Source organism: Cytobacillus sp. FSL R5-0377, from assembly GCF_038004385.1.
Classification (GTDB): Bacteria; Bacillota; Bacilli; order Bacillales; family Cytobacillaceae; genus Cytobacillus.
In genome coordinates this window covers 2,028,148-2,085,283 of the sequence record NZ_JBBORA010000001.1, presented here as the reverse complement: position 1 = coordinate 2,085,283, position 57,136 = coordinate 2,028,148, and the positions used below count along the sequence as shown (strand labels likewise).

The window sequence follows — 57,136 nt, the reverse complement described above, 5'->3', positions numbered from 1 at the left end:
GAGGACTCTCTGCCTGCAATGACGGGAGAAGAGGACTTTACCAATCTGGTTATGGCTCAAATATCAGGAGGAGCTCCTGAAGAAGCTAAGGAACAGGGCGGGCAGTCTCCTAAAGCCTCCTGGTTTGAGCGCTGGTTTCCGTTTTCCTTTGCCTGTTTTATGCTCATCGGGGGATTAGTAACCATGTATCGGGAGAAAAGCCAAATAGATCAGGAGTAACTCTTAACGAAAGTTAGGAGTTTTTTTATTTTATAGCTTTTAGCATTATATCGATTAGAGCGTAGCACATGGCAATTTAACATTAAAAATTTGAAAATTCTCATAAAAATACTTACAATTAAAAAGACTGATCAGTTTATTTTAAAGAAAATGCCTGGGGAGTGGGAGATATGGGAAGAAGGAAGGTTCCGCAGGAAATGCAAAAAAAGAGCAAGAGTGTCCATCTTGAGCAATGGATTTGGGATTTGGCAGAACAGATACAGCCGTGCCGTTCGGCAGCTATCAGAGATTTATTTCTCGCTAAAATAAAAGAGGATCTGAAAAAAGCGGGATTGGCGGAGGAAGGAGCGGAAATCACGAGTGAGCATGCAAGCCTGTATATAGAAGAAGTTCTGAAAAGAAGTGAAATCAGCCGGAAGTGCTGCTGATAGAATAAATCAAATGCCATGGAGGGACAGACTTGCCGCCTATTGTATCAGAAGAATATAAACGCAAAAAAAAGAAGGAGATCCTGTCTGGAGCCTTGGCCTGTTTTGCCAAAAAAGGTTTTCAGGCCGCGACTATAGATGATATTGTCGCATATTCAGGAATCAGCAAGGGAGCTATCTATAATTATTTTAAAAGCAAGGAAGAAATCTATCTGGAGCTGTTGAATGAGCAGACAGAATCAGCTAACGCAAGACTTACAGAGAATATATCCAAGCTTTACTCCGCGGAAGAGAAATTTGAATATCTGTTTGACTTGTATAGGGATATGAGCCCATTCAGCCAGGAGCGTAAGGATAGAATAACTGTGCAGCTGGAATTTACGCTGCATTCTTCAAGAGATGAGAACCTCAATCGTATCCTGAATGAGCGCGGAAAGAAGTTCTTTTTAAACCTTATAACAGATATTTTGGAGGAAGGACAGAACAACGGGGAATTCCGATCCAATGCAGATCCCAACCATATAGCAGGGTTGTTCTGGACTTTTATGGATGGGGCGATGCTTCATAGAGTAATCAATGAGGAATATCCATACAGGACGATTATTGACTATGTTAAAAGCCTGGTTCTGCAGGACCTGAAAAAGGAATAATGCTGATTTTAGACCACCTGGCCAAGAAATATAACTTAATTACGATACTTTTTTGTTTAATGAGGGTATAATTCATTTGTGCATCTGACTACTTGTGAAAACAGCGGGAAGTGAATAGAATAGATACGGATGGCAGTGAAAAATTGATATGCCTTTGACTATTAGATATGATGTAAAAAGATGGAACCAGAAGGATTAAGTTTAGATATTTCAATAATAGGATGATGGTCTATGAAAAGAGCAAGAATTATTTACAATCCGACTTCAGGCCGGGAAATTTTTAAAAGACATATAGCAGAGGTTTTGCAGAAACTGGAAAAGGCTGGCTATGAAGCCTCATGTCATGCCACAACAGGTGAAGGCGATGCAATTAAAGCTGCCCGGACGGCTGTTGAACGCCGATTTGACCTGGTTGTCGCAGCAGGCGGAGACGGAACGATTAACGAGGTTGTCAATGGACTTGCTGAACAGGATTACCGTCCGCGCCTAGGCATTATCCCAACGGGCACCACCAATGATTTTGCCCGCGCTCTCCATATTCCAAGAGATGTGGAAGCTGCAGCAGATATTATTGTAAAAGGGGATACCATTCCTGTTGATATTGGCCGGATAAATGATAAATATTTTATTAATATTGCTGGCGGAGGCAGGCTGACAGAGCTGACTTATGAGGTGCCAAGCAAGCTTAAAACCATGATTGGCCAGCTTGCTTATTACCTTAAGGGAATTGAAATGCTTCCTTCCTTCCGTTCAACCGAAGTCAGCATCGAGTTTGACGGGAAAATCTTTGAAGGTGAAGCCATGCTTTTCCTAGTCGGTCTGACAAATTCAGTTGGCGGGTTTGAAAAGCTTGCTCCGGATTCCTGTATTAATGACGGGCTATTTTCCCTGCTGATCTTAAAGAAAACCAATCTCGCTGATTTTATCCGGATCGCGACAATGGCAGTCCGGGGTGAGCATGTAAAGGATCCGAACGTCATCTACACGCAGGCAAACCGCATTAAAGTGCAATCCAAGGAGAAAGTACAGCTCAACCTTGATGGTGAATTTGGCGGGCTGCTTCCTGCCGAATTCGTAAACCTGTACAGACATTTGGAAGTATTTGTCCCAATTGATCAGATTCGTGAGGAAGACCGCCCGACAGATTGGGAAAGCTCTCATGAATAATCTAAGGTCCGCTCTATAACAGAGCGGGCTTTTATTTTCGAAATCAAATGTAATTGCGAACAGTGCTAATAGAATAGATAAGGTAAATCTGCAAATTTGGCATGCTGCAGGATATACAGGTCTTATGTCTAATAGATATCCATTTCGTATTTACCCCTGTTTTGTGATACAATCTGTCTAGTCAAAATAGGTCACGGAATTAAGCTGAAAAGGAAGAATATGATGAGCAGAACATTACCTGTGCAAAAAAATGATTATATAGATGTGACATTTGAGGATTTGACCCATGAAGGGGCAGGAGTGGCAAAGGTTGACGGCTACCCGCTATTCGTGCCGGATGCCCTTCCGGGTGAGAGAGCAAAAGTCAAAGTAATAAAGGTGAATAAGGGATATGGATTTGGGCGCTTGATTGAGACCTATGAAAGCAGCCCATACCGGGTAGAAGCGCCATGTCCGATTTATAAAGAGTGCGGCGGATGTCAGCTGCAGCACCTGAGCTATGAAGGCCAGCTTCTCGCTAAGGAAAAGCAGGTTAGAGATGTGCTGGAAAGAATCGGAAAGCTTGAAGGTGTCAAGGTACATCCGGTTCTCGGCATGAAAGATCCTTGGCGCTACAGAAATAAAGCGCAGGTGCCGATTGGTGAGCAGGAGGGCGGCCTGATCGGCGGATTTTACCAGCAGCGCTCCCACCAGATCATTGATATGAAGGAATGCCTTATCCAGCAGGAAAAAAATGATGAGGTTGTTCAGAAGGTAAAGGAAATATGCGGCCGCTATGGTGTCCGTGCTTATGATGAAGGCAGGCATAAAGGTGAGCTCCGCCACGTGATGGTGCGCTATGGGCTTGTGACAGGCGAAGTAATGATTGTTCTTGTTACAAGGACGAACGAGCTTCCGCATAAGCAAAAAATTGTGGACGAGATTGCATCAAGCATTGAAGGTGTTAAATCTATTGTCCATAACGTGAATTCACGGAAGACAAATGTGATCATGGGAGATGTCACACGAATCCTATGGGGCGATGAAGTAATCTATGACTTTATCGGGGATATTCAATTTGCAATTTCCGCCCGTTCCTTTTATCAGGTGAACCCGGAGCAAACGAAAGTATTGTATGAGAAAGCACTGGAATATGCGGATTTGAGCGGTGAAGAAAAGGTTATTGATGCGTACTGCGGAATCGGTACCATCTCTCTTTTCCTGGCACAGAAAGCAAAAGAGGTATTCGGTGTGGAAATCGTGCCGGAAGCCATTGAGGATGCAAAAAGGAATGCAAATCTGAACCGGATGACAAATGCTTCGTTTGCAGTCGGGAAAGCAGAGGAAGTAATTCCAGAATGGTATAAAAAGGGGAACACTGCAGATGTACTGGTCGTTGACCCGCCGCGAAAAGGCTGTGATGAAGCACTTTTACAAACCATTTTAAGCATGAAGCCAAAGAAAGTCGTCTATGTATCCTGCAATCCGGGAACATTGGCACGTGATCTGCGTATTTTGGAGGAAGGCGGATATAAAACCATCGAAGTGCAGCCTGTAGACATGTTCCCTCAGACAATGCATTGTGAAGCGGTCGCGGGATTGGAATGGAAAGGGTAAAACAAATATTTACTCCTTCCAGTTTTCGGGATGAGCAGCGGGATGTCATTTATGTATCAAATGAGTTTTATCAAATACTATTTCAGGCTGAATCCATACGGGTTCAGTCTTTTTTCGTTGGCTGTTTTGTCAAAGGTTGCTGCTATTTATATTAGATTTATTGAGTTGATTGCAGCGGAAGGTGCGAGATCCTCGAAAATGCATACGCATTTTCTTCGTGCGGTGTGTACTCAAGGAAACATTTACAATGTCCTGCGGGAGTAGCGGACAGGCGAGGCCCCGCAGAACACTAGAGCATCCCTTCGCTGCAATCAATGGACAGAATTCATAAACCAAAACAACAATCTTTTAGAAAAGAGCCTTTTATATTGAATAGATAAACAGGAAAAAGAGCTTGATAAGTGTAAGTTCAATCATACATTTAACTGTTGACTGGACATTATTTGGTGTCATATAATTTAGGACACCAAATAGTGTCATTTATATTTAAGAGGGGGGAGGATTTTGAACACTGCTTACCAAAAGCATGATGTTTTTGCGGCTATTGCAGATCCAACAAGACGTACATTAATACATTTGCTGGCTGGTGCTGAAGAACTGCCTCTTCACGAACTGACTGCTCATTTTCAAATGGGCCGGACTGCTGTATCTAAACATTTGGCTATCCTTAAAGAAGCAGATTTAGTTAGCAACCGTAAGATAGGCCGAGAAACAAAGTACCGGCTAAATCCAGCTCCCTTGCAGGAAGTGAAAGACTGGTTATCCTTTTATGAAAGTTTTTGGAATGAAAGAGCGATATTACTTAAGAATTTATTGGAGGATTAGAAAATGCCGGATATATCATTAGACTTTGAATTTAAGAGCCCCATCAATAAGGTTTGGGATGCTTTAACGCATTCGGATACCCTGGCGCAATGGGTAATGGAAAATAACTTCAGGCCAATTGTAGGATATAAATGCCAGTTTCGAAATAAGGATATAGATTTAATTGTTGATAGTGAAGTATTGGTAGTGGACAAGCCTAATAAGCTATCTTACACATGGGTAGGCGGGCCAGTGAACACGATAGTCACATGGACATTGAAAGAAGAGGATGGAACAACTTACGTACATCTTAAGCAGACTGGGTTTGAAAGTGAAGATGTTCAAGCGTTCAATGGTGCGAAGTATGGCTGGACATATAAGGTTGAAGTGCTTAAAAAAATGTTAGAGGAAATATAAGACGAAACTTTTCATTTTAGGAGGGAATAGCTTGGAGGTTTTTGCTGAATTTTTAGCTGGGATTGATGACCCTTTCCACAGAGAAAGAACGGAAGAAGTATTTACTTGGTTAACAGATAAATATCCAAAATTACATAAAGAAATTAAATGGAATCAGCCAATGTTTACAGATCATGGCACATATATTATTGGCTTTAGCCTATCTAAAAAGCATTTAGCTGTCGCTCCTGAAAGTGTAACGATTGCTCATGTAGAGGATGACATTGTAAATGCCGGCTATGGTTACACAAAGGAGATCATACGTATCCCTTGGAAAAGTCCGGTAGACTACACACTGCTTGAGAAAATGATTGATTTTAATATGAAAGACAAGGCAGACTGTACAACTTTCTGGAGGAAATAGAAAATATATTGCGGCTCTTAGAAAATATATGAGGGCTAAGAGGAGATATTGAGATGAGTTTTTTTCAAGATATGATTGCAGTATTTAAAAAAAGAAAATTAGTATTTATAGAAAGCTGTAAAGAATCTGAAGATGTATATACCTTTGTATTTGAAAAAGAAAAAGATTTAACATGGAAAGCAGGGCAGCATGGGTTGTTTAGTATTACTCATAAAAAAGTCAAAAATCCTACTAAACCATTTACAATATCAGCTGCTCCAAGTGAGAAGGCTGTAAAATTGACAATGAAAATAAAAGATAACCCAAGTGATTTTAAGAAGGCAATGTTAGAGCTAAAACAGGGAATGACGATTGGTATGTCTGGCCCCTTAGGGTCATTTAATGTAAACGATGATCGGCCTGCTGTCCTTATTGCTGGAGGAATCGGAATCACACCGTTTCGATCCATCATAAAACAAATTGAGGCAGAAGGTCATAGCAATAAGGAGCCAATGCACCTCCTCTATATGGATAGTGAAAAATCTTATATTTTTAAAGCTGAACTTGATGCTAACAAAGCCTCAATAAGTACCGCTTATCTTGACTCTAGGGATAACTTGCAGGAGGAGATAGATAAGCTGCTTAACCTTTATCAGAACAATGCTCAATATCTGATTGCAGGGCCAAAGTCAATGGCGGATACACTCTCTGGTTACTTACAAAATAATAGTATCTCAAAAAAAAATATTAAAAAAGATGCTTTTTATGGCTATTAAAGTGTGGATTGAGGAGGCTGATTTTAATTATGAAACCAAGAATATCAGTAATAACCCTCGGTGTAGATGACTTGGAGAGGTCCTTGAAATTTTACCAGGATGGACTTGGGCTTCCGACAGAAGGAATCATAGGACAAGAATTTGAGCATGGTGCTGTTGCATTCTTTGATTTGCAATCCGGGTTAAGACTTGCGATATGGAAACGGAAAGATATCGCACATGACACAAGCATAAAACAGACACCGAAAAGTCCAACTGAATTTACGATTGGCCACAATGTAGGGAGTAGGGAAGAGGTCGACAGTGTAATGGAACAAGCAAGGGGAGCTGGTGCGGTGATTACAGTTCCGCCACATGATACCTTTTGGGGAGGATATTCTGGATATTTCCAGGATCCTGATGGTCATTTGTGGGAAGTCGTCTGGAATCCAGCTTGGGAGATTGGGGACTAGGCTTGTGCTTTCCTAATACACTTATGTTAAAGGAGGTAGAATACACAGAATGGAAACACTTTATATTGAAAAAGACATTAACATATATTGTGTAACTGCTAAGTCATTTCCAAATGGAGTTTTGGAGGCTCACCAGGAACTTCATAAAATGATTCCTTTTTCAAAAGAAAGAAGGTACTTTGGTTTATCAAGGCCGGAAAAAGGTATGATTCTGTACAAAGCAGCTGCCGAAAAATTAGAAAAAGATGGTGAAGAAAATAAAGAATGTGAATCATTCATTATTAAAAGAGGCAACTACAGGACCATTACCATTTTGGATTTTAAAACGAATCCACATAGTATAGGAACAGCTTTTGAGACACTTATTTCATATTCTGACATTGATCCTAATGGCTATTGCGTCGAATGGTATTTTAATGATAAAGATGTGAAGTGTATGGTCAGGTTAAAAGATAATTAAACGGCTTAATATCAATTTGGCCGACAGTGCAAGCAGATCATCCTGAGGACAAATTATTAGCTAACCGTCTCTACTTAATAGTAGGGACGTTTTTGTTTAAAATCTCATCTATGATTTTGGGAATTTATTTGACTAAGTCAACTAATAAAAATATAATTTTTGATAAAAGCAAATAAATTCTCAGGGGTGACTATGTTGTCAAACTTTTCATTTGAAGAAGAAGTCAATATTGTTCGGCATTTTAATCGTTTTATTACAAGACAAATAGGAGCTTTACACGAGGGATTATTACATAGCCCTTTTACTCTGACTGAAGCAAGGATACTATTTGAGATTGCTAATAATGATAATCCTGCAGCTTCCAATTTAACTCGTGATCTTGGTTTGGATGCAGGGTATTTAAGCCGCATATTAGCCCGATTTGAAGAGAAAGGTTTTGTGCAAAAAGAGCGTTCTGCCGCAGATGCCAGACAGCGTATCCTGATACTTACTCCGGAAGGGGAAAAGGCGTTTTCTTTGATTAATGAGAGATCATACAAGGAAATAGCCGAACTTCTTCAAGAACTGTCAGAAAGTGAACGGCAGCAATTAGTGAACGCTATGAGAACAGTTGAAGGATTGCTCAGTAAAAATGGAAATCTTAAATTTTCCGGTCCCTATTTCCTTAGACAGCATGAACCTGGTGATATGGGTTGGATTGTTCATAAACATGGCATCCTGTATTCTCAGGAATATGGGTGGGATGAGAGTTTTGAGGCGCTGGTATCACAAATAGCAGCGGATTTTATCAATAACTTTAATCCTAAGCGGGAACGATGCTGGATAGCCGAAATGAATGGTGAAATTGTCGGCTCTGTCTTTGTTGTTGAAGGAAGTGAAGATACGGCTAAACTTCGCTTATTATTTGTAGATCCAAAGGCCAGAGGATTTGGTATAGGGTCGCAATTAGTAGAAGAATGTATTAAATTTTCCAGAAGGGTTGGCTATAAAAAACTTGTCTTATGGACAAATAGTGTTCTTAAAGAAGCCCGCCATATTTATCAGAAAAAGGGCTTTAAACTTGTCCATGAGGAAAAACATCATAGTTTCGGGAAAGATTTAGTCGGAGAGACTTGGGAACTGCCCCTTTGATTTAGGTTTAGATCGATTCTGAAATAAATGGTCAAACCCATAGATTCAAAAATGAAACAAGACCTTGCTGCACATAGCAAGGCCTTGTTTTTATTTCAAAGCATCCTTTAAAACTTTGCCCTCTAAAAAGTCAGGTGCCGGGATGTCCAGCAGTTTATAAACGGTCGGGGCAATATCCAGTGTGGTAATTGAGCCGATTGGGCTGCCCTTTTTAATAGAAGGACCTTGTGCAAAGAACACAGCCTTTAGTTCCTTCCGCTCAGGGTTGCCGCCATGGCTGCCGAGTTCGATTGTCGGCATATGGGGGCTTGTTAGGCTGCTGCCCATCATATAACCCCTCGATCCTAGCAGCAATATGTCTCCCTGATTAGGGTGCTTATTCTCAGCTTTATACCTATAGGCAATCAGATAAGGCTTTTCTTCTTTCCTAAAAAGGTAATTGGAAATTTTCTGTGCTGTTTGATTAAAAGTGCTGAAATTTCCCTCGGTGAGGTAATCACCGGCTTCACTTAAATAGCCCTTGAGGATTTTTGTCTTAAATTCGGGTTTGGTTTTATATTCGCTAAAGAGCTTCTCTATTTGGCCAGCAGCTTTTTTCTTCTCTTTTTTACTGAGTTTTTCATTCAGATAAATTTGGGCAGCAGATCCGCTGGCTACAGCCATTGCCTTGGAGTTCTCCTCATCGACTCTGCCTTTTTTATCAATCTTTAATAGACCTGCTTCTTTCAAAAGAGTGTTTGGAGCCAGAATGGTGTGGACGGGCTCCATGCCGTGGTCGGATACCACAAAAAGATGGTCTTCCTCGCCAAGGCTTTCCATCGTTTGCCCCACAACCTTATCTGCAAGCTTATAGGCCCATTCAATGTATTTTGAATGTATTTGTGAATTTTCCTCTGAATACCCGGGCTGCCGCGGATCTGTCAGCAGAAAATGATGTGATTCATGATCAATCTGAGGTGTGTAAAACATCAGCAGATCTGGCTGGTATTTTTCTTTAATATAAAGTGACACGTCCGTTGCCCAGCGGACAAAACGCGAACTGATTTCTTCGTACTCTTCACGTGTAATCCACTCTTTTTCAAAAGCCTTTGTATCATCCTGGACGGGAAAGAAGCCGAATTCCGATATCAGGTCCTTTTCAAATCCTTCTGGACCTTTAATGAGGGCTGACGTAACTGCAGTCCTGTAAATACTTGCGTTCTCAAGACTGGCATCAGTCTTCAGCTTGAACCAGAATCCTGCAGACTCACCATCAGCTTCAACAGGAATTGACCCCCATTCATTGGCATTGACAATGATATCATCGGAGTCTCCCGAACGGTTTTCTGAAAAAATAAAGCGGTTATAGTTGGTTTTTCCATCATCCGAAGTGTCTAAAGCTAATATATAAATCACTTTATTTTTTGTTTCTTTCAATGGCAGCTTCACTATAGCTTCCTTCATAGGACTAAAACTGTCCTCAGTGTGCTTCCAGCTTTCTGTTTTTTTGAACTGAAGCTTGTCCTGAGAGCTGTCTGCCCAGGTTTCGCCATAGTAAACTGCATAATCCGCCTGTCCGCCTGCATCAGGATTTGACCCGGGAAACAGCACAGTGGCTGTTGTTTTCCCATTTTTTTTGGCTTCAGCCCAAAGAGGGCTTTTATCTAGCGGCTGATGAAATGCGCTTTCTCCATTGGCCAATTCCTTGTTGGGATCCTGCCATTTATTGCTCACCATGCCGGTTTCTGAAGGAGCAGCACCTGAAGCAATTGCCGCATGAGAGGGTGCTGTCAGCGAGGGGGTTACAGTTTTTGAGCCCTTGGCTGCCACTCCGTTCTCCATAAGAGACCTAATATGAGGAAGTTTGCCGTCCTTTACATACTCTTTTGTCAGATCATTTCTCATTCCATCAAAAGAAATCATCACAACCTTGTTTTCCTTCCCAATCGGATTCTCTGCATATCCTGACGAAGGAAATGCAATCGATCCTATTAATAAAATAACTATATAAAAATAGTGCTTATTCATTATGCTTCCTCCAAGGTGTCAATTGGTACAAGAGATTATTCCCTTTGCTTTTTATAGTTAAACATTTTCATAGGGGAAGATTTACAGATGCCAAATATACTGACTTCGGTAAATAAGCAGATTCAAACTGATTCAATAGATTCAATAAAATTTTTCCAGTCCCAAAGATGTAGACTTGAAGTTTGCGAATCTTTATTTTTAGAGTAGTCCGCAAAATTCGACAGATAAAATAAGGGATATGGAGGAAAGTGTATGGCAATTTTAAAAGGTTCATATGGAAACAGAGCTATATTAAAAGGGACTGTTGCAGCAGCTATTTTGGCAGGAGGAGTATTGTCACCGTCAATTCCAAGCTTCTCAAACGAGGCAGTGGCAGAAGCAGCTTCCTATTCTTACACAGTGGATGCAACAAGTCTGAATGTCCGCTCCGGTCCAGGGACAAATTACAGCCGAGTTGGGAGCCTGGCTCAAGGCAGCAGTATTCAGGTAATTGAACGTCTTGCAAGCGGCTGGTACAAAATTAACTACAATGGCAAAACTGGCTACGTCAGCGCCCAATATATTAAAACAAATGAAAAGCTTTACCGTGTGAATGCCACCTCATTAAATGTCCGGAAAGGCCCGGGTACCAATTACGGGAGAATAGGGTCTTTAAAGAACGGATCTATATTGAATGTTAGACATAAGGAAAGCAATGGCTGGTATAAAATTTCCTACAATGGCAGCACGGGTTATGTAAGCGGTGATTTTGTGACAGCCAGTGATGCCCGCTTGTCCAAGATCAATGTGCCGCTCATTGCCCAGCGGCCGGAACTGCCAAGCGGATGTGAAGTAACATCACTTGCGATGGCACTGAAATTTTATGGGGTCAATGTCAGTAAAACGACACTTGCAAATAAGATGCCCTATGACTCAACTAAGCTTGTAAGAAATGCAGACGGATCAATTAAAACCTGGGGGGATCCTGATGTCGGGTTTGTTGGAACTCCTTTTGGCAACGGGCATACGATAAACCCGGGGCCGCTGAAAAAGCTGCTTGACCAGTATCGTCCAGGTGGTGTGAATCTGACCGGAAAAGATTTCTCAGAAATTGAAAAGGCTGTTTCAGAGGGCAGCCCTGTACTGGCCTGGTTTACCATCAGCCATGAAATGCCTGCGAATAGAACCTGGAAAACGCCTGCCGGCAAAACGATCAGTGCCCCGAGGCCTCTGCACTGTATTGTTGTAACCGGTGTGGATGCGAATTATGTTTATTTCAATGACAGTGAAGCTGTTAAAAAAGATGACAAAATGCCAAAAGAGAAGTTCATTAAGATTTATAATGCCATGGGCAAGCGTGCACTGGCGGTTAAATAACCAAAAAGCACCTGCGGAAATTTCCGCAGGTGCTTTTTTTACAGAATATACGTCTCAGGTCTTAGGAAGGATTACTTTTGTGGTCTATGGCGGGTAAGCGTGTTATTTTATATTGTATAACTTGAGAAGTTTTTTAAAAGTGTTTTAATAGATTTAAGGATATATGCCTTTTTTGCTGAAAGATGTCTGTGGATGAAACTTTAGGTTTATGAATTACGTATTAATAAGTAGGACTATGAGTAGGAGTCGATAAATATGAATTCCTTTTTAGCATTTGCTTTTCGCCTGCTGACATCAATTCCATTATCTGTCAGTGTGTGGCTGGCCAGTTACTTTGCTTTCGGGCAAACATTTATTCTGTCGGGGGTTTATGGGGCTGGAGCCGGCCTGCTCACTTATTGGGCGGGAGGATTGATTCAGCGCCGCCGCTTTTTGAAAAAGCATGGATTGAAGAAAAGGGAATACCAATATATAAAGAGAAATCTTGATGAGGCACGCCGTAAATTAACCCGTCTGCATAAAGCGATGTTCTCCATACGGCACCTCCCGACGCTTAAGCAGCGCATGGAGTTCATGAGGGTGACGAGGAGAATTTACAGACTGACCAGAAGTGAGCCGAAACGGTTTTATCAAGCGGAGCAGTTTTATTTTTCCCATTTGGATTCGGCTGTGGAGCTGGCGGAAAAGTATGTGTTTCTGTCTTCCCAGCCAAGAAAATCGCGTGAACTGGATCAGTCCCTTCAGGAGACGAGACGTACTCTTGACGAACTTACCCATCATATAGAGGAAGATCTTCACCGGGTAATAGCAGAAGATATTGATCAGCTTCATCTTGAGATTGATGTTGCCAGGAATTCGATTGAAAAGATAAAAGAATCAAGAATTCATGATGAAAGCAGGAGATTAAAATGAACGAAGAAAAACCATCCCTGTTAAAAAGCACTGATTTAATGGATGACTTGCTGGCAGATCCCTTTGGGGAAAATCAGCAGCCTGTTTCATCGCCGCTGAATTCGGAAAAGCGGACAAGACTGATTGATGTGATTCCGGAAGAAAACCGTGAAAAAGCCTATCAGCTTGCAAAGCAAATCGATCCGGCCAATCACCAGGCGATGATCTCATACGGAACACCAGCTCAATCAAAGCTGTTATCGTTCTCCCATACCATGCTCGAGCATGTTCAGAAAAAGGATGTTGGTGAAGTGGGAACGATCATTAATGACCTGATGAAAAAATTCAGCGATGTGAATCCGGATGAGCTGAAGCCTGAGAAAGCCTCCTTTTTTGCTCGTATGTTCGGAAAGATTTCCGGTACTGTTCAGGAGGTCTTGTCCAAATACCAGAAAACAGGAGCTCAAATCGACCGCATCAGTGTGAAATTGGAAAGAAGCAAGAATGCACTTCTTTCCGACATTGTCATGTTAGATAAGCTTTACGAAAATAATAAAGAGTATTTTCATGCCTTAAATGTTTATATTGCGGCAGGTGAACTGAAGCTCGAGGAACTGCATGAAAAGACGATTCCCGAGCTGAAGAAGAGGGCGGAAGAGTCAAATGACCAAATGAAGTTCCAGGAAGTAAACGATATGATCCAGTTTGCCGATCGCCTGGATAAACGTCTTTATGACTTGAAGCTGAGCCGTGAAATCACGATTCAAAGTGCGCCGCAGATCCGCCTGATACAGAATACCAATCAGGCATTGGTTGAAAAGATCCAGTCTTCCATTATGACTGCCATCCCGCTCTGGAAAAACCAGGTGGCTATTGCCTTGACGCTTCTTCGCCAGCGCCATGCAGTCGAAGCCCAGAAGAAGGTCTCCAAAACCACCAATGATCTTCTATTGAAAAATGCGGAAATGCTGAAAGTGAATACAATTGAAACGGCACGCGAAAATGAGCGGGGCCTTGTTGATATCGAAACATTAAAGAAAACACAGGAGAACCTGATTTCTACTCTTGAAGAAACCTTGAGAATCCAGGAAGAAGGCAGGAATAAACGCCGGCAGGCAGAACACGACCTGGCCAATATGGAAAATGACTTGAGGCTGAAACTGCTGGAGATTAAGGGGAATTAAAAGAAGAGCGATGTTCAATCAAACGTTTGATTGAATATCGCTCTTTTGCTGCTTAAACGGTTAATCCAGTTTCAGTGGAAGGTGTTTGTTTTTTTACAGGGAGCTTGATGACAGCTTCTGTTCCTTTTCCTTTTTCGCTGTTGAAATGAATGGAACCATTATGGGATTGGACTATCTTGAAACTGACGGTAAGTCCAAGACCAGTACCCTTCTCCTTTGATGAATAAAAAGGTTCGCCGATTCTATTTAGGCGATCTTCCGACATGCCGCAGCCATTATCCTTAACGAGGATAGTCAGCTGTTGGTCTTCCTCCAGCAGTGTAACGGTTACCTTGCCGCCTTCTTTAGATGCCTCGATGGCATTTTTAATGATATTAATAAAAAGCTGCTTAAGCTGATTTGGTTCACATTCAATCATATAAACATTCGATTTTAACAGAAATTCAATCTGGACATTGTGCATGGTGGCTTCTGTTTTTAAAAGCGAAATGACATTGAACAGGATTTTTTGAACATCTGCTTTTGTAAAGCAAATATCCTGAGGCTTGGCAAGGAGCAGCAGCTCGCCGACAATATGGTTGATTCGGTCCAGTTCCTCCTGCATGATCTGATAATAGAACTGATGCTTTTCATCCTCCAGCTGCATAAGCTGCACAAAGCCTTTTAAAGATGTCAGAGGATTTCTGATCTCGTGTGCAACACTTGCAGAAAGCTCGCCAACCACTGAAAGCTTTTCAGTGCGGCGCAGTCTTTCTTCAGCCTGACGGAGCTTGGTCACATCTTTCCCATAGCCGATAATCCCGGCAATCTGACCGTTCACAATAAGCGGTAAAGCCGTGCATTGAATAGTAAGTTTGCTGCCGTTTTTATGAGTGAAATCAAACTCACAGATCTTTGGCTGTTTATCCTCAAGGATGGCTGTAAAATTTTTTAAGGCTTTTATTTTATAAGGGACAGGTATGATTTCACCTATACTTTTGCCCAGTGTTTCATCAGGGCTGTATCCTGTCACGGCTTTAAATTGGGGATTTACTTTTGTGATGGTGCCTTGAAGGTCTGTCATAAAGACAATCTCGGTATTATATTCAAACAAGGATTTATACTGCTGCTGGCTTTCGGCCAGAAGCTTTTCCACATGTTTTCTTTCTGTAATGTCCCGGCCGATAATGACCAGTCCCTTTCGGCTTCCGTCGGCATGGAAAAGTGGAACTTTGATGGTATCGAACGTTTTTTCTGTTCCATCAGGCAAAGGAATAACTTCTTCAATGCGGGTAATCTTACCGTTTATCCAGGTTTCTTCATCTGATTTTTCACAGTAGCGAAGTGCATCAGCATAAAAATCAGTGTACTCGGCAAGTTCTGAATCCTTCTTGCCTTTATAATCAACATTTTCGAGATTGAATAACTTAAGTCCAAATTCATTAGATTCAATCCAGCGGCCTTGACCGTCTTTAAAATTAACAAAGTCCACCATGGAATTGATTAAAGTGGAAAGCCTCTTTTCGTCTTCTCTTGAGGCGCTAAGCTCATCTCGTTTTCCTATAAAATAATAGAGCAGACATCCTGTAGCAGTGATGTACAGAAATTCTTTCGCTCTGAATAGAAAATTGACAAGAGAAGAAGGTTCAAGCATATGCAAAAGGTAATTAGTTCCGAATACCCAAATAAGGCTGATTATCATATATAAGCCCAATAACTTTTTTTTATTCATTAGCTTATATTTCTCCTGTTCTATTTGGCTGAAAAAAGCTGTAATTCAGTCAAATTAGTAATTTTCGCGTATAATAAAAGAAAATACAGGTTGAATATACACATTATTTACAGCTTCTATTCTATATGATTTTAGCAGAGTCTTCTAGGAAATTAGTAAAATCATATTATAAGGAAAAAGAAAGGGAAGGACAAGCATGTATCTGACCATTAAAGAAACAGCAGAATATTTATCATACCCTGAGTCATATATAGAAAGCCTGATTCAGCAAAAGAAAATACGCGCCATTTATGACGGAGAACAGTATTTAGTTTACAAGGAACAGTTTAATGCCCATCTAAAGCAGGTGGAAAAATACAGGGAGCTGGTGGAGGAAATTTTAAATGAGCCGATACCGGAAGACCTGGATATTAAAGATGAGGATTAACTAGGGTAATTTCCCTCCAATCACATTATTTTACAATTTTTATCAGTCTGGATAAACTAGAATTAAATAATGTGCAAAGGAGGAAATATGGATGTTTGATATTTTAATTGTGGGTGCAGGTCCTGCTGGTGCAAGTGCTGCGCTATTTGCCGCCAAATCGGGCAAGAAGGTAGTGGTTGTGGATAATGATAAAAGCATGACTAAACGGGCATGGGTTGAAAATCATTATGGCGTTATGGAAATCACTGGCCCGGATCTGATTGAAACAGGCAAAAAGCAAGCTGCAAAGTTTGGGGCAGAGTTCGAAGAAGGAACTGTAGAAACCATTGAAAAAACTGAAAGCGGTTTTACAGTTACAGCAGGAGAAAAATCATTTTCAGCTAGTCACGTGATCATAGCGGCTGGCGTATCTCTTGGTTTAGCCGAAAAAGCCGGTTTGAAAACAAAGGCAGGGACTGAGCCCCGCATTAAAACGGTTCTGGATGTTGATGCGGACGGAAAGACGAATGTTAATGGCATTTGGGCAGCCGGAACGATTGCAGGAGTCAGTGTCCATACAATCATTACAGCCGGAGACGGTGCAAAAGTTGCGATTAACGTAATCAGTGAATTGAACGGCGAGCGGTATGTGGACCATGATTTAATGAAGTAGAATTAAAGAAGGCTTGCATGGAGCAGCCTTCTTTTTTATTTATCTTTCTATCATCTCTGAGTTTATTTTGTCCAGAAGTGCGTTTTTCATTCCCGTATACTTTTACTTTTTAAAGCTTTAAATAGACATATTACCATTTGAAATATGATAAAATGATACAAATTATGAATTTGGATTTTTTGGAAAGAAGGATCGGTGTGAAGAACATAAAAACATACATTCTCCTCACCTCCATCATGGCTTTGTGGGGATTAAATGTCAGCATAATAAAGATTCTTGTCAGCTATTTTCCTCCCGTTTCGATTACGTCTCTACGGATATTAACTGCAGGCATAACTGTGTTTTTAATATTAGGCATAATGGGAAAAGTGAGGAAGCCGAGCTTAAGGGAAATCTCGTACATTATTTTTGGCGGCCTCCTGAGTGTGGTCAGCCACCATCTTTTATTGGCTATAGGCCTGACGGGGACAAGTGCGGTAAACGGAGGGCTTATATTAGGTGCGGGTCCTCTTTTAACAGCTATACTGTCTTCCATTCTGCTGCGCCATAAGCCTACAGGCATTCAGGTGCTTGGTTTTCTGCTGGGCGGTACGGGCGTGACTTTTATTGTTCTTTCCGGAAATAAAGGGATATCGAGCTTAACTCCGGGTGATTTCTTTGTGTTCCTGTCCATTCTTTCACAGGCTCTTAGCTTCATTGTAATCAGCAAAGCTTCGAAAACGCTTGATCCGCGATTGCTGACAGGCTATATGCTGGTTTTTGGAGGAGTGATCCTGTTTGTCATGGCAAATATTGTGGAACCTGGCGGCCTTCAGGGTTTATTAGAAGCCCCAGCCTATGTTTGGGCTGCATTTGCCGCATCTGCCGTATTGGCAACAGCTGTCGGCCATATGGTTTATAACACAGCCATCCGTAATATCGGGCCGGCAGAAGCCAGTATTTTTTTGAATCTGAATACTTTTTTCTCACTGGCAGGCTCAGCGCTGATCCTTGGTGAGATTATCACCATGAACCACTTGCTTGGACTGGTTCTTATTGTGGGAGGTGTCCTTTCAGGCTCAGGAGCATTGGAGGATTTAATTTTCAGGAAGCGGAGAAAAGAGAATAGCCAGTATATGTAAAGAGATCTCTTGAAATAGAGATCTCTTTTTTTTGCAAAAAGTGGAATAGGGGAAAAGGTGTATTCAAAGACCGTTAAAGGGAATAGAGAGGCTATAGAGAGAGGAGGAGAATGGATGTATTTATCAATAACAATAAAAATGGCTGTGGGGCTGGTTACGTTGTTAGCGGTAACCCGGATTCTTGGAAAGAAGGAGCTTTCACAGGTAACCCCGTTCGATTTTATTTATGCAGTTGTTCTTGGAGGGATTATTGAGGAAGCGATTTATGATGAAAAAGTAACTGCACTTCAAGTTATCTATTCGGCACTTTTATGGGGAGGATTTATTTATATCATTGAAATTATGGCAAAAAAGAAGAATATATTCAGAAGGATTTTAAAGGGCAGGGAGTCGATCCTGGTCAAGGATGGCAATCTGGATTTAAGAGAGATGGAGAAAAACCACCTTGAAATGGAGCAGCTGAGGACGATGCTGCGCCAGAAAGGAATTTTCAGCATGAAGGATGTCAAATATGCTTATCTTGAAACCAATGGAGGCTTAAGCGTAATGAAATACCAAACAGAAGGGCCAGTCACTCCTGAAATGATGAAACTTGATGTGAATGAAAAGAATCCCTCAACCTTGCTGATCGATGAAGGAGAGGTAGTGGAGGACGGCTTGACATTACTGGGCAAAGATGGGGAGTGGCTGAGAGAGTCCATTAAAACTGAAGGCTACCAAAATATCAAAGAAATATTCTGTGCGGAATGGTCGAAAGAAGAAGGGTTCTATATTGTAGCTTATAAAAAATGAGCCTTGCATCCGCAAGGCTCTCTCTATTAATATCCCTTTTTATAATCAACACGATTAATGTCTGGTATCCCGCTGGCTATATACTCTTTTAAATTGGGAATAAATATATCTTCAATCACACGCTTGTTATAATGTTCCGTTGATCCGGCTGTATGGGGAGTAACGATAACATTATCAAGCTCCCATAAAGGGTTGTCTTCAGAAAGCGGTTCTTTTTCAAACACATCAAGGCCTGCGCCGGCAATCTCGCCGTTCTGCAGTGCGCCGATCAAATCTCTTTCATTCACAATTTCCCCCCGGCCAATATTGATTAAGAAGGCAGAATCCTTCATGAGGGCAAACTGATCCGCTCCAAATAGCTGCCGTGTTTCCTGTGTAAGCGGAAGGGAAATGACAACATAATCACATTGCGGAAGCACATCGTTGAGCTGTCCGGATGTATACATTTCATCAATATACTCTTCAGGTTTTCCGGAATGGCGGACTCCAATCACCTTCATGCCGAATGCTTTGGCAATTTTGGCTGTTTCTTTTCCGATGGCTCCTGTGCCTATCAGGCCGAGGGTTTTATTATGTATTTCAAGCTTTAATCCGGAATGGTGCCATATTTTAGCTTGCTGATTTTTTACATATGTATGGATTTTGCGGGTAAGCCCCAGCATCAAAGCAAAAATCGTTTCTGAAATAGGATTGGCATGCACGCCATTTGCACTGGTAATCTGGATTCCCTGTGATTCCATATCTGCAAGAGGGAGGGAGTCGACACCAGCACTCCAGGACTGGAACCAGCGGAGCTTGCTGTTTCCCTCGAGGACCATCTCTTTAAGTTCCTTTTTCCATCCGGCGATAACTTCGGCCTTTTTTATTTCCTTTTGCCAGTTTGCGGAATCCTTGCCGGAAATGAACTCCCAATCGGGAATGGTTTCTTTTATTTTTTCAAGCTGAGCGGGTTCCAAGTCTCGTGTAATGATACAGGTTCTTTTTGTCATTTGTGTGCCTCCGTTTTATTTTTTGAAAAGTCGGTAAATATATCATAGTCTATAAAGATTAACTTTTCTATTAAAATGTAAAGACATGGACAATCATATAGAAGAAGGCAAATGTAAAGCAGACAAAAAACCCCGGGTGTAATGACACCGGGGAATTCTATCTATTAAGTGGGCTGAAAACCTATTAATTTGGCTTTTTTATCAACACCCAGCGTGGCCCTGTCCGGGAAAGTAATGACAGAGCTGATGTAATCCCAGCGGATCAGAAAATGGGTGACGCAATCTTCTTCCTTTTGCTGTTCTTCCGGAATGTTGGTGCCGTCTTCATCTTGCACCATTGTCCGTTTGAAGCAAGGGTTCTCGACCCAGATTCCCATGCTTTCTGTTTTGATCAGTTTAACAAGGTACCACTCATCGGGCTGAAAAATGCCTGTAATGGAACCGACGAGATCATTTGGAAAGTTCTTGAATTTTATTTGAATCTTTTTTCCTGCGAAATTTTCAAGATGCATATATGAACCTCCTGAACTATATAAATTCGTTTTTTTATACTCTTCCTTTTTTTGATTGTTTTAAACATAAAAAAGGAAGATCCACGAGGTTTGCGCGAACCTTGCTTGCTAATAGCAGGGTTTAGAGCCACTTGGAGAGGGAGAGCTGTCGGGGATGGAACTAATGGGTAGGAATAGAGCCACTCAAGAGAGGAAAAGTCGCTGTAAACGGAACTAATCAGCAAAAATAGGACCACCGATAGAAGGCACTATGCAGTCGCAGCGAATGGCATAGTTAGGCATTCGACATTAAATATTAATCCAGTGGCCCCTATGAAAATGAAAAATAGAAAAGGAATTGCCGTTCAAACGGCAATTCCTTTTATTTTCAAGAGAGTGGACCTGCTGTCAAAAGACATTTAGCGTTCCCCGTCCACATATTTCCCGTGGTCTGGAACGGCAATTTCATCAAACTCATTTACAAGTCTGGTGAGGCTCTCCCTTAATACGGCGGCAGCCATGGGAATACCGTGACCTGTTATGGCGACAGACGGCTGAAGGGCTTCAAGTTTCTGTACGGATGCCCTGGCCGCATCCCAATCTGTCGTCAGATAGCGGGGCGGGCCGCTGATTTCCTGTTCCTGGGTTAGGACACTGTATAAGGATTCCTGCTTTACTGTTACGAAAGCATCACCTGCAATCAGCACACGATCCGATTCCCTGAACAAGGAAACGTGGCCTGGAGTATGACCTGGTGTGTGGATCCATTTCCAGCCTTCCATTTGGGGAACACTTCCATCCTCAGGATAGGCCTGAACATGAGTTCCGAGATCGATGCCTTCATGCGGGAAAGTGGGGGACATCTTTGCGACAAGTCCTCCTTCAACACTCGCGTCAGGTTTGGGATAGTCCTGCTGACCTGTCAAAAATGGCATTTCCAGTGTATGAGCATAGACAGGAACCTGCCAGCGCTCTACCAAATCAATAATTGCGCCAACATGGTCAAAGTGGCCATGTGTAAGAATAATGGCTTTCGGTCTGGCGTTCTCTCCAAAAAGTTCTTCTGCTGCATCTATGATTTTCTCTGCAGATTTTGGCATGCCTGCGTCAACCAGAACCCAGTCGCCGGGCTTTTCTGATATTCGTACAAAACAAACATTAACAATCTGAACTGTCAGGCAGAAAACTCCATCTGCTTCGTTTACAATCATTCCGCTCGTGGAGGATGTCATGGGCATATAGCGTTCAGTTGATGAACTTTCCTTCAAAATATTACCTCCTTGTTGAGTTATAAATAACAGACCCCTTATCTTTTTGAGTATACCCGCATGTGAACTTTGTATGCGGCATATTCAGGAGGTGGAGGGAATAAATGAAAAAAGCTCTGCCGCATTATGGCAGAGCTTTGAAAATTATGATAGGAATTCATGCGGGTTTAACCCAAGTTCCATGCAGATTTCAGTTACAGCCTGTTTTTCATTTTGATCAAAGTTCCCATCGGCATAACCGATCGCGATACAATAACGGGCGACGAGGCGGGCGATCTCTGGCTTATTTCTTACCCGTCCAACTGCTTTGAAGGCTTCGGCCCGGCCGATGATTGGATCCATCTCAATCCGCTGGACAAACATATTGAATTGCTGTATCACTTTTTGGGTATCAAATACTTTTAATTCCTGGCTGCTGTTCACAAACTCAATCATCTTTTGGCGTTCAGACGGATCAAGCCTTCCATCTGCCATGCCGACAAGAGCGCATGAGGCAACAACGGCGTCGAGGACATCCTGGCTCTTGAATCGAGTAAACAGCTCCTGTGCACGGCGCTTTTGATCATTGGCCCACTGTGCATAATCCGTCTGATTAGGTGACCATGAGTTGCCGCAGGAATTACAGGTAAGCTTCAGTTGATTTTTACCAATAAATCCGCCAAGAAGTCCTACAGGGCCAAGGATGAGTCCTCCGATCGCTGCTTTTCCAAGTCCAAATCCCTTTTGGCCGGTACGGATGTTAGTGGATCCGCAGCGGGTACAAGCCATATTACCATCAGTATAGGATTGAGCCTGTACTGGCTGTCCAAAATCAGTTTGGCCTCCCATAGCAGGTGGCTGGGATGGAGGAGGGCTATATGTAGTCTGACTAACAGGCTGCCCAAAAGACGACTGACTGCTGCTGTAGCCTGAGTAAGTCTGCTGGCTTTGCTGTGGGCTGAATCCATTAGACGGCTGTCCGTAAGTTGCCTGCTGCTGAAATTGACTTTGACCGACTGACGGCTGCTGACTTGGAGCGGGCTCATCATCTACAGAAACACCGAAATTGCGGCATAGGGCAGCTAATCCTCCCTGAAACCCGCTTGCAATGGCATTGAATTTCCACTCGCCATTGTGCCGATAAAGCTCTGCAGCAACGATGGCTGTTTCAACAGTAAAATCACGGCCAAGATCGAAGCGCAGCAGTTCCTCGTTTGTCAGGGCATTAAAAATTCTTACATAGGCATTTGAAACTTGCCCGAAATTCTGTCCTTTCATCTGGGCATCATGAATGGTAATGGTAAACGCAATTCGATGGATATGCTGCGGCACCTTATTCAACTCGATGCGGATTTGCTCATCATCCCCGGCACCAGCTCCCGTTCTGTTATCACTGCTGTATAGAATTGATCCGTTTCCGCCGGAAGGGTTATTATAAAACACAAAGTCACTGTCACTTTGTACTTTGCCGGATGCGCCTGTTAAGAATGCTGAAGCATCCAGGTCATATTGAGATTGATTATGGCTGACATCCCAGCCCAATCCTGCCATTACAACCTGCAATCCAGGATTGGTTTTGGTCAAATCTACTTTTTGTCCCTTGCTCAATCGAACTCCCACAGATTTCACTCCTATTACCTTTTTAATAATTAGAATTTATACCTTTGTACTTTGAGAACTGTCCAGCTCAAGCGCTTCCACTTTTCTTTTTATACGTTCTAAGAAGAAAGAAGTTTCATAGTTTTCATTATAAGGCAATTGAAAGCGAAGTGAAACTTGAGCGTCTATTTGAGGTTGGAAAAATGGTTTTGATGCCGGCCGTAGAATAGAATATTAATGAGTATGTATTGGCATTGGAGGAGATGAGTTGAGTTATAGAGCAAAAATATTTGCCCATCGAGGTGTCAGCGGGCATTTTCCGGAAAACACGATGGCTGCTTTTCAGGCAGCATTGGATGCTGGAGCAGATGGCATTGAATTGGATGTGCAGATGGCGAAAGACGGTACGCTCGTGATTATTCATGACGAAAAGGTGGACAGAACGACGTGCGGAACCGGATATATTAAGGATATGACCTTTGAAGAAATCCTGAAGCTTGATGCAGGAAGCTGGTTTGCGGATGTGAACGCCGGAGAATTAATCCCTGATCTGGAGAAGCTTTTGCAATGGGCAGTAATGAAGGGCAACGAACTGCTGATTAATATTGAATTGAAAAATGATTTGATTGACTATACCGGGATGGAAAAAATGGGAATTGACCTTATTCTTAAATATGGATTGGAACAGCGTGTTATTATCTCATCCTTCAATGCGGAGAGCCTGAGGAGAGTCCGGGAACTTCATGCAACAATCCAGACTGGGTATCTGATAGAAGGCATTCCTGAAAATACACTCGAAATCGCCAAAAAAATTGGTGCAGACAGTATTCATTGTGAAGAGAGGTTTGCTCTATCCGAAATTGGAAGGAAAGCAATAGATGCAGGATATCCACTGCGGGTATATACTGTAAATGATGAAACACGCAGCGGAATTTTATATAAGGCTGGAGTCGAAGTGATAATGACCGATTTTCCGGGGAGGTTTTTGGAATGATGAGTTTGTTGGATATGATGATTCTTATTATCCAAACTGAGGTCATTTAACACCATTAAAGACGCCACGTCTTCATCAAAAGAGAAAAGATGCTGCATCAAAGTCCCTGGTAGACACCACATCTCCAGCAAAAGTAAAATCAAATGCATCAAACAGCAAAAATATAGATTTATCCATGCAAAAAAAACAAGCGCATATCATATGCGCTTGTTTTTTTATTCCTACCAAAGCACAGGCTTGGCTACCATGAACCAAAGCATGAGCATTAACAGAAAAAGATAGATCCAGACGGAGCGGGTTAGCTTTCTGATTAGGAAAAGCTGATCCGCTCCCGGCTCATCAAATTTCCTCAGGACGGGAGTGAAGGCCCGGGCGAGAAAAAAGACTGAGCCTCCCATGACTGCCAGGGTAGCGACGATCCAAGATGTCGTCCAAGCCCAGTGGCTGTTCACGATTAGAAGGATACCCGAGCCTACCAGTACATGTCCTGCATGCTTGACAAGGCGGACGGATGTCCTGAAGATGCCGATATATGCCTGCTGGACCCCGGGATGAGCTGTTTCCAATTTATTGACGATTGGGATCAGAACAAAAAATGGGCCAACAGAAAGAATGGCACTGCTGACATGGATATACAGCAGTATTCGGTACAATATGTCCATTACAGCAGATTACTTCTTCACTGCGCTGAATTCATGAACCCATACACGCATTTGCGGAAGCCAAGGCATTCCCGGATGCATGGAAAGGATAGAATGCTTATAGTCTTCTAAATTTTCGAAGCCTTCCTGGCGGGCATCTGCGTCAGTTAATTCTCCTAGAGACTGTGAATACACTTTTTCAACAACAAAATCCTGTCCCTCAAGTGTCATGATTTCACCAACATCAGCATAGCGGCCGTTGCGGCGTGTAGCTGTTTTCTTTCCTGCAAGAACCTTTTCAACGTCCTCTTTAACTGTAACCATGCGGTCTACTGAACATGTTTTCGGCGGTAATGTATTGGGGTCGTGCTGATTTGACATTATGCTATTCCTCCTTATGTAAATGCTTACTTTAGAACCTTACCATACTTTTCAGCGGAAAGGCAGTTAACGGTTAAAAAAGCCTGAGGAAACAAAGCCCTCAGGCGTATTGCCTATTTTAATTTAAATGAGCTCTTTAGTGAAACAATCCGGTTAAAGACAGGCTTTTCTGCTGTTGTATATTTAGGATCTGCATTGAAATAGCCATGGCGGAAGAATTGGAACTTATCATGGGCTTTTACATCCTTCATATTTGGCTCGATGTAACCATGAACAATTTCAAGTGAGTTCGGGTTCACATAGTCTAGGAACGTTTTTCCTTCGGGATCATTTTCAAGAGCATCATCTGTGTCTGCCTCAGCGTTACGATCGGCATCTTCGTCAAGAATCAAAGGCTCGTATAAACGGAATTCAGCGGGAATGGCACTCTTGGCATCCACCCAGTGAAGTGTTCCCTTCACTTTACGGCCTGTAAAACCTGTTCCGCTCTTTGTTTCAGGGTCATATGTGCAATGAAGCTCTACAACATTGCCATTCTCATCCTTGATGACATCGTTGCACTTGATGAAGTAAGCATGCTTTAAACGGACTTCATTGCCAGGGAAGAGGCGGAAATATTTTTTCGGCGGATCTTCCATGAAGTCGTCCTGTTCTACATAAATCTCTCTTGAGAATGGAATTTGGCGCATGCCCATTTCCGGATTCTCCGGATTGATTTCAGCATCAAGCATTTCAGTCTGATCTTCCGGGTAGTTCGTAATGACAACCTTTAACGGGCGAAGTACCCCCATTGTGCGCGGAGCCTTCATTTTCAGGTCCTCGCGTACAAAATGCTCAAGCATCGCTTCATCCACTGCACCTGAGCCCTTTGAAACACCCGTTTCTTTTACAAACTCACGGATTGCTTCCGGAGTATAACCCTTGCGTCTCAAACCGGAAATCGTCGGCATGCGCGGGTCATCCCAGCCATCAACATAATTTTCTTCTACAAGCTGCTTCAATTTTCTTTTGCTCATTACTGTATTAGTAATATTCAGGCGGCCAAACTCGATTTGCTGTGGTGTGCTTTCCATTTCACACTCTGAGACAACCCAGTTATAAAGCGGGCGCTGGTCAGCAAATTCAGTGGTGCACAAGGAATGGGTAACTCCTTCGATTGCATCCTCAAGGGGGTGGGCAAAAGCATACATCGGGTAGATGCACCATGTATCACCTGTATTATGGTGAGTTGCATGTGAAACACGGTAGATAACCGGATCGCGCAAGTTTACATTCGGTGAAGACATGTCAATCTTCGCTCTAAGAACTTTTGCTCCGTTTTCGAATTCACCCTTCCGCATACGTTCAAACAAATCAAGATTCTCTTCAACTGAACGGCTGCGGAATGGACTTTCTTTTCCAGGCTCTGTCAGTGTTCCGCGGTATTGGCGGATTTCCTCCTGGCTTAAGTCATCCACATAAGCCTTTCCTTTCTTGATTAAAAGAACGGCACGTTTGTACATTTCCTCGAAGTAATTCGAAGCAAAGTGAAGCTCTTCCCACTCGTAGCCAAGCCATTTAACATCTTCTTTAATGGCATCCACAAATTCCTGATCTTCCTTAAGCGGGTTCGTGTCGTCAAAACGAAGATTCGTCTTGCCGTTAAAGTCGTCTGCCAGGCCGAAATTGATGACAATCGATTTGGCATGTCCGATATGAAGATAACCGTTCGGCTCAGGCGGGAAACGTGTAATGACCTCTTTGCGCTTGCCCGACTCCAGATCCTCTTTAATAATGGTTCGTATAAAATTTGAATTGTTTTCCAAACCGGTATCAGCCTTTCTGTTTATGTAGTTAGTACTTATTTTAATAATATCGGGAAGGAAAATAAAGCGAAACTTCCCTTAGCAGTGCTTGCTATCATCTATAGGGCATTACTCTTTATTCATTCTTTCTATTATAAACAAGACCAGTCTGGAAAAAAAGTTTTTCTGAAGGCCGGATGCGAAGTTTTACAAAAATGTTAAATAATTTCAAACAAGGAGGGATAGAGGGATGTGAAAAGAATGTCTCTTAACAGGAAGTATTCTATTGAATGGAGGAAGGGACATGTCTGTAAAATATCCGGTTTTAGAAGGAGCAGAACCTTTTTATTTTGAAGGAAATGAGATTGGAATTCTGGTTTCTCATGGCTTTACCGGTTCAACTCAAAGCATGCGCCCGCTTGGGGAAGCTTATGCCAATGCAGGGTTTACAGTCTGCGGTCCGCGGCTGAAGGGGCACGGCACTCATTATGAAGAAATGGAAACAACGACCTATCAGGACTGGATTCATTCGGTTGAAGAAGGCTATCAGTGGCTGAAAGAGCGCTGCAGTACGATATTCGTTACGGGTCTCTCAATGGGCGGCACCCTGACATTGTATATGGCCGAAAACCATTCGGAGATTAAGGGGATCATCCCAATTAATGCAGCTGTGGAGATTCCTGATATGGAGGCAGCAGCAAGCCTCGAGGATGTCCGTTTCTTGGATGCAATTGGTTCAGACATAAAAAATCCTGAAATAAAAGAACTCGCCTATGAAAAGACACCGGTTAAATCACTTGGTGAAATATCCGAACTGATGAAAAAGGTGAAAGCTGATTTAGATAAAGTGACTTGTCCTGCGCTGATTTTTGTCTCAAAAGAAGATCATGTGGTTCCTCCTTACAATTCACAGGAAATATACACAGGCATTAAATCTGCTGCTAAGGAAATAGTCACCATGGAAAACAGCTATCATGTGGCAACGCTTGATAATGATCAGGACATCATAATAGAAAGAACACTGCAATTTCTGAAGCGAGTACTGGAAACAAGCAGTCTTCAAGGGTGACGCGGGGAGCTTAATCAGGCTCTCTTTTTTTGAGTTTAAATGCATGCCTTGATATGATGCAAAATTCCGTTCCTTTTTCCAATCAGCTGTGTTAGTATTTAGTAATTCGAAATAGTTAGCTGGTTTTTAAAAAGGCTCTTTTCGTATAAATTGTGTTTTACCTATCAGTTGATTTCCGCTCCAATCAACTCAGCAAATTTGTCTAAGCTATAAAAATATATACGAAAACAGCTTTAAAAAAGATAAATGGAAAGCGGGGGATGCGCGTGGAAAAGGCAGCAAAAGAGACTTTATGGACGAAGTCTTTTATTATGCTGATGATCGGGAATTTATTTGTTTTTATGTCGTTCCAAATGCTGATTCCAACATTGCCTCCATATATTAAGTCCATTGGGGCAACTGGTCTTGAAATTGGCATGGTGACAGCACTGTTTTCAATTGGAGCCGTTTTGAGCAGGCCTTTTATCGGGTTTATGCTGGAATATAAAGCTAGAAAGCGGCTGGTTCTGATCGGGGCAGCAGCGCTATTGGCAATAACCATTATTTATCCGCTATCAAGTGTGGTCATGATTTTTCTGTTGTTCCGATTCATTCATGGGCTTGCCTGGGGATGGTCGACTACTGTAAATGGGACAGCAGTTGTAGATGTAGTGCCTAATTCCAGGCTTGGAGAGGGTATGGGCTACTATGGCCTGAGTGTTACGATTGGGATGATCATTGCTCCAAGTCTCGGAATCTACCTATATCAGATTACCTCTTTTACCAATCTTATTTATATATCAAGCGTACTCGGGGTGATTGCCATTGTGCTCCTGGCCATTGTCCGCTATGAGACGCCTGAAGCTGTTCTGACCACAAGGAAAGAAGATCTGAAATTCTCTTACCTTGGCTCTTTAATTGAAAAATCCAGCTGGTTTCCTGCCTTCATTACGATCATTGTTACATTTGGATACGGGTCCATCGTAACGTTCATCGTTATTTTTGGGGAAGAGCGCGGCATTGATCAAATATTCCTTTTCTATCTGTTCAATGCGATTATGGCATCGCTCTCGAGGCCGGTTGCCGGAAAATGGTTTGACCAGCGCGGTCCGAAGGGACTTGTACTGCTTTGTACGTTCCTGACCTTTATTGGAATGTGGGTACTTTCCTTCGCACATTCGAATATGTTTATTATCATTAGCGGAATTTTGTTTGGAATTGGATTTGGTTCATTGATTCCTACTCTGCAGTCCTGGACGTTATCAATGACACCATCCAACAGGCGCGGTGTGGCAAACGGAATGTTCTTCTCCTCCATCGATCTTGGCATTGGGCTAAGCGGGCTTGTGTTTGGGGTGCTAGCACAGTTTGTAGAAACGGCGGCATTATTTCAAATTTCAAGTGTATTCCTGCTTCTGGGCATGGCTGTAACTGTCCTATATGGCAGGCGGAGCCGGGCTGCTCGGCCGCAGCAGGCATCATCTTGAAGAATGAAAACTGGCAGACAGGAATATATATTTCTGTCTGCCAGTTTTTATTTTGATTTGAGGTGGTATTAATAGAGTAACGCTGGTTCTAACTATTAAAATTATTACACAGCAATACAGCAATGTTTCAAAAATGATAGAGAAATGAAATTTTTTGCAGAAAAATTTTTGCTACAATATAGGGATAAAGGATGAAAATTGGCGTATTATGCGTTTTTTAAGATAAGAAGGTAAATTCTGAAGTTAGATAACTGTCTAGCTCCAGGCGCCATCGGCTCGAGGTTCCTAAGCTAATCAGGCCAAAAGGTAAAGAACAGACTTTCAGCCGCTAGTCTTATGATTTGAGCCGATAGGCGGGCGCCTTCCGCTTCTTTTATAAATCATGCTGATAAAGCTCTATGAAATTAGGGAATCAGCATCCTGAATCAATAAAATTTTTTTAAAAGCCGCCTTTAGGCGCACTTTTAAAAATAGTACTGCGGGGGATCAAGATGACTTTAGAAAAGCAGCTAATCAGCAAAACCTTCTATAAGACCTTCATGGAATCAAATGAAAATGTGCATCCGATCAGGGTTTTGGGTGAATTGTATGTGGCTGAGCAGCAGAACGAGGTGCCTGATTTAGCTAATATACGCTTCGCCCAGGGTGAAGTCTATTTCCTTAACAAGGATTATGAAGCGGCCATTTTTAAATGGGAGAGCATTCCGAATGAATTGGGGCCATGGGCACAAAAAAATATGGCAGATGCCTATTTTGAATTAGATTTGCTTTCAAATGCAGAGGACTTATATAAATCGATTGAAACAGATTCAGAGGTGTTAAAGACAGAAGTGCTCCTCCAGCTGTTTTCACTTTACATACAGCGCGGAAAGCTTGAATTGGCTGTTGAATCCATTAAAAATGCGGTTCGGCTAAATCCGGATTATCCGGATGTGACCGATCTGGCACGCGGATTCTTTGAAGAACATAGTGATTGGGGAAATGCGGTAGAGCTGGCTGTCAATGAAGCAATCAGGACGGAATCCATATCGTGGTTTGAAGTTCTTCATTCATATGTAGAGCAGGGGCGTACAGCTAAAGTAGAACCGAATTATTTCAGTGAGGCACTTTCGGTGCTGCACCGTGCGGATCTGGCTCACTTTGAAGGTTTATCAGCGGCGATGTGGGATAGCTACAAGAAATCAGATCTATATTTCTCATGGCTGAAAGAATATAATCACATTCTCCTGAATATGGAGCCCGGACGATCACATACATGGAGCGTGCTTTCGGAGCTATACAAAGATACGTATCTCGAACTGATCAGCGGCAAGCATTTAATCCGGGATTTATCTCATCTGATCCCAAACCACCTGACGAATTGGGTGAAAATAGCTGCCCCTTCTCATTATCTTATTTCGGCATCAGCGGTGCTGGCGTGGAGCGAAATATTCCCTTCCAATATTGATGCATCAGCTGTCAGTGAAGCAGAAAGCCTTGTGAACAGTTCTGTCCGTTATCAGGAAGGTCTGGAGGAAAGCTTCAAGCTTTTCGAAACGATCATGAAATGGGCAAAGGAAAAAGGCGTACTGATGGGTGAGCGATTTGAATGGATGGTCCGCGAGCTGCTCGATTTGGATTCCGGGCATTTGCTGATTGCCGGTGCAGCTTCAAATGGTAAATCCTCGTTTGTGAACACTCTTCTCGGGGAGGAGCTGATGGGAGATTCTACCTCTGCTTCAGTGCTGTTTAAGGATAGTAACGAGGCAGAAATCTATGCTATTACGGATGAGGAAGTACGAAGCATTTCTGATCTTGACGATTTTAGGCAAAGCGCCGAGAAAAGCCAGCAGACGCTCATCCGCTGCAGAATGCCCTTCAACTTTTTACAGAATAATGGACTTGCTGTCATAGACACACCAGGTCTTGCGGGGCAGAGCAAGTTCAGAAATGGTGTGTTCCAATATCTTCATTTCGCTGACAGTATGCTATTTGTCCTGAATGCGGATTCGCCACTGACTGATAAAGAGCTGGATCTTGCTGTTAGAATGAAAGAACAGGCACCGAAACTGCCTATTCATTTTCTTCTCAGTAAAATGGACCGGATTCCTGACAGTCAGGATGCTATTGAGCTTCTTGATGAAACTCAGTCACGCGTTCATACCTATTTTCCAAAAGCAAAGGTGTTTGCTTTCTCCGCCTATTATGAAAGTGAAAGCCAGCTTAACGATTTAGCCGTCTTTATCAAGTCGATGATGGATGAACGGGACCGGAAAGAAGAGCGTACAGCAAAGGTTCTTTACTATATAAAAAAATCCATCAAATTCCTTCTTGAAAAACGCGTTGAGATGGAAAACAGCTTGATTGATACGATTAAATGGAACGAAGAGATGGTGACTAAGCTAAAGGGTGCCAATAATCAGCTGATGGATATAGAAGAAGAGAAGGTCCGGACAATTAAAAGATCTTACAGTAAGATTAAAGATGAAATGAGAGCGGATCTTAAGAAACAGATTCCGGAACTGCTTCGGAACTGTTCAGAAATGGTGACAGAAGACAGTGATTTCGGAAAAATCCATTCTGAGCTAAATGATGAAATGAATAATCGGATACATCAATATATTGAAGGTACGGTTTTGCCTGAGTTTCATGTTTCCATTAAGGAGTGGATTATGGAAAGTGAAGGAGAGTTCAGAAGCAGCCAGGCATATTTAGATGAGATGAGCGAAGGCTTCAATGAGCTATACGGCGAGGAGAAAATCGCATTGGGCTGTGATTTCAGGGTGCTGGATGACTGGCGCCGTGACGCGGACCGGATGACGCGTGGAAGTGTTCAGCTGGAAAAGGCCAACATTCTAAACCGCTTTTCGCCTTCTCAGTTCCTGCTTAAGAGTGCAGGAAAGCTTCTTGGAGCGATTCAGCAGAACAAAACCATGCTCCATAATAAATATAAACAGTTTATTGAGCATGAAGACTATAGTGAAATCGCAGAATTCATCACCGATAAATTCATGCAGCAATTCGAACTCTTTGAGAAATCGCTAGAGCGGGATATTAAAATGTTCTTCCGAAATCCGTTTGACGTGTTGAATCATACAGTCGAAGAGTCATATACCAACATTGCAGAAAATAAAGAAGCATTAAACGAGATGCGCAAAAATCCAGAGATTTATCAGGATCCTCTGACACTATTTGATCTGAAGCTTCGACAGTTTGAATGGATGACTTCAGCAGGGGAAAAGGTTAAAGAATATAGGTAAGCATTAGGAAGGAGATATCCTTCCTTTTTTTTTATGGAAAAATAGAAAAATAGGGTTTGATTTATCTTATATAAGGGTATAGAAGTTAGTCTATTAAAACCTTAATCTCATAAGCAAGTATATGAACAGGAAAATGATGAATAAAATCGGGGGAAAGAAGGAGAGAACAGGTGAGCTTTAAAAGAAAGCAAATGTTGGGGTTGGGCTTAACCGTATTTTTTTTATTTATTCTAATGTTTGTCATTCTGTCAATGGTGAACGGAATAAAGGCAAACATGCTGGAAATAGTGGAGGATCGATATTATAAGGTAAGTCAGGCTACAGAAATCAGACAGCTATTTTACCAGACTGACCAAGAGCTGCTGAGTGTGCTCACAGACAAAGAATCCGCAGATACAGTCAAGACGGCTGAATTGGTGAAAGCCAACCATGAGGGGATACAAACCCGAATAGTTAATTTAGAGCAGGAATTAAATAGACAGAACTCGAGATTGCTCTTAAAAGAAGTAGAGCGGGCATACCAATCATATGCTCAAATGCAAACCAGCTTCACTGAATTAATGGGAAGCGGTGAAATGGATTCTCTGGAAGCACTATATAGAAGTGAGAGAGAAAACCGAAGCGCACTGCTGATCAAGCTGGCTGATTTTAAAGAGTATCAGGAATCCCTAATGGCTGATTCACTGGAGAGTGCAAATGACACGTATAGCCAGTTAGTCTCAACTTTGGTTGCTGCGGTAGCAATAGCCATTGTTTTAATCATCGGAGTAACGGTTTGGGTAATCAGAAGCACAGGCCGAAGCATCAGCTTGATTACAAAAGGCATTAAGGATATTGATTATCAGGACCTTTCATCCATTTCAAGGCTGAATATCGAAACAAAAGATGAAATTGGGGAAATTGCGAAAGCCTTTAACTCGATGGCTGATTCCCTTGAGAACTATTACGAGAAAGAACAGCGCTATTCTGCTGAAATTAGTGAACAGAACTGGATTCAAAGCCAATCTGCTTCATTGGTTAGTATCTATAGTCAGCATGTAACGATAGCCAATTTGGCGGATGACCTTATTTCGCGGCTGACACCTGCTGTAGGAGCCAATCTTGGAATCATTTATGTGAAAGATGATAGCGGAAGCAAACCTGTATTTAGGAAACAGGCTGCCTATGCAGGTGGAGCCGGGGATGCAGGACGTGACTTTTTCTATGAGGGAGAAGGAATAGCAGGCCAAGCGGTAAGAGATAAGAAAACGATATTCCTGCACGATGTTCCCGAGGATTACAAGCTCCTATCAACTGGCCTGGGGGATGTCCGGCCGAAAAGCATTATGATGGCACCTGTCATTCTGAAGGATGAGGCAGTAGCAGTTGTGGAACTGGCAAGTTTGATGCCATTCACTGATGCACAGGTTAAATTATTGGAAAAGGTAATTGAAACATTAGGAATAGCCATTACGAATATTTCAGGAAGAATGGAGATTGAACGTTTACTGGCTGAATCCCAGGCACAGACAGAGGAACTGCAGGCACAGGCTGAAGAGCTGCAGTCCCAGTCGGAGGAGCTGCAGGCGCAATCTGAAGAAATGCAGAGTCAATCCGAAGAGCTGCGTATGATTAATGAGCAGCTTGAAGAGCGCTCCAGAGATGCTGAAATGAAATCCGAAGAACTTCAGGCTGCAAAGGAAGAGCTGGAGGAAAAAGCAAAACAGCTGGGCCTCAGTTCAAAATACAAATCAGAGTTTTTGGCAAATATGTCGCATGAGCTTCGTACCCCGCTTAACAGTATCCTGCTTTTATCGGAAATGCTGGCAGAAGATCCGGATCAAATCCTGACTGAGGAGCAGAAGGAATTTTCCAAGGTTATTCATACATCAGGACAGGACTTGCTTACTCTGATTAATGATATCCTTGATCTTTCGAAAGTAGAAGTAGGGAAGCTGGAGATCAGCTTTGAGGAAGTCAATATGAGTGAAATGTCGCAGAGGATGAAGCAGCATTTTACACAGGTGGCCAAGCATAAAAAGCTTGAATTTACTGTAAGTTCTGCTGAGGACGTTCCTCCTGTATTCAATACCGATGAGCAGCGGCTGCAGCAGATTGTGAAAAACCTCCTTTCAAATGCCTTTAAGTTTACGGAAGAAGGTTCGGTAGCAGTGACGTTTGAAAAGGCTTCACCAAGCGATGTCTTGGGCTTGCCGTTATCCAGCTATACAAATGACTGGCTGAAAATAACAGTGACTGATACAGGGATTGGCATTCCCTCCGAGAAGCAGCAGCTTATTTTTGAAGCCTTCCAGCAGGCCGACGGCGCAACAATGAGAAAATATGGCGGAACAGGCCTTGGATTGTCCATATCAAAAGAGTTTGCCCAGCTGCTCGGCGGTATTTGCAAAGTTGAGAGCGAGGAAGGAAAGGGAAGCCGGTTTACACTGGTGATTCCGAATCTGCCAAACGGAATGCCTGAAATAGAGACGGGGTCACTTGCTTTTGAAGAAGCAGCTGTAACCGCTGAACCCGTCCCGGCAGTGTCTGAAACAGCTGTAACACAAGATGTCGAAGGGGATGCTGAAGCAGAGCATCAGCATACAGGTGCGGAGCTCAAAGACAAAACCGTCATCGTAGTTGATGATGACCACCGAAATATTTATGCACTGAAAAACGCATTGAAAAAAGAGGGCATGAATGTCCTTACAGCTGAAAACGGAATGCAGTGTCTCGATTTAATCATGGGTACAGAACAGATTGATATAGTCCTGATGGATATTATGATGCCGGTTATGGATGGATATGAAACCATGAAGAGGCTACGCGGGCTGGACAGGCACCAGGATGTTCCAATCATTGCCCTTACTGCCAAAGCAATGAAGGGCGATAGGGAAAAGTGTATGGAAGCAGGAGCAACAGATTATATCAGCAAGCCGTTAAAACTGGACCAGCTCCTGTCTGTGATGAGAGTATGGCTTTCATAGCAGGCAGCCTGCAGACACTGTCAATACATCATCTGTTCTTGAAAGTAGAGGAATGAAGGACTTGAATAAGGAAGAATTAGAAATAGAATTGCTTTTAAAAGCCATTTATAGTTTATCCGGATATGATTTCCGGCAATATATGCGATCATCAATTGCCAGGAGAATCCAAACCCGGCTTAGCAGGGATCGGCTGCCCAGTATAACAAGCCTTACAGAAAAGGTTATACATGAAGAAGGGTATCTGCAAAAGGTACTGAGCGATTTTTCAATCAATGTGACAGAAATGTTCCGGGACCCTTCTTTTTTTAAAGCTTTTCGAGGGGAGGTTGTCCCGATGCTCAGCGAATTGCCGGAGATCAGAATTTGGCATGCAGGGTGTTCAACTGGAGAAGAAGCCTACTCCATGTCTATTTTGATGGAAGAAGAGGGGCTGGGTGAACGAACTAAAATTTACGCTACAGACATCAATGAGAAGGTGCTTAAGAAGGCAGAGAGCGGAGTAATCCCTCTGCAAAAAATGCAGCTCTATACAAAGAATTACATTATGGCAGGCGGGAAAAAATCCTTTTCTGAATACTACACAACCGATTGTGAAGCAGCTTATCTGAATGCATCTCTGCTTGATCGAATGGTTTTTGCCCAGCATAATCTGGTGACGGATGGCTCCTTTAATGAATTTCATGTGATTATTTGCCGCAATGTGATGATCTATTTTAATACTGACCTGCAGCGTCACGTTATTAATCTATTTAATGAAAGCCTTAGTATGGGAGGAGTTCTGGGGCTTGGAAGCAAGGAAGCGCTGCGGATGGATGACCCTGTATTTGAAGAAATCAACCTGCAGGAAAAGATTTTTAGAAAAATTTCTGATGTAAAAAATAAAAACAGAGTGCAGATCCTATCTTAAAGGACTGCACTCTGTTTTTTTTGTATAGGGTGTTTTTACAGGTAATCAACGGACAACAATGATAAGCGAAAAAATATTATGTACACATCCTAATCTGCCTGAATCAGCACAACACACATATCATCATCAGCGCTTACCTGCTGCTGCTTAGTCAGTATCATATCGATTGGCTCTGCTGTTCTGGCTGCAGTCCAATAAAAGGATGCGAAGCGCTGAAGATACTCACTTGGATTGGGATTGTTCTGCTCAACTGCTTCTTCAACACCGTCTGTAAACAATAGCAGCTGAATGGACTCTGTATAGGGAATCGTTTCTTTTTGGATTGCAATATCTTCAAAAAAGCCGACTGCACACATATTGCTTGATAAGCTGAGCATTTCATTTTTATCAACAAGAGCATATCCGGCTGGGTGCCCGGCATTTACATACTCAATTGTTTTGTCTTTTTTATTGAGGACAAGATAAATGGCTGTAAAGTAATATGGAATACGCTGATTACGCTGATTCAGTGAATTCATCCAGCGATTCAATTCCTTCATCACATATTCGGGGTCACTGCATGTTCTGATGGCATCTCTGAGAACAGAAGAGATAAACATGCATACTAGGGAAGCTGAAATTCCGTGGCCCATCATATCAAGCTGTATGGCAGCATAGCGGTGTTCATCTATTTGATGCCAATAATACATATCCCCTGCGAGTTTATTGGCTGGCAGGTAGGAAGCCTTTAACAGCGTATGTTCATGATAAATCGGTTCGCTCAGCATGCTGGTTTGTACCTGCATGGATAAATCCAATTCATTTTTAATTTTATTATCCTGCTCCTTATGCCAGTCCTTTTCATATTTAAGCCTTAAGGCAGCCCGAATGCGGGCAAGCAGTTCCGTCTTATTAATAGGCTTCATTACATAATCAGTCCCGCCCGCATCGAGAGCTTCTGCAACCTTATTGGAGTCCTCCAATGCAGTTACAAAAATCACCGGAATATCCTTCAAAAGCGGATCTTGCTGAAGCTGGCGGCATGCTTCAATTCCATCCATTTCAGGCATCATAATATCCATCAGAATGATATCTGCTTTAATATCAGCTGAAAATGGTGAATATCCCTGAAGATACTGAAACATATCTTTAGCAGAAGAAAACGTTAGATGATCTTTATACCCGGCGCGTTTTAATATATGTTGAATAACAAATAAGTTGGCTTGATTATCGTCCACAACTAGGATTCCCATAAACCTTTTCCCTTCCCGTGTTTTTACGATTTAATTCTTTATATAATATCCTTAACATATACCCCAATTTAAGAGGGGGGAAACCTATTTTTACTCTACGCAATACGCAAAAGTAAAAAATAAAATGTAAGCGTTTTCTATTGTTTTTTTAAAATAATAATTTTCAGCGATATAATCCTAATGAATATGAATAATTAATATATTTATATATCTTTATGTGTTTTTCTGGTGAACACTTGTGTTTTAGGGGTAGATTTTCTCTTGATTTCTGTTGGGATAAGAGTAAAATAAAGATTAAATTTTCAGAGATTGGGAGATGTCAGGATGAATGTCGTGAAGTTCGGAGGATCCTCTTTAGCATCCGGAAAGCAAATCGAGAAGGTTTTCAATATTGTAACTGCCGATCCAGAGCGGAAGATCATTGTTGTCTCGGCTCCAGGGAAGCGATTTTCAGGGGATGACAAGGTTACTGATTTATTAATCGCCTGTGCAGAGAAACGGATTCACGGGGAAGATCCAGTTGACTTGGCAGAAGCTGTATTGGAGCGGTATGGCCAAATGGCGGATGAATTGGAGCTTGGGCCTGCTATTAAAGATACAATCAGGGAGGATCTTTTTTCAAGGCTCTCCAGTGATACGCACGATCCTGAAGCGTTCATGGATCTGATTAAGGCAAGCGGCGAGGATAATAACGCTAAGCTTGTAGCAGCCTATTTTCAGCATCAGGGCCTCGAAGCAAGATATGTGAACCCGAAGGAAGCCGGATTGCTTGTCAGCCCTGAGCCCGGCAATGCGCAGGTGCTTCCTGAAGCATATGACAATCTGCTTTCATTAAGGGAACAGGATGGGATCATTGTTTTTCCGGGTTTCTTTGGATACAGCAGGGATGGGCAGGTGTTCACATTTTCAAGAAGCGGATCGGATGTGACAGGCTCCATTTTGGCCGGGGCAGTCAAGGCGGATTTATATGAGAACTTTACAGATGTGGATGCCGTTTATTCGGTTAATCCATTTATTGTGGAAAGCCCTAAAGAAATCAAAGAACTGACATACCGGGAAATGCGGGAGCTTTCTTATGCGGGTTTTACCGTCCTGCATGATGAAGCGCTTGTGCCGGCATTTCGGGCTGGCATCCCTGTACAGATAAAAAATACGAATAATCCATCTGCTCCCGGCACAAGGATAGTGAACGAGCGGGATAACACGAATGGACCTGTAATCGGGATTGCCAGTGATCAGGGATTCTGCAGCATCTATGTCGGCAAATATTTAATGAACAGGGAAGTCGGTTTTGGGAGAAGGCTGCTGACCATTCTGGAGGAATATGGACTGAGCTATGAGCATACTCCATCAGGAATTGATGACATCTCCATTATTCTGCGTGAAAATCAGTTTACTGCTGGGATGGAGGAAGAAATTCTGAGCCGCATACAGCATGAACTTCAGGCGGATGAGGTAAAAATCCAGCACAGCCTATCACTTATTATGGTGGTTGGAGAGGGGATGCGCCAGAATATCGGAACGATGGCCCGTGCCTCCAAAGCTCTCGCTAAAGCGAAAGTCAATATGGAAATGATTAATCAGGGTTCATCTGAAGTAAGCATGATGTTTGGCGTCCAGGCAGCGGATGAAAAACGCGCGGTAGAGGCGCTTTACAATGAATTCTTTGCTGCGGTGGCAGCGGTGTGAAATTTATCCGAAAGATAAATCTGGTTATACGAAAATAAAAAGAGTTTATCCAAAAGTAAAATGATTTATCTGAGAGTAAATAGTCGTTTTTGCAAATAAATCAACCGTTTGATTGAAAAAGCTTGGGGCATTAGCCTTGAGCTTATTTTTTTGCATGAAAAATCTGAAGATAATCAAAATAAGAAGGAAGCTTTTTCAATTAGGAAGGAGAAAAGGATATGAAGAAATTACTAATCATAGGATTAATGCTGCTTATGCCGCTGAATATGCTGGCAGCTCCGGGCAGTGCATTTGCACAGAAACCGTGTATCACTCAATCAGAGGTTAAGTTTGAAAATGAATTTCGCAGACTATGGATCGAACATGTATTATGGACAAGCAACTATATTACAAGTGCCACAACAGCAGGAGCAGAGGATCAAAAGCAGGTCTTGGCCCGTCTACTTAAAAATCAGGAGGACATAGGGAATTCCATTAAGCCCTATTACGGAGAAGCTGCGGGAGCTAAGCTGACAGAACTGCTTAAAGTGCATATTGTTATTGCGGGCGATATTGTGGAGGCTGCCAAGAGCGGCCAGGGGGCAAAGGTGAACGAGCTCAACAAAAAGTGGTTTCGCAATGCGGATGAGATTGCTGCATTCCTAAGCAGAGCAAATCCTAATCTGAAAAATGAAGATGTGAAAAAATTGATGTACAAGCATCTTGAATTGGTGACGAATGATTTAACATCTAGTCTGGTAAAGGATTGGGAAGCCAGAATTGTTTCGATTGATGATGGAATTTCTCATATAATCATGATGGCAGACACTATTTCCGATGCGGTTGTGAAGCAATTCCCGGACAAATTTAAGGGGTAAAGACAAGAGGCTTCAGTATATGCTGGAGCCTCTCTTTTTTTTCCTTTGACAAAGCAGCCTGTCTCATTATAAGCTATTTAGCGTGCCGAAAAAAATAATGTAAATTTTTCACATATAGAAGGAGGGGTATCCGCTATGTCAGGGGATCAAAAGAAAAAGATGATTATATTGATGATCAATATGTTTATTGCGATCGGAAGCTTTGGGATTATTATTCCGATTTTGCCTGCTTATTTGGAATCCATTAATCAGGGGGGAACAGCCGCAGGCCTAATGATTGCCATTTTTGCGGGTGCCCAGCTGATTTTTTCTCCTATTGCGGGAAAATGGGCTGACCAGTACGGCCGCAGAAAGATGATTATTTACGGATTAGCTGGTTTGACATTATCCATGCTTGTTTTTTATGCAGTAGATTCCATTTGGCTGCTTTACTTTTCACGTGTCATTGGAGGCATTGGGGCGGCATTGCTGATTCCAGCTATTTTTGCTTACATTGCTGATATTACTACAATGGAGCAGCGTGCAAAAGGGAATGGCCTGGTTTCAGCTGCAATGTCACTTGGAATTGTAGTTGGACCCGGGATTGGCGGATTTTTGGCAGACTTTGGCCTGAAAATGCCATTTCTGATTTCAGCGCTTGTTTCTTTAGTGGCTGTTCTCTTTTCCATTATGCTCCTTGAAGAAAGCAGCACAATGCAGACCATGCCAGGAGAGATGCCGGAAGAGGAACCAATGGTCAAGAAGCTGGCAATGTCTGTTAAGAAGCCTTATTTTATTCCTCTTGTCATCACATTGGTGATGAGCTTTGGATTAATGGCTTATGAATCAGTGCTGGGACTTTATCTGGATAATGAATATGGTGCCACTCCGCAGGCAATAGCGATTATGGTGACTTCGACGGGGATTATTAGTGTTATAGTGCAGTTGTTTGTAGTTGATCGGGTGGTTAGGAAATTAGGAGAAGGAAAGGTATTAAATATCTTTTTGGCTGTTGCAGCATTAGGATTCCTGGTCTCACTGTTCGCAGGCAGCTATGCACTTTTCTTCGTTATTTCGCTGATCATTTTCCTTGCAACTTCTATCCTGCGCCCGGTTCTGACCACGTTAATCTCAAAAATGGCCGGTAATGAACAGGGATTTGCGATGGGAATGAACAATGCTTATATGAGCATTGGAAACGTTCTGGGGCCAACGATTGCTGGTATACTTTACGATGTAAGAATAACCTATCCGTTTGTTCTAGGTCTGGTATTATTGCTTGTTACCTTATTTATCACAATGGCCTGGCAGAAAAGGGAGCCTAAACCTAAGGCGGCCCTATAGAAAAAAGCTTGGAGACCTTTTAGAGTGACCCAGTAAAATGAGACAAGGAAAAAACACCCCCTGAATCGTATTTAATATCTATACGATTTTTGGAGGTGTTTTTCTTATGGGGACAAGAGTTCATTATCCAGAAGAAATAAAGTGGGAAGCGATTAAGTTAAAGCAAAAGGGATTAAGCAATCAGGCAATTATGGAACAGCTCGGAATTAGAAATGTTTCACAAATCAAAACTTGGATGAAATGGCATAGAGAAGGTCAGGTTCACCGGTTTTCTCAGCCCGTAGGCAAACAATACACGTATGGTAAGGGGCCAGACGAATTAAGTGAAGTAGATGAATTAAGAAGGAAGAATAAACAATTGGAGATGCAGCTGGATATTTTAAAAAAGTACCAAGAGATAGAAAGGAGCTGGAGCCGCAAGTCGTGTTAAAAGTCGTAGAGGAGCTGTCTTCTGTGTATTCTATAATCAGTATTTTAGGTACCTTGGAAGTACCAAAAGCTACTTATTATCGGTGGAAGAAAAAGTATATTCACACCATAATGAGTCCATTAGAAGAGCTTATAGTACATCTTTGCGAGGAAAATCATTTTCGTTATGGTCACCGGAAAATTAAAGCTCTTCTCAAACGAAATCATCGGGTTGATGTTAATCGGAAGACAGTCCAAAGAATTATGCAAAAATACAAAGTGCAATGCCAGATAAAGGTGAAGCGACCTAAATACTTAAATGGAGAAACCAATATTATTGTTGAAAACTTATTAAATCGGCAATTTAGAGCAGATAAGCCGAATGAGAAGTGGGTCACAGATATTACATATCTGCCTTATGGTCCATCAATGGTCTATCTGTCGACAATTATGGATTTGTACAACAATGAAATTGTAGCGTTTAAGGTGAGCACAAGCCAGGAAACTAAATTGGTTTTAAGCACCCTTCGGGAAGCTCTAGAAAAAAGAAAACCAGCTGAAGGAATCATGATTCATACGGATCAGGGGGCTGTGTATACCTCCTATGCGTTTCAGAATATGGCAAAAGAAAACGGCATGATCACAAGCATGTCCCGAAAGGGAAACTGCCATGATAATGCCGTCATCGAATCCTTTCACTCCTCGCTAAAGTCGGAAGGATTCAAAGATCAAAAAAGATCTTCTCTTTCTCATTGTAAGTTAGTAAATATCGTAAATCAATATATGAGTTATTATAACGAAATACGCATTCAGGCAAAATTAAACTACCTGTCCCCTATTGAATATAGAGGACAGGCAGCATAGGTGTTTTTTCTAAGTCTCAAAACCGCGGGTCAGTCCACTTGTCTTCAAGCTTTTTCTTATTTATGCAGTAAATTAACTTTCCTGCAATTGTGGCAACTTTGTGAAAGGAACCTAGTTCCATTGACATAAATCAAAAAATATATTATTCTGAAAATAACAAAAATATAGAGCGAATGACGGCTGCGGGAGAGAGCATATAGTAGCCACCGAAGGAGCAAGCTTCAAAAATACCCTTGAAGCCAATCTCTCAGGTAGACAGAACCGCAGTCGGACGCATCTCTGGAGAGCGCGCATGTACTTTGCGACACCAAAGGGGTCAAACTCTCAGGTAAAAGGACAGAGAAGGGGGAAAAAAGCCGCCTTTTTTCTGTCCTTTTTATATGGATGGCAAGGCTCTTGGAGGAATCTATTATGAACACAAATATTAACGCAAACCGGGCGACATTGCTGATATCCTGTCCAGAGAGACCAGGCATTATTTCCACAGTCTCCAACTTCCTTCTGGAGCATAAAGCGAATATTGTCCATTTTGACCAGCACACAACTGATCCGCTGGCAGGCATCTTTTTTATGCGGATTGAATTCGATATGAATGATTTTGACGAGTCCTTTTCAAAACTGAAAGAGGATCTGCCTGAAATGGCAAGAGAATATTCAATGGAATGGAAGCTGAGCGGGAAAGGCGAGCGCAAGCGGATGGCCATATTTGTTTCTAAAATGGATCACTGTCTGCTCGAGCTGCTGTGGCGCTGGAAATCGAATGAGCTTGAAGTGGATATTTCACTGGTGATCAGCAATCATCCCGACATGAGAGAAGTGGTGGAGGGTTTCGGAATACCATATCATCATGTTCCGATTACACCGGATACTAAAGCGGAAGCCGAGCAAAAGGCGGTTGAGCTGCTCGATGGAAAAGCGGATTTCATTGTACTGGCGAGATATATGCAGATTCTTTCGCCGAGCTTTATTTCCAAATACCCAAACAGGATTATCAACATTCATCACAGCTTCCTGCCGGCCTTCGTGGGAGCCAATCCTTATGCACGGGCGTTTAACCGCGGAGTCAAGCTGATTGGGGCAACCGCCCATTATGTGACAAATGATTTGGATGAAGGGCCGATCATTGAGCAGGATGTCCTGCGGGTTAACCACAGGCACACTGCACAGGATCTCAAAATTGCCGGCAGGCATGTGGAGAGGCAGGTACTCGCACAGGCAGTCGCCTGGCATGTGGAAGACAAAGTAATCGTGCATGGCAATAAGACGATAGTTTTTTAAGCCGCACTGTAATAACAAAGATCTTGCATCAAGAAGGTTACCAACATCATGAGAGAAGGTGAGCAGAAATGAAAAAGAAAAAATTATCAATGCTTGAAATGATAAAGCATAATAAAGAAGAACTTTTAAAAGATCGTCGTGAGCTTGAGAAGATCGAAAAAAAAATAGACGATAAATACGCAAAAGCACAGTAAGAAAGTATACCCGGCCTGGGAATAAAGCAGGCCGGTTTTTTTATGGCTTTTTTGAAAAGCCGAATGGCTGCAGGTGTATTTAGGATTAGTGCTTTTGGAAGAGGAGAGAATGAAAGGAAAGGAACTGATGAGGGAGAATAGTGCCGTTGAGGAGAGGCAATAGGGAGTGAAAGGACCTAATAAGGAAGAATAGACAAGGGTGAATAAAGGGAACTAAAGAGGAAGAATAGGGCCATTGAGGAGATGCTGGAGGGAGTGAAGGGACCCAATGTGGATGAATCGCACCTTTGAGAACAGACCATAGGGTATGAAGCGGATTAATGCACCCCAAAAATAAGCGGATGGAACCAAGGGAACTAAATATATTAATAAAAACGCCCAGGGAGTCCCTGGGCGCCAATTTCTTATTTTTGTCTAAAGAAATCTGTGAAAGCATGATACATTTCCATTCCCTGATAAAAGAACAGGCTGGAAGCTGTTAATGAAAATAAACCGATCATTAAAAATCTAATCCACATTATGCCTTCCTCCTTTAATTGTTTTGCTGGACAATTAAGGAGCTTGAATAACATAATTCGCCTCATAGAAGATTGGAGTATAAAATATCTTTTTCCTGCGGGCGAAGTGCAGCGCACTATATATAAAAAGGATAACTGTCAGGATTGTAATGGATAAAGAGATTATATCCAGTGTGAAGATATGCTTTTTAGGATCATCTTTTAATAGGAAGCTCTCGGTATAGTCCGAAACTGTTACTGCTTTGCTTTGGTCCATCGGAATGTCATTATAATGGACACCAGGGTATTGGGTTATGAGAAAGGATAAAAAAACAGATAGCATTAAAAGCGGCATTACCCGTCGTTTCCTCATTCCCTCACCCCTTTGCATGATTATAACTATCATCATAACCACTATTTTAAGATTAGTAAACTAAAAGAATCTGACAGGATTCGAACTTTTTTACTGCTGGAACAGGAGTTTAAAGGAATTGAAAAGAGTTTTACAAGAGTTAAGGTAATAATACATGAACTGTACATTATGTGAATTATTTCACATAATGTTCATTTTTGAATACTCTACATGGATAAGAAGTATATTATATTAAAACTGTACTTATATTGTTTATATATTTTTATTAGCCATCAAGGAGGCACAATAGCCATGAAGAAAATATTTCAGTTATTAATAATATTAGGCTTAATCATGACACCTTTTTTTACAAGTGCTCATGTGAAATGGTTCACGAACGTGGTACCTCAAAAGGAAACCATTGAAAATATATTATCACCTTTATTTATGGGACTGGCCCTGACAGCTGCGATTGTCCTTGCATTATTGACATTGGTTATACCGAGGACATCACAATGGGCTAAAGTTAAGAAGCTTGATGACTGGCTCTCAGGGTTCCGCAAATACAGCAGATATATTTTGAAGTATGGAACGGCTGCCGCATTAATCCTCCAGGTAACGAATGGAACACTATTTGCGCCTGAATTTCATTTAACCAATACGATTGCATTGATTTTAACATGGGCAGCAATTGGCTTTCTGCTAATTCCGCATCATTTTTCAACAAAGGCCGGGGCCGTAATTTTACTGGGGCTGTTTGTGTACGTTACCATGCAGAATGGCTTATTCCACATGCTTGATTATGGATATTATGTTGCCATTATTGGGGTACTGCTGGTCGGCAGCACGAAGCTGGAGAAGGTTGGATTTCCATTCTTATATTTGGGCACAGGTTTATCTTTATGCTGGGTGGCTGTTGAAAAATGGGTATATCCAAGCATGTCTCTGGATATTGTGGCCAATCATGGAGTCCCGACATTCGGCTTTTCACCTGCCGCATTCGTTGTTATGGCTGCATTTATTGAGTTTGTAGTCGGTTACCTTCTTGTAGTAGGGATTCTTAACCGTGTAGTTGGTTTCGTCGTGACAGTTATTTTCATCACAACTACAATGCTGTTTGGCATGACAGAGGTGATCGGGCATTTTATGATCCATATTGTGCTGATTATTTTCATCATTGAAGGAGTATCTTTCTATAACCCGCCGATCAAGCTGCACAAAACGAAGGCAGATCAATTTGTGTTTGTATTTCTGAACTTTATTTTCGTCCTAGCGACTTTCATTTTAATTTATTACCGATTTGCTTAAGTATTGACATTTTGAACAAATTAGAGTATGATTATTTTAAATAGTTGAATAGTTTCTCCTAAAGGGGAGTAGCTTTTACAACAGAGTCGTCATTTCGGAGTTAAGAGCTCCCGGCTTTGTTGGCAACCTTAACGTTGTTAGCAAGACCTTTGCCTGTTTCGGGTAAAGGTCTTTTTGTTTTTTAAACCTTTACCGCCTGCTGGTAGAGGTTTTTTTATTGCCTTATAAAGACGGCATGGAAATCCTCAATCGACATAACTGCAGGGAAACAGTGTGAAGCTTTCAATACTTATAAAATTAGAAGGAAAGGAGACCAGGATGAAAAAAGCAAAGATGTCATTCGCAGAATTAGTTAAGAAAAACAAAGAAGAGCTGCTGAAAGATCAACAATTGCTGGCAAAAATTGAAAAGCGTTTAGACGAAAGATACACAAAGGTGAAATAGGGAGGGTGTTTTAGATGGAATTGTCATTGATACTTGAGTATGGCTGGGTATTGCTGCTGCTTGTGGCATTGGAGGGTCTATTGGCTGCTGATAATGCGCTGGTGCTTGCGATTATGGTTAAGCATCTTCCAGAAGAGCAGAGGAAAAGGGCTTTATTCTACGGATTGGCTGGAGCCTTTGTTTTCCGTTTCGGATCCTTATTTGCGATTTCATATTTAGTTGACGTATGGCAGGTTCAAGCCATTGGAGCATTATATCTTCTGTTCATCGCGGCTAATCATATATTAAGAAAGTTTCTTGTGAAAAAAGGTGAGGAAGAAGCAGGGGTTACCAAGCCCAAAAAACAATCAGGCTTTTGGCTGACGGTTTTCAAAGTAGAACTTGCTGATATTGCTTTCGCTGTAGACTCTATTCTGGCGGCAGTCGCATTGGCTGTAGCACTTCCGGATTCAGGTCTAGGCCATGTAGGCGGACTTGACGGCGGAAAATTCTTTGTCATCTTTGCCGGCGGTATGATTGGATTAATCATTATGCGTTTTGCCGCAAATCTCTTTGTGGATCTGCTTCATCGCAGACCTGGGCTTGAGATTGCAGCTTTTGGTATTGTCGGCTGGGTTGGTGTTAAACTGGCTGTCTATACAATGTCACATCCGGCTCTTGAAATCCTTCCTGAAGGTTTTGCTAAGTCAGCTGAATGGAAAATTACATTCTATGCTGTATTAGTTGGAATTGCATTGGCTGGATGGTTCCTTTCTAAGGAGAAACAGGAAGTGCCAGCAGAGGAACAAGCAAGCTGATCAAAAAGGGCGGAAATTATCCGCCTTTTTTTAGTGAACACAAATCAATCAAACGTTTGATTGATTTGCCCTGATCCCTGTTGCTGCCTGCTGAAGAACTTTTAAATCAAATGGAGGAAAAATCCTCTATTTATGAGTGAAATGCAGTAAATGGGAAATATTAATTTTAGAAACGGAACGAAGGGAGCAAAATAGATTGTCTAAAAGAGATAAGCAAAATACAAAACAGACACAAGGCCCCAAAGAAGAGATGGAGCTTGTCAATGAATTTGGAAAGCATGAAGAGGATCAGCCGGTACCTCAGCCTAAGGATTATAATGAGATCGAATACTAAAACATATGTCTTTCGTATATCCATTTTCGGCCATAAAGTAAAAAAAGAGACCCTGCAGAGGTCTCTTCAGATATCATTTATGTCCATCATAAGCAAAAACGCGTTTATCCAAGTATACATGAAAGAACCATTCACCTGCACCTATCAAAAGGGCAGAGATAAAGGCTGCCATTGCCAAGCCGTCTTTCCCGGACACCATTAATTCACATAAAAGCCAGATGGCAAAAAAGCTTAAACCAATGTCAGAAATGGTTGCTATGGTATTCCTTTTTGTATGCTCTGTTTCGTCACCTGACATACGGAATATCATCATATCCCCCAGAACATAAGCCCCTAGAGTGAGAATGACGCTAATAATGAGTGTTTCAGTAAAGCTGATATCAAAAATTCCAGTCAAAATAATTCCCAGCATTGCGGTAATCATAACAAATTTAAGCAATATCGCTTCAATATGCTCCATGGTGAAATCCTCCCTCTTGTTTTAGGTAACTATACCCTGAGACAGGGGGGATAATCATTAAATTACAGAAAATTGGAAGTTTCCCTAGATCGACGCGAAAATCCCCGATGCTTTGGCAACCACCTGATCCTGATCGTTATAAATCAGGCAATCCGTATGGCTGAGAGTTCGTCCTCTTTTAACGAGGTGAGCATCGGCAATTAGATATTCCCCTGTCGCGCCCTTTAGGAACGTTACCTTTAAATCAGCGGTCACCACAGACTGCAGCTGATCTTCACCCGGCTCAAAAATATTTCCCATCGCTACATCTGCAAGAGTAGAGATAATTCCTCCATGAACCAGTCCAGCGCTGTTAATAAAGAGCGGCTGGACTGGCAAAGTGACTTTCATATTACTTTTACTGACTCTTTCGTAATGGAATTTCAGAAACTCATCAAAAGGCTGCTTGATTAACATTTGGTACACTCCAATTTCATTTAGTTAAGATGGTTATTCCCGATTCTTTGTGAAATCCCTGCTTATTGAGACTCTTTTTTTGCCAGGGAGAGACTCCAAAATTATTACATGGTTTCAAATAATCCATAAAAATGATATTATTTTCAATAAATTCAAAAAAAGGCGGGCGGGAAAATGGCAAAAGTAGAGAATATTAGTTTCGCTGAAAACTTTCCTATTTCATTTAAGGAGCTTGAAAAGGAAGCGGAGAAAGTGATGGGAGCAGACGGTTTTGGCTATGTTCAATCAGGAGCCGGCGGGGAAGAAACGCTTAGAAAGAATATCGACTCCTTTGCAAAATACTCAATTGTGCCGAGAATGCTGAAGGATGTTTCCATGCCGGATATAAGTGTGAACATATTTGGAAAAACATATCCTTATCCTATTTTCCTTGCTCCGATTGGAATGCAGCGGCTTGAACATAATGAGGGAGAAATGGCATCTGCACGTGCAGCAGCTTCATTTGGCATTCCATTTATCCAGAGCACAGTTTCCAGTTATTCCATTGAAGAAATAGCCAGCACCACAGGCACGAGTCCCAAATGGTTCCAGCTATATTGGTCCAATTATGAAGAAGCATCGTTCAGCATGGTCCGGCGCGCGGAGGAAGCGGGGTATGAGGCCATTGTGTTAACGGTTGATACGGTGATGATGGGATGGAGGGAGGCTGATCTAAGAAATAACTTTTCCCCCTTAAAGCTTGGCTATGGAAAAGCTAATTATGAAAGTGATCCAGTCTTTATGGCCTCTCTCCAGGATGGCGATATCGTACAGGGAATCCTTAATAATATTCATCATCCAACATTAAGCTGGGAGCATATTGCGAGATTAAAGGAGAAAACAAGCCTGCCCATTTTATTAAAGGGCATTCTCCACCCTGAAGATGCCGGGCTGGCCGTTGAAAGAGGGATAGATGGAATCATTGTCTCCAATCATGGCGGCAGACAGCTTGATGGAGTGATTGCGGCGATTGATGCGCTCGGACCGATTGCGAAGGAAGTTAAAGGGCGGATCCCGGTTTTGTTTGACAGCGGCATTCGACGAGGTTCAGATGTGGTTAAAGCTCTGGCGCTGGGAGCCGACGCCGTTTGCCTGGGGAGGCCGTATGTGTATGGCCTGGCCATTGGCGGGCAGGCTGGAGTTGAAAAAGTACTTGCCAACTTTATAGAAGAAACAAAAGTGTCGCTTTCCCTGGCAGGGGTAGGGAGCTTAAAGGATATTGCCGGTCTGCAGCTAATTCGAATGAAGTATTAAGTGTTATCAAACTTCCTGCCATGAAAAATTATAGTCTATGAAAAAGAGCCAAAATGAAAACGGACAAGCCTATTGCGCTAATTAATGACGAATCTGTTCAAAGCTCCGCAGCAGAAAATGATGAGCGCTTAATTCAATCCATCAAGAAAAGTATATAAGCGAAAAGATTGATGACATTGACGGAATAATTTGATAAGCTTGAAGTAGCTTATCAAATTAAATATCTATGTAACTACTAGGGGTGCCCCGAATGCGTGGGCTGAGAGGAAAGCGCGTATAGCTTTCCGACTCTTATGGACCTGATCTGGTTAATGCCAGCGGAGGGAAGTAGGATTTGACTATATGTCGATTCATTTACTTTAACCAAGCCAGGTCCTTGTCGGGATCTGGCTTTTTTGTATACATACTTCTCATCCTGATAAGCAATCAGGCTGCCCTTTTAGAAAGGAGGTATAGATGAACAAAACCCGATTGTTAACTGCGATGGCTTTATTTGTAGCAATAGGGACACTCGGATCCCATTTGCTCTGGTTTCCCGCAGGAGCAGCTAAGGCCTATCCGGTCCAGCATGCGGTAAATGTATTGGCAGCGGTGACACTTGGTCCCCTGCCGGCAGCAGCTGTCGCTTTTATGATTGCATTGCTGCGTAATTTGCTTGGATTCGGGACGCTGCTTGCGTTCCTAGGCGGAATGATCGGTGCGTTTTTGGCTGGTGTTCTTTATTTGAAATTCAGACGGAAAATATGGGCTGCCATTGGAGAGGTAGTGGGCACCGGCATAATTGGTGCATTGTTTGCCGTTCCGTACGCAAAGCTTCTCATGGGCAGTTCAGCTGGTGCATTCTTCTTCATGCCGCCGTTTCTGATCAGCAGCATTGCCGGTGCGGCGATAGGCTGGATGGTATTGGCGAAGGTTAAAGAGAAAAATCTGATTCGAGCAATGGGATGATTTTGGGATGGAATGCGGTTGGGTATGCTCAGGACGAGGAATTCCAGAAGAATAACCTGACTTTATGAGCATTTTTCACGGATTTATAGCGATATCCCAAAGTTATGAGAGGAAAACTTCAAGCTAGGTAAAAAACAATTAAAAACGTTAGAAAACTGCTAGGGGCGCTACGGCTGAGATAAGGAGCTTTTTCCTTTGTCCCTTGGAACCTGATCTGGATAATGCCAGCGCAGGGAAGCAGTGAGGACCTCAATCTAAATCCTCATGCTTTTTCCCCGGCAGCTTCTGAGTTTAATAGGAGGCTATTTTTTATGACTTTTTCAGAGATTTTGCGCAAAGAAAATGAAGATTTATTTCAGATGATATTTGAGCACCCATTTGTCCAGGGCATTGGGAGAGGAGATGTGCCGAAAGAGGCGCTTGCTCATTACATTAAAGCGGACTTTGAGTATTTGAATGCATTCATGCATATTTATGGGATTGCCATTTCAAAATCTGCGGAGCGCAAGGATATTGCTTATTTTAATCAGCAGATAGAATTTGTATTGAACAGCGAAGTGCATCCTCATCATAATTTCTGCCAGCAGATTGGGGTAGATTATGAAGCATTGCAGGGGTATCCGCTCCCTCCGACAGCTGATCATTATGTAAAACATATGATGTATCATGCCCACACAGGCGGAATGGGTGAAATCCTCGCTGCATTATTGCCTTGTCCATGGACATATTGGGAGATTGGGCTTGAGCTCATGAAGCAATATGAGCCAGATGAGAACCATCCGTTTTATCCATGGATCTCATTTTATGCAAATCTAAGAGTCGAAGCGGTGACCATGAATATGAGAAACCGTTTGGATGAGCTTGCTGAAGGGGCATCACCGGAAGAAAGACAGCGGATGAAGGATGCTTTCCGGAAAAGCTGCCAGCTGGAGCTTGGTTTCTGGGAGATGGCTTATACCTGTGAAAAGTGGCCGGCAGGCATTCCGGCAGCAACTTCATAAAACCATTATTTGCCTGAAGCTCTTACTGCAGGTGTTTCGAAAATTAAAATTCATAGTAGGGGGTGCACTAAATAGTGCGCCTCTTTTTTGTTATAAAAAACGTTTAAAAATGCTCAAAGAGTGGCTCTAAACGAATGTAATGAAATTGTAATAATCAAACGGTTGATACTCAGAAACGGATGTTTAATCACTTTCTAATATTACTGGAAAGCGAAGTGATGAAAAATTTCAAGAAAAGATTGGGAATGGTAATTTATGCCCCGTTTTAACCTTCTGGCCTGAAGGTATTTATAACTTAAACCCTAAATTTACTCGTACATCGTCCCGCTATGCAAAAGCCGAAAGGAGATGGAAATATGAGTGTTCAAAAAAGTACGGATAGCTCCAGCCTTGCAGAAGTTATAGACAGGATCTTAGACAAAGGAATTGTGATTGATGCATTTGTGAGAGTTTCTCTTGTCGGGATCGAAATTCTGACAGTTGAAGCGCGAGTGGTCATTGCCAGTGTGGATACGTGGCTGCGCTATGCTGAAGCGGTTGGTTTATTAACAGATGAAGTGCAAGAGGATGGCCTTATGGATAGAGGACAAAATCAGAAACCGCAATTTAGCGTATAGAGAAAAAAATTAAACATTAAAAAGAAATGAGGCAGTAAACATGGAAAATCAAGAAGCAAACAATCAGACAGGAAATGAAATTAATAATCAGAGCAGTGAAGCAACACAAAATCAGGAAGTAAATCAGTGCAGCGAAGAAAATGAGCAAGCCGAAAACGGCAATGAATTGAAAGAAAAGAAGGAAGGCTCTAACTTTTCTATGAATCTGGCTATTGTGGGCGGGGTTGTAGGAGCAGGAATAGGGTTGCTTGCGAATCCTCAGACGAGCAAAAAAATCATTTCAAACTTAAGCGATTCTGAATTTGTAAAGGTTGCAGGAAAGGAATTTAAAAAGACGGCCCAGGAGCTTCTTGCCGGGCAAGCACAAAACAGTGTTAAACATTTAGCTGAGGGTTATCTGAGTAAAATTGAGGACGGACTTCTTTCTCCTAAAAAGGATCGCGGAGGAGATGAGAAGTATCAGGAAATCAAGGAAGAGAACAAACACTTAAATGAACGTCTGCAAAGAATTGAAAATATGTTGAACGATCTGGTGGAATCCAAGTAACAATAAGTCTTTTTTTTATGAACCGGGGTGATTTAGATGGACAAAAGAGTAAGGAAAGTCGTTAAAAAGATTGCAAAAAGTGCGATTAAGCGTGCCCCGGAGCCGCTGAAAGAAAAAGCAAAGGAAGTAGTAGCGGAAAAGGCAAAGGAGAAAATCACAGAAAGTATTCAGAACAAAGGAGAAGAATTTACCGAGAAGCTGGAGAGTGCACGAGACGATTTTGCCGATAATGTCCATGAAAAAGCAGGAGAAGCAAAAGAAAAAACCCAGGAAGTATTGCTTTCTGCAAGAGAGAAGCTGGGAAAGGTTGTTGAAGCCGGGGAAAGCTTCCAAGAGAAAATGTCTTCAGCAAATGAAGATAAACATGACGATAAGAGAAAAGTAAAAGGTGTCAAAAATCTCAAAAGCGTCAGCGGGATAAAGAAGGCAAAGGATATGAAAAGTGCTACTAAAATTAAAACCTATGAAAATATTAAATCCTCAAATGACATTAAGACCATGGGTTCTTAATTGGAGAAAGGAGAATAAGCAATGGCAGTTCAAAAAAGTACAGATAGTTCCAGTTTAGCGGAGGTAATTGACCGTATTCTGGATAAAGGCATTGTAATCGATGCATTTGTAAGGGTGTCAGTTGTCGGAATTGAAATCTTAACAGTAGAGGCAAGAGTAGTTATTGCAAGTGTGGATACCTGGCTCCGTTATGCAGAGGCTGTGGGACTTCTTCGTGATGAGGTGGAAGAAAACGGCCTGTCACTTCAGCAGAATGACAGACAGGCACGATTCAGTATCTAAAAAGTACGGGAAGCATAGCCAGGATTATTAAATCCTGGCCTCTGATGCTTTAGCGGGAGGCAAGTATGGAGATCAAAAAAATCATTGGAAATGTAACTGAATTTTTTAATGAATATGTGGCCCCAGTACACAAAATCACCTCCGTGGAAGAGAGTGAAAATAAAGGCTGGAAGCTTACTGTAGAAGTAATAGAAGAAAAGGAATATATGAAAAAATACGCAAAGGATGAAATGCTTGGTGTCTACGATGTTTTTCTGAACGCGGAAAAGGAAGTCACTTCTTATAAACGGCGTGATATTCGCTATAGAAGTGCTATAAATCAGGAAGTGTAGGACTGGGCAGAGGGAGGAGAAAGAGTGACAGTCTTAAAAAAAAAAATCAACAACGAAGCTAAAGCCTTAGTACAGGACGAAAAGACAGAAAACTTGCTTTCTCGCTCATTGCAATATTTAAAGGCTGGTTACCCGGTCCACTTTACAGGTCCTTCTGGAGCAGGAAAAACCTCACTGGCTTTAGCTCTTGCAAAGAGAAGAAAAAAACCCATTATGCTGATTCACGGCAACCATGAGTTAAATAATAAGGATTTAATTGGTGACTTTACCGGATATAACAGTAAAAAGGTAGTCGATAACTATATCCGGTCTGTTTACAAAAGGGATGAAAGCGTGACGGAGATCTGGAAGGATGGGCGATTGCTGGAAGCAGTCAAGAATGGATACACCCTGGTTTATGATGAATTTACGCGCTCACAGCCAAGCACAAATAATATATTTTTATCCATTTTAGAGGAAGGAATTCTTCCTTTGTACGGAACAAAAATGACTGAGCCGTTCGTACGTGTTCATCCGGACTTCGCTGTGATTTTTACCAGCAATCCTGAAGAGTATGCAGGTGTATACCAAACTCAGGATGCACTGCTGGATAGGCTTATTACAATATTTGTAGATCATAAAGACAGTGAACGCGAGGCACAGCTGGTGTCGGAAAAAATGAATATTGATAAAAATGAAGCTAAAGCCATTACAAGTCTTGTTGCTGGTTTGCGCAAAGAATGTAATGGGGATAACGGTCCGAGCCTGCGGGCTTCCTTAATGATAGTTAAGGTAACACAAGAAGAAGGCATTCCAATAGATGGGTCTCATTCGGATTTTCAGAGGCTTTGCATGGATATTTTAGGCCATCAGGTAAGCCGGTGCATAGCTGCGGAGAATCCATTAAAAACAGCAGAAAAAATGATTTTAGAAGCATGCAGGAATATGAAGGCAACTAGTGGAGATAAAGGAGAGTAGGATAATGAGTAATGAAGAACAATTGGGGATATATGTTTTTTGCGGAATCCAGACAGACGGTGAAGAGAAATTTGGCTCTATTGAAATTGAAGGAGAGGAAAAGGAGTTATTTACGATTCAATTTAAAGATGCAGCCATGGTAGCTGCCGAGGTTCCTATGAAAATCTATCATCCCAATAAAGAGAATTTAATGATGCACCAAGACGCTGTTTCACTCGTGATGAAACAAAATCAGGCAGTAATACCAGTCAGTTTCGGGAATGTGTTTCATTCCAGAGAGGATGTAGGAGTACTGCTTGAAAATTTATATCCGCAATTCGAAAAGCTTTTTCCGGAGATACACGGAAAGGTTGAGCTTGGCTTAAAAGTGATTGGAAAAAAAGAGTGGCTGGAGTCGCAAGTCAACGGCAACTCCCATGTAGAAAAGATGGCAAATGCAGTTAAGGGGAAATCGGAAGCAGCCAGCTATTATGAAAGAATCCAATTGGGCGGGGCTGCCCAAAAAATAATAGCTTCCCTGCAGAATGAAATAAGGCAGGAAGTGTTTAGCCCATTGAAAGAGTCGGCTGTAGCATCAAAATTAAATGACCCAATAGGCGAAAAAATGCTTCTGAATGCATCCTTTTTAGTGGATCGGGATAAAGAAGCAGAGTTTGACCAAAGAGTTAATGAGGCGTACGAGAAATGGAAGGATAAGATCGAATTCAGCTATAGCGGACCTTGGCCTGCTTATAACTTTGTCAATATCAGATTAACTGTTGAGGGTGCCTGATGCTTCATAAACTGGTTTCCGCACCTATCAATCTGGTCATTAAAATAGCGGAAAAGGTGAAAGAAGAGGCTGACAAAGAACTTTACGATCTTCCGACCATTCAGCAAAAGCTCATTCAGCTTCAGATGATGTATGAGCTTGGAGAGATACCTGAAGAAGCTTACAAGTCGAAGGAAGAGGAATTGATTATAAGATACGAAGTGGCAAAACGGCTAGAAATGGAACAATGGGAAGAAATGACAAAGAAGAAATGAGGACAGATAGAAAATGGGTGGTCTAATTTATTTGTACGGATTGATTCCAGCAAAGGAGGCAGCCAATCATTCGTTTCCATCTTTAAAGGGTTTTGACGGGGAAGGTGACCTGTACACCATTAATATAGGCAATATTACTGCAGCAGTTTGTGACCTGGGTGCTGGGAATTACTCGGAGGATAGCATTAAAGATCGTATTAATGATGATATGGAATGGCTTCAGGAAAAGGCCTTTCATCATCATGAAACAGTATTGGGCCTTTCAAAGATATTTACAATCATTCCCTTGAAGTTCTGCACTTTATACAAAAACCCTGATAGTTTGGAAGCTGCTGTGCACGCTAATGAATCCAAATTAAAGAGCACGTTCGATCTGATTTCCGGGAACGAAGAATGGAATTTGAAAATCTATTGTGATGACAGCCTGTTAAAAAAACAAGTCAGTGAGAGCGATCCAGCAATAGAAGCAAAAAGAGAAGAAATTAGTCAGCTGCCAAAGGGCAAACAATTTTTCCAAAAGAAAAAGCTGAATAAATTGATTGAATCCCAGCTCGACGAGGAAAAAAACAAGGTTAGTGAACAAATACATTTACATCTTAAAGAGCTTGCACTTAAAGGCAATGTAAAAAGAACTTGGGGAAATGATGCAACAGGAAGAAAAGATAATATGACCTGGAATGGGGTCTATTTGATATCGAAATCTCAGATAGAAGTATTTTTAGAACAACTCCAAC

The 57,136-nt window shown here is 42.0% G+C and carries 60 protein-coding genes and 3 riboswitches (2 of these 63 running past the window's edge); of the genes, 47 read left to right on the top strand and 13 right to left on the bottom strand.

The window, feature by feature from the left end; all coding sequences use genetic code 11:
• The 12 genes from NSQ49_RS10725 to NSQ49_RS10670 all read left to right on the top strand — a co-directional run.
• Window positions 1-219, top strand: partial view of a hypothetical protein gene (locus tag NSQ49_RS10725; RefSeq protein WP_159870683.1) — the 3' portion only. The gene continues 138 nt to the left of window position 1, outside the view; 219 of the gene's 357 nt are visible here — the last part of the coding sequence; the start codon falls outside the window, past its left edge; the stop codon is at window positions 217-219.
• 170 nt (window positions 220-389) lie between these two features.
• Window positions 390-647, top strand: coding sequence for a hypothetical protein (locus NSQ49_RS10720; RefSeq protein ID WP_159870680.1), 258 nt, complete (start codon window positions 390-392; stop codon window positions 645-647).
• Between the two features lie 32 nt (window positions 648-679).
• Window positions 680-1,297, top strand: a complete 618-nt coding sequence (locus tag NSQ49_RS10715; protein WP_159870677.1) for a TetR/AcrR family transcriptional regulator — start codon at window positions 680-682, stop codon at window positions 1,295-1,297.
• 231 nt (window positions 1,298-1,528) lie between these two features.
• Window positions 1,529-2,464 carry a diacylglycerol kinase gene (locus tag NSQ49_RS10710; protein ID WP_159870674.1) on the top strand — a complete coding sequence of 312 codons (936 nt, stop codon included), beginning with the start codon at window positions 1,529-1,531 and terminating at the stop codon, window positions 2,462-2,464.
• A 222-nt stretch (window positions 2,465-2,686) separates the two neighbouring features.
• A complete protein-coding gene (gene rlmD / locus NSQ49_RS10705) occupies window positions 2,687-4,060 on the top strand; it encodes a 23S rRNA (uracil(1939)-C(5))-methyltransferase RlmD (RefSeq protein WP_159870671.1) in 1,374 nt (457 codons plus the stop codon).
• A gap of 504 nt (window positions 4,061-4,564) precedes the next feature.
• A complete protein-coding gene (locus tag NSQ49_RS10700; protein WP_159870668.1) occupies window positions 4,565-4,885 on the top strand; it encodes an ArsR/SmtB family transcription factor in 321 nt (106 codons plus the stop codon).
• Between the two features lie 3 nt (window positions 4,886-4,888).
• The gene (locus tag NSQ49_RS10695; protein WP_159870665.1) at window positions 4,889-5,281 is read left to right on the top strand and encodes an SRPBCC family protein; all 393 of its coding nucleotides are present in this window, start codon (window positions 4,889-4,891) and stop codon (window positions 5,279-5,281) included.
• A 31-nt stretch (window positions 5,282-5,312) separates the two neighbouring features.
• Window positions 5,313-5,684: an iron chaperone gene (locus NSQ49_RS10690; RefSeq protein ID WP_159870662.1), complete on the top strand. Its 372-nt coding sequence runs from the start codon at window positions 5,313-5,315 to the stop codon at window positions 5,682-5,684.
• A 53-nt stretch (window positions 5,685-5,737) separates the two neighbouring features.
• Window positions 5,738-6,439 carry an FAD-dependent oxidoreductase gene (locus NSQ49_RS10685; RefSeq protein WP_159870659.1) on the top strand — a complete coding sequence of 234 codons (702 nt, stop codon included), beginning with the start codon at window positions 5,738-5,740 and terminating at the stop codon, window positions 6,437-6,439.
• 29 nt (window positions 6,440-6,468) lie between these two features.
• Window positions 6,469-6,891, top strand: coding sequence for a VOC family protein (locus NSQ49_RS10680; protein ID WP_159870656.1), 423 nt, complete (start codon window positions 6,469-6,471; stop codon window positions 6,889-6,891).
• A gap of 49 nt (window positions 6,892-6,940) precedes the next feature.
• On the top strand, window positions 6,941-7,351 hold the full coding sequence (locus NSQ49_RS10675; protein ID WP_159870653.1) for a transcriptional regulator: 411 nt from the start codon (window positions 6,941-6,943) through the stop codon (window positions 7,349-7,351).
• 192 nt (window positions 7,352-7,543) lie between these two features.
• Window positions 7,544-8,482 (top strand): bifunctional helix-turn-helix transcriptional regulator/GNAT family N-acetyltransferase, encoded by a 939-nt coding sequence (locus NSQ49_RS10670; protein WP_159870650.1) that lies wholly within the window; start codon window positions 7,544-7,546, stop codon window positions 8,480-8,482.
• 90 nt (window positions 8,483-8,572) lie between these two features.
• On the opposite strand, the gene NSQ49_RS10665 is transcribed toward NSQ49_RS10670, so the two are convergent.
• Window positions 8,573-10,489, bottom strand: coding sequence for an alkaline phosphatase family protein (locus NSQ49_RS10665; RefSeq protein WP_159870647.1), 1,917 nt, complete (start codon window positions 10,487-10,489; stop codon window positions 8,573-8,575).
• Window positions 10,490-10,741: 252 nt separating this feature from the next.
• Here NSQ49_RS10665 and NSQ49_RS10660 point away from each other — a divergent pair, with 252 nt between their 5' ends.
• From NSQ49_RS10660 to NSQ49_RS10650, 3 genes are all read left to right on the top strand, one after another.
• A complete protein-coding gene (locus NSQ49_RS10660) occupies window positions 10,742-11,845 on the top strand; it encodes an SH3 domain-containing protein (RefSeq protein ID WP_251284328.1) in 1,104 nt (367 codons plus the stop codon).
• Window positions 11,846-12,100: 255 nt separating this feature from the next.
• A complete protein-coding gene (locus tag NSQ49_RS10655; RefSeq protein WP_159870641.1) occupies window positions 12,101-12,757 on the top strand; it encodes a 5-bromo-4-chloroindolyl phosphate hydrolysis family protein in 657 nt (218 codons plus the stop codon).
• Window positions 12,754-13,920, top strand: a complete 1,167-nt coding sequence (locus NSQ49_RS10650) for a toxic anion resistance protein (protein WP_159870638.1) — start codon at window positions 12,754-12,756, stop codon at window positions 13,918-13,920. Before NSQ49_RS10655 ends, NSQ49_RS10650 begins: the two co-directional genes overlap by 4 nt.
• Window positions 13,921-13,972: 52 nt before the next feature.
• Here NSQ49_RS10650 and NSQ49_RS10645 read toward each other — a convergent pair whose 3' ends face one another.
• A complete protein-coding gene (locus NSQ49_RS10645) occupies window positions 13,973-15,631 on the bottom strand; it encodes a PAS domain-containing sensor histidine kinase (RefSeq protein WP_251284327.1) in 1,659 nt (552 codons plus the stop codon).
• Window positions 15,632-15,827: 196 nt separating this feature from the next.
• Between NSQ49_RS10645 and NSQ49_RS10640 the strand changes: the two genes are divergently transcribed.
• From NSQ49_RS10640 to NSQ49_RS10625, 4 genes are all read left to right on the top strand, one after another.
• Complete coding sequence (locus NSQ49_RS10640; RefSeq protein WP_159870632.1) at window positions 15,828-16,058, top strand: excisionase family DNA-binding protein; 231 nt, start codon at window positions 15,828-15,830, stop codon at window positions 16,056-16,058.
• A gap of 91 nt (window positions 16,059-16,149) precedes the next feature.
• Window positions 16,150-16,710: an FAD-dependent oxidoreductase gene (locus tag NSQ49_RS10635; RefSeq protein ID WP_159870611.1), complete on the top strand. Its 561-nt coding sequence runs from the start codon at window positions 16,150-16,152 to the stop codon at window positions 16,708-16,710.
• A 152-nt stretch (window positions 16,711-16,862) separates the two neighbouring features.
• Window positions 16,863-17,831: a DMT family transporter gene (locus NSQ49_RS10630; RefSeq protein ID WP_251284326.1), complete on the top strand. Its 969-nt coding sequence runs from the start codon at window positions 16,863-16,865 to the stop codon at window positions 17,829-17,831.
• Window positions 17,832-17,945: 114 nt separating this feature from the next.
• Window positions 17,946-18,623: a DUF421 domain-containing protein gene (locus NSQ49_RS10625; protein ID WP_159870578.1), complete on the top strand. Its 678-nt coding sequence runs from the start codon at window positions 17,946-17,948 to the stop codon at window positions 18,621-18,623.
• 26 nt (window positions 18,624-18,649) lie between these two features.
• On the opposite strand, the gene NSQ49_RS10620 is transcribed toward NSQ49_RS10625, so the two are convergent.
• The 4 genes from NSQ49_RS10620 to NSQ49_RS10605 all read right to left on the bottom strand — a co-directional run bounded on the left by NSQ49_RS10620 (window position 18,650) and on the right by NSQ49_RS10605 (window position 22,970).
• A complete protein-coding gene (locus NSQ49_RS10620; RefSeq protein WP_251284325.1) occupies window positions 18,650-19,612 on the bottom strand; it encodes a D-2-hydroxyacid dehydrogenase in 963 nt (320 codons plus the stop codon).
• Between the two features lie 164 nt (window positions 19,613-19,776).
• Window positions 19,777-20,124, bottom strand: a complete 348-nt coding sequence (locus NSQ49_RS10615) for a hypothetical protein (protein ID WP_159870572.1) — start codon at window positions 20,122-20,124, stop codon at window positions 19,777-19,779.
• Window positions 20,125-20,522: 398 nt separating this feature from the next.
• The gene (locus tag NSQ49_RS10610; protein ID WP_251284345.1) at window positions 20,523-21,341 is read right to left on the bottom strand and encodes an MBL fold metallo-hydrolase; all 819 of its coding nucleotides are present in this window, start codon (window positions 21,339-21,341) and stop codon (window positions 20,523-20,525) included.
• Window positions 21,342-21,515: 174 nt separating this feature from the next.
• Window positions 21,516-22,970 (bottom strand): TerD family protein, encoded by a 1,455-nt coding sequence (locus NSQ49_RS10605; protein WP_251284324.1) that lies wholly within the window; start codon window positions 22,968-22,970, stop codon window positions 21,516-21,518.
• Window positions 22,971-23,217: 247 nt separating this feature from the next.
• Here NSQ49_RS10605 and NSQ49_RS10600 point away from each other — a divergent pair, with 247 nt between their 5' ends.
• On the top strand, window positions 23,218-23,943 hold the full coding sequence (locus NSQ49_RS10600) for a glycerophosphodiester phosphodiesterase (RefSeq protein ID WP_251284323.1): 726 nt from the start codon (window positions 23,218-23,220) through the stop codon (window positions 23,941-23,943).
• A gap of 221 nt (window positions 23,944-24,164) precedes the next feature.
• Here NSQ49_RS10600 and NSQ49_RS10595 read toward each other — a convergent pair whose 3' ends face one another.
• From NSQ49_RS10595 to NSQ49_RS10585, 3 genes are all read right to left on the bottom strand, one after another.
• Window positions 24,165-24,605: a hypothetical protein gene (locus tag NSQ49_RS10595; RefSeq protein ID WP_159869078.1), complete on the bottom strand. Its 441-nt coding sequence runs from the start codon at window positions 24,603-24,605 to the stop codon at window positions 24,165-24,167.
• A 9-nt stretch (window positions 24,606-24,614) separates the two neighbouring features.
• A complete protein-coding gene (locus tag NSQ49_RS10590) occupies window positions 24,615-24,965 on the bottom strand; it encodes an ASCH domain-containing protein (protein ID WP_159869075.1) in 351 nt (116 codons plus the stop codon).
• A 113-nt stretch (window positions 24,966-25,078) separates the two neighbouring features.
• Window positions 25,079-26,770 carry a glutamine--tRNA ligase/YqeY domain fusion protein gene (locus tag NSQ49_RS10585; RefSeq protein WP_251284322.1) on the bottom strand — a complete coding sequence of 564 codons (1,692 nt, stop codon included), beginning with the start codon at window positions 26,768-26,770 and terminating at the stop codon, window positions 25,079-25,081.
• A gap of 283 nt (window positions 26,771-27,053) precedes the next feature.
• Here NSQ49_RS10585 and NSQ49_RS10580 point away from each other — a divergent pair, with 283 nt between their 5' ends.
• From NSQ49_RS10580 to NSQ49_RS10560, 5 genes are all read left to right on the top strand, one after another.
• Window positions 27,054-27,818: an alpha/beta hydrolase gene (locus tag NSQ49_RS10580; RefSeq protein ID WP_159869070.1), complete on the top strand. Its 765-nt coding sequence runs from the start codon at window positions 27,054-27,056 to the stop codon at window positions 27,816-27,818.
• 260 nt (window positions 27,819-28,078) lie between these two features.
• Window positions 28,079-29,284: an MFS transporter gene (locus NSQ49_RS10575; protein ID WP_251284321.1), complete on the top strand. Its 1,206-nt coding sequence runs from the start codon at window positions 28,079-28,081 to the stop codon at window positions 29,282-29,284.
• A gap of 491 nt (window positions 29,285-29,775) precedes the next feature.
• Window positions 29,776-32,523: a dynamin family protein gene (locus NSQ49_RS10570; protein ID WP_251284320.1), complete on the top strand. Its 2,748-nt coding sequence runs from the start codon at window positions 29,776-29,778 to the stop codon at window positions 32,521-32,523.
• A 170-nt stretch (window positions 32,524-32,693) separates the two neighbouring features.
• Entirely contained in the window at window positions 32,694-35,489 is a 2,796-nt protein-coding gene (locus tag NSQ49_RS10565; RefSeq protein ID WP_251284319.1) for an ATP-binding protein, read from the top strand.
• Between the two features lie 52 nt (window positions 35,490-35,541).
• A complete protein-coding gene (locus NSQ49_RS10560; protein WP_251284318.1) occupies window positions 35,542-36,396 on the top strand; it encodes a CheR family methyltransferase in 855 nt (284 codons plus the stop codon).
• Between the two features lie 89 nt (window positions 36,397-36,485).
• Here the strand turns inward: NSQ49_RS10560 and NSQ49_RS10555 are convergent, their stop codons facing one another.
• Complete coding sequence (locus NSQ49_RS10555) at window positions 36,486-37,628, bottom strand: fused response regulator/phosphatase (RefSeq protein ID WP_159869055.1); 1,143 nt, start codon at window positions 37,626-37,628, stop codon at window positions 36,486-36,488.
• Between the two features lie 324 nt (window positions 37,629-37,952).
• On the opposite strand from NSQ49_RS10555, the gene NSQ49_RS10550 reads away from it, so the two are divergent.
• The 6 genes from NSQ49_RS10550 (at window position 37,953) to NSQ49_RS10525 (ending at window position 44,241) form a co-directional block, all read left to right on the top strand.
• A complete protein-coding gene (locus NSQ49_RS10550; RefSeq protein ID WP_159869052.1) occupies window positions 37,953-39,317 on the top strand; it encodes an aspartate kinase in 1,365 nt (454 codons plus the stop codon).
• Between the two features lie 218 nt (window positions 39,318-39,535).
• Window positions 39,536-40,174, top strand: coding sequence for a glycosyltransferase (locus NSQ49_RS10545; RefSeq protein ID WP_251284317.1), 639 nt, complete (start codon window positions 39,536-39,538; stop codon window positions 40,172-40,174).
• A 135-nt stretch (window positions 40,175-40,309) separates the two neighbouring features.
• Complete coding sequence (locus NSQ49_RS10540) at window positions 40,310-41,497, top strand: MFS transporter (RefSeq protein ID WP_159869046.1); 1,188 nt, start codon at window positions 40,310-40,312, stop codon at window positions 41,495-41,497.
• A gap of 106 nt (window positions 41,498-41,603) precedes the next feature.
• A protein-coding gene (locus NSQ49_RS10535) for an IS3 family transposase (protein ID WP_341070733.1) occupies window positions 41,604-42,769 on the top strand; the annotation gives its coding sequence in 2 pieces (ribosomal slippage) (window positions 41,604-41,880 and window positions 41,880-42,769; 1,167 coding nt in all).
• 173 nt (window positions 42,770-42,942) lie between these two features.
• Window positions 42,943-43,043, top strand: a riboswitch (glycine riboswitch).
• Between the two features lie 137 nt (window positions 43,044-43,180).
• A complete protein-coding gene (gene purU, locus NSQ49_RS10530; protein ID WP_159869043.1) occupies window positions 43,181-44,047 on the top strand; it encodes a formyltetrahydrofolate deformylase in 867 nt (288 codons plus the stop codon).
• Between the two features lie 68 nt (window positions 44,048-44,115).
• Window positions 44,116-44,241 carry an FbpB family small basic protein gene (locus NSQ49_RS10525; protein WP_159869040.1) on the top strand — a complete coding sequence of 42 codons (126 nt, stop codon included), beginning with the start codon at window positions 44,116-44,118 and terminating at the stop codon, window positions 44,239-44,241.
• Between the two features lie 552 nt (window positions 44,242-44,793).
• Here NSQ49_RS10525 and NSQ49_RS10520 read toward each other — a convergent pair.
• Window positions 44,794-45,111 (bottom strand): hypothetical protein, encoded by a 318-nt coding sequence (locus tag NSQ49_RS10520; RefSeq protein ID WP_159869037.1) that lies wholly within the window; start codon window positions 45,109-45,111, stop codon window positions 44,794-44,796.
• A gap of 291 nt (window positions 45,112-45,402) precedes the next feature.
• On the opposite strand from NSQ49_RS10520, the gene NSQ49_RS10515 reads away from it, so the two are divergent.
• From NSQ49_RS10515 to NSQ49_RS10500, 4 genes are all read left to right on the top strand, one after another.
• Window positions 45,403-46,398 (top strand): hypothetical protein, encoded by a 996-nt coding sequence (locus NSQ49_RS10515; protein ID WP_159869034.1) that lies wholly within the window; start codon window positions 45,403-45,405, stop codon window positions 46,396-46,398.
• Window positions 46,399-46,716: 318 nt separating this feature from the next.
• Complete coding sequence (locus NSQ49_RS10510; protein WP_159869031.1) at window positions 46,717-46,842, top strand: FbpB family small basic protein; 126 nt, start codon at window positions 46,717-46,719, stop codon at window positions 46,840-46,842.
• Window positions 46,843-46,856: 14 nt separating this feature from the next.
• The gene (locus tag NSQ49_RS10505; protein WP_159869028.1) at window positions 46,857-47,639 is read left to right on the top strand and encodes a TerC family protein; all 783 of its coding nucleotides are present in this window, start codon (window positions 46,857-46,859) and stop codon (window positions 47,637-47,639) included.
• A gap of 196 nt (window positions 47,640-47,835) precedes the next feature.
• Window positions 47,836-47,973, top strand: coding sequence for a hypothetical protein (locus NSQ49_RS10500; RefSeq protein WP_159869025.1), 138 nt, complete (start codon window positions 47,836-47,838; stop codon window positions 47,971-47,973).
• Window positions 47,974-48,046: 73 nt separating this feature from the next.
• Here NSQ49_RS10500 and NSQ49_RS10495 read toward each other — a convergent pair whose 3' ends face one another.
• Together NSQ49_RS10495 and NSQ49_RS10490 are read right to left on the bottom strand one after the other, a co-directional pair.
• Window positions 48,047-48,433, bottom strand: a complete 387-nt coding sequence (locus tag NSQ49_RS10495; protein ID WP_159869022.1) for a DUF2512 family protein — start codon at window positions 48,431-48,433, stop codon at window positions 48,047-48,049.
• An 84-nt stretch (window positions 48,434-48,517) separates the two neighbouring features.
• Window positions 48,518-48,889, bottom strand: coding sequence for a PaaI family thioesterase (locus NSQ49_RS10490; protein ID WP_159869019.1), 372 nt, complete (start codon window positions 48,887-48,889; stop codon window positions 48,518-48,520).
• 174 nt (window positions 48,890-49,063) lie between these two features.
• Here NSQ49_RS10490 and NSQ49_RS10485 point away from each other — a divergent pair, with 174 nt between their 5' ends.
• The 12 genes from NSQ49_RS10485 to NSQ49_RS10430 all read left to right on the top strand — a co-directional run.
• Window positions 49,064-50,182: an alpha-hydroxy-acid oxidizing protein gene (locus tag NSQ49_RS10485; RefSeq protein ID WP_159869016.1), complete on the top strand. Its 1,119-nt coding sequence runs from the start codon at window positions 49,064-49,066 to the stop codon at window positions 50,180-50,182.
• A gap of 227 nt (window positions 50,183-50,409) precedes the next feature.
• Window positions 50,410-50,525: riboswitch (TPP riboswitch) on the top strand.
• Window positions 50,526-50,638: 113 nt separating this feature from the next.
• Window positions 50,639-51,130 carry an energy coupling factor transporter S component ThiW gene (thiW, locus tag NSQ49_RS10480; protein ID WP_251284963.1) on the top strand — a complete coding sequence of 164 codons (492 nt, stop codon included), beginning with the start codon at window positions 50,639-50,641 and terminating at the stop codon, window positions 51,128-51,130.
• Between the two features lie 150 nt (window positions 51,131-51,280).
• Window positions 51,281-51,383, top strand: a riboswitch (TPP riboswitch).
• A gap of 58 nt (window positions 51,384-51,441) precedes the next feature.
• Window positions 51,442-52,131, top strand: coding sequence for a thiaminase II (gene tenA, locus NSQ49_RS10475; RefSeq protein ID WP_159869010.1), 690 nt, complete (start codon window positions 51,442-51,444; stop codon window positions 52,129-52,131).
• 356 nt (window positions 52,132-52,487) lie between these two features.
• The gene (gvpA, locus tag NSQ49_RS10470) at window positions 52,488-52,748 is read left to right on the top strand and encodes a gas vesicle structural protein GvpA (RefSeq protein WP_159869007.1); all 261 of its coding nucleotides are present in this window, start codon (window positions 52,488-52,490) and stop codon (window positions 52,746-52,748) included.
• A gap of 40 nt (window positions 52,749-52,788) precedes the next feature.
• Window positions 52,789-53,295 (top strand): gas vesicle protein GvpP, encoded by a 507-nt coding sequence (locus tag NSQ49_RS10465; protein WP_236566302.1) that lies wholly within the window; start codon window positions 52,789-52,791, stop codon window positions 53,293-53,295.
• Between the two features lie 36 nt (window positions 53,296-53,331).
• The gene (gene gvpQ, locus NSQ49_RS10460) at window positions 53,332-53,805 is read left to right on the top strand and encodes a gas vesicle protein GvpQ (protein WP_251284962.1); all 474 of its coding nucleotides are present in this window, start codon (window positions 53,332-53,334) and stop codon (window positions 53,803-53,805) included.
• Window positions 53,806-53,826: 21 nt separating this feature from the next.
• Window positions 53,827-54,087: a gas vesicle protein GvpJ gene (gvpJ, locus tag NSQ49_RS10455; protein ID WP_251284961.1), complete on the top strand. Its 261-nt coding sequence runs from the start codon at window positions 53,827-53,829 to the stop codon at window positions 54,085-54,087.
• Between the two features lie 65 nt (window positions 54,088-54,152).
• Window positions 54,153-54,419 carry a gas vesicle protein GvpO gene (gene gvpO, locus NSQ49_RS10450; protein WP_159868999.1) on the top strand — a complete coding sequence of 89 codons (267 nt, stop codon included), beginning with the start codon at window positions 54,153-54,155 and terminating at the stop codon, window positions 54,417-54,419.
• Between the two features lie 24 nt (window positions 54,420-54,443).
• On the top strand, window positions 54,444-55,376 hold the full coding sequence (gene gvpN, locus NSQ49_RS10445; RefSeq protein WP_251284960.1) for a gas vesicle protein GvpN: 933 nt from the start codon (window positions 54,444-54,446) through the stop codon (window positions 55,374-55,376).
• A gap of 4 nt (window positions 55,377-55,380) precedes the next feature.
• Complete coding sequence (locus tag NSQ49_RS10440; RefSeq protein ID WP_251284959.1) at window positions 55,381-56,148, top strand: GvpL/GvpF family gas vesicle protein; 768 nt, start codon at window positions 55,381-55,383, stop codon at window positions 56,146-56,148.
• Window positions 56,148-56,402 carry a gas vesicle protein GvpG gene (locus NSQ49_RS10435; RefSeq protein ID WP_159868990.1) on the top strand — a complete coding sequence of 85 codons (255 nt, stop codon included), beginning with the start codon at window positions 56,148-56,150 and terminating at the stop codon, window positions 56,400-56,402. Before NSQ49_RS10440 ends, NSQ49_RS10435 begins: the two co-directional genes overlap by 1 nt.
• Window positions 56,403-56,415: 13 nt before the next feature.
• Window positions 56,416-57,136, top strand: the 5' portion of a protein-coding gene (locus NSQ49_RS10430) for a GvpL/GvpF family gas vesicle protein (RefSeq protein ID WP_159868987.1). The gene runs 86 nt beyond the window's last position; 721 of the gene's 807 nt are visible here — the first part of the coding sequence; it begins with the start codon at window positions 56,416-56,418; its stop codon lies off the right edge, out of view.

Bases quoted from the DNA above. Each gene is read 5' to 3' on its own strand.
- thiW (WP_251284963.1), top strand. From the start codon at position 50,639: ATGAACAAAACCCGATTGTTAACTGCGATGGCTTTATTTGTAGCAATA.
- NSQ49_RS10635 (WP_159870611.1), top strand. From the start codon at position 16,150: ATGTTTGATATTTTAATTGTGGGTGCAGGTCCTGCTGGTGCAAGTGCT.
- NSQ49_RS10440 (WP_251284959.1), top strand. From the start codon at position 55,381: ATGAGTAATGAAGAACAATTGGGGATATATGTTTTTTGCGGAATCCAG.
- NSQ49_RS10695 (WP_159870665.1), top strand. From the start codon at position 4,889: ATGCCGGATATATCATTAGACTTTGAATTTAAGAGCCCCATCAATAAG.
- NSQ49_RS10495 (WP_159869022.1), bottom strand. From the start codon at position 48,433: ATGGAGCATATTGAAGCGATATTGCTTAAATTTGTTATGATTACCGCA.
- NSQ49_RS10610 (WP_251284345.1), bottom strand. From the start codon at position 21,341: ATGCCCATGACATCCTCCACGAGCGGAATGATTGTAAACGAAGCAGAT.
- NSQ49_RS10525 (WP_159869040.1), top strand. From the start codon at position 44,116: ATGAAAAAGAAAAAATTATCAATGCTTGAAATGATAAAGCATAATAAA.
- NSQ49_RS10710 (WP_159870674.1), top strand. From the start codon at position 1,529: ATGAAAAGAGCAAGAATTATTTACAATCCGACTTCAGGCCGGGAAATT.
- NSQ49_RS10675 (WP_159870653.1), top strand. From the start codon at position 6,941: ATGGAAACACTTTATATTGAAAAAGACATTAACATATATTGTGTAACT.
- NSQ49_RS10615 (WP_159870572.1), bottom strand. From the start codon at position 20,124: ATGCATCTTGAAAATTTCGCAGGAAAAAAGATTCAAATAAAATTCAAG.
- NSQ49_RS10435 (WP_159868990.1), top strand. From the start codon at position 56,148: ATGCTTCATAAACTGGTTTCCGCACCTATCAATCTGGTCATTAAAATA.
- NSQ49_RS10465 (WP_236566302.1), top strand. From the start codon at position 52,789: ATGGAAAATCAAGAAGCAAACAATCAGACAGGAAATGAAATTAATAAT.
- NSQ49_RS10485 (WP_159869016.1), top strand. From the start codon at position 49,064: ATGGCAAAAGTAGAGAATATTAGTTTCGCTGAAAACTTTCCTATTTCA.
- NSQ49_RS10680 (WP_159870656.1), top strand. From the start codon at position 6,469: ATGAAACCAAGAATATCAGTAATAACCCTCGGTGTAGATGACTTGGAG.
- gvpO (WP_159868999.1), top strand. From the start codon at position 54,153: ATGGAGATCAAAAAAATCATTGGAAATGTAACTGAATTTTTTAATGAA.
- purU (WP_159869043.1), top strand. From the start codon at position 43,181: ATGAACACAAATATTAACGCAAACCGGGCGACATTGCTGATATCCTGT.
- NSQ49_RS10685 (WP_159870659.1), top strand. From the start codon at position 5,738: ATGAGTTTTTTTCAAGATATGATTGCAGTATTTAAAAAAAGAAAATTA.
- NSQ49_RS10545 (WP_251284317.1), top strand. From the start codon at position 39,536: ATGAAGAAATTACTAATCATAGGATTAATGCTGCTTATGCCGCTGAAT.
- NSQ49_RS10640 (WP_159870632.1), top strand. From the start codon at position 15,828: ATGTATCTGACCATTAAAGAAACAGCAGAATATTTATCATACCCTGAG.
- gvpQ (WP_251284962.1), top strand. From the start codon at position 53,332: ATGGACAAAAGAGTAAGGAAAGTCGTTAAAAAGATTGCAAAAAGTGCG.
- NSQ49_RS10590 (WP_159869075.1), bottom strand. From the start codon at position 24,965: ATGTCAAATCAGCACGACCCCAATACATTACCGCCGAAAACATGTTCA.
- tenA (WP_159869010.1), top strand. From the start codon at position 51,442: ATGACTTTTTCAGAGATTTTGCGCAAAGAAAATGAAGATTTATTTCAG.
- NSQ49_RS10665 (WP_159870647.1), bottom strand. From the start codon at position 10,489: ATGAATAAGCACTATTTTTATATAGTTATTTTATTAATAGGATCGATT.
- NSQ49_RS10580 (WP_159869070.1), top strand. From the start codon at position 27,054: ATGTCTGTAAAATATCCGGTTTTAGAAGGAGCAGAACCTTTTTATTTT.
- NSQ49_RS10490 (WP_159869019.1), bottom strand. From the start codon at position 48,889: ATGTTAATCAAGCAGCCTTTTGATGAGTTTCTGAAATTCCATTACGAA.
- gvpJ (WP_251284961.1), top strand. From the start codon at position 53,827: ATGGCAGTTCAAAAAAGTACAGATAGTTCCAGTTTAGCGGAGGTAATT.
- NSQ49_RS10620 (WP_251284325.1), bottom strand. From the start codon at position 19,612: ATGACAAAAAGAACCTGTATCATTACACGAGACTTGGAACCCGCTCAG.
- NSQ49_RS10655 (WP_159870641.1), top strand. From the start codon at position 12,101: ATGAATTCCTTTTTAGCATTTGCTTTTCGCCTGCTGACATCAATTCCA.
- gvpA (WP_159869007.1), top strand. From the start codon at position 52,488: ATGAGTGTTCAAAAAAGTACGGATAGCTCCAGCCTTGCAGAAGTTATA.
- NSQ49_RS10555 (WP_159869055.1), bottom strand. From the start codon at position 37,628: ATGGGAATCCTAGTTGTGGACGATAATCAAGCCAACTTATTTGTTATT.
- NSQ49_RS10520 (WP_159869037.1), bottom strand. From the start codon at position 45,111: ATGAGGAAACGACGGGTAATGCCGCTTTTAATGCTATCTGTTTTTTTA.
- NSQ49_RS10630 (WP_251284326.1), top strand. From the start codon at position 16,863: ATGATACAAATTATGAATTTGGATTTTTTGGAAAGAAGGATCGGTGTG.
- NSQ49_RS10570 (WP_251284320.1), top strand. From the start codon at position 29,776: ATGACTTTAGAAAAGCAGCTAATCAGCAAAACCTTCTATAAGACCTTC.
- NSQ49_RS10720 (WP_159870680.1), top strand. From the start codon at position 390: ATGGGAAGAAGGAAGGTTCCGCAGGAAATGCAAAAAAAGAGCAAGAGT.
- rlmD (WP_159870671.1), top strand. From the start codon at position 2,687: ATGAGCAGAACATTACCTGTGCAAAAAAATGATTATATAGATGTGACA.
- NSQ49_RS10510 (WP_159869031.1), top strand. From the start codon at position 46,717: ATGAAAAAAGCAAAGATGTCATTCGCAGAATTAGTTAAGAAAAACAAA.
- NSQ49_RS10515 (WP_159869034.1), top strand. From the start codon at position 45,403: ATGAAGAAAATATTTCAGTTATTAATAATATTAGGCTTAATCATGACA.
- NSQ49_RS10560 (WP_251284318.1), top strand. From the start codon at position 35,542: ATGAAGGACTTGAATAAGGAAGAATTAGAAATAGAATTGCTTTTAAAA.
- NSQ49_RS10650 (WP_159870638.1), top strand. From the start codon at position 12,754: ATGAACGAAGAAAAACCATCCCTGTTAAAAAGCACTGATTTAATGGAT.
- NSQ49_RS10595 (WP_159869078.1), bottom strand. From the start codon at position 24,605: ATGGACATATTGTACCGAATACTGCTGTATATCCATGTCAGCAGTGCC.
- NSQ49_RS10625 (WP_159870578.1), top strand. From the start codon at position 17,946: ATGTATTTATCAATAACAATAAAAATGGCTGTGGGGCTGGTTACGTTG.
- NSQ49_RS10575 (WP_251284321.1), top strand. From the start codon at position 28,079: ATGCGCGTGGAAAAGGCAGCAAAAGAGACTTTATGGACGAAGTCTTTT.
- NSQ49_RS10505 (WP_159869028.1), top strand. From the start codon at position 46,857: ATGGAATTGTCATTGATACTTGAGTATGGCTGGGTATTGCTGCTGCTT.
- NSQ49_RS10670 (WP_159870650.1), top strand. From the start codon at position 7,544: ATGTTGTCAAACTTTTCATTTGAAGAAGAAGTCAATATTGTTCGGCAT.
- NSQ49_RS10550 (WP_159869052.1), top strand. From the start codon at position 37,953: ATGAATGTCGTGAAGTTCGGAGGATCCTCTTTAGCATCCGGAAAGCAA.
- NSQ49_RS10660 (WP_251284328.1), top strand. From the start codon at position 10,742: ATGGCAATTTTAAAAGGTTCATATGGAAACAGAGCTATATTAAAAGGG.
- NSQ49_RS10645 (WP_251284327.1), bottom strand. From the start codon at position 15,631: ATGAATAAAAAAAAGTTATTGGGCTTATATATGATAATCAGCCTTATT.
- NSQ49_RS10540 (WP_159869046.1), top strand. From the start codon at position 40,310: ATGTCAGGGGATCAAAAGAAAAAGATGATTATATTGATGATCAATATG.